The organism is Mycoplasma ovis str. Michigan, assembly GCF_000508245.1.
Lineage (GTDB): Bacteria > Bacillota_I > Bacilli_A > Mycoplasmatales > Mycoplasmoidaceae > Eperythrozoon_A > Eperythrozoon_A ovis.
This window is the reverse complement of sequence record NC_023062.1, coordinates 115343-173013: the sequence shown is the minus strand read 5'-3', so window position 1 is coordinate 173013 and position 57671 is coordinate 115343. Positions and strand designations below refer to the sequence as shown.

Below are 57671 nucleotides of genomic sequence, written 5' to 3'. Positions count from 1 at the left end.
TAGGTGTTAGGTCAAATTTAGACAAAATGGAAGACATTTTTGTTGATTGATCTAATATAAATGTTTGTTCTGTAAATGTAACTTCTGCAATTCTTTTAGGTATTTGTTTTTCAACTATTTGTTCGACATTTTTCAAATTAGGATTTTTCTTTAACATGCTTTCTTTAAGTACTTCACTCTCTTTGCTGATTCATTCTTGAGTTACATCATCTTTTGTCAAAAATAGAAAATCTGTTCCTGCCAAGTGAATGATTAGTCTTCTTATTTCCTTTAAGTCTTGTTCATTAAAGTCTGACAATTTTTTAGAACCGGTTTTTAGAGTTAATGAGGCTGCTAATTTGAAGTTGTAGTGAGTATAAGACAAAGTGAAATAATCTGGTTTTCTAGGAGAAACTCAACATTCTCCCAACTTTATTTCTTCTTTAGTGATTGATGAAATAGAGGCAATCTTTTCATCAACAGTAATATTGTCTCTCGAAGACTTAATCATTAATAGTTCTGCCGGATCTATCGTAGAAGCAGAAAATTCTGACTGTTTTTGAAATTCTTTCAAAATCATATCACCTATTTCTCTTTGTAAAGATACAAAGGATTTTGAATTAGTTACAAAATCTGTTTGAGCTCTTAAGTGAACTATAGTTGAAAAAGAAAAATCTTTTGTTCCAACGGCCAAAAGTTTTCCTTCTGGTAACGCTTCGTCACCTTTATCACTTGTTTTTGTTTTTAAAATACTTTTTTTAAACAGAAGCTTTTTAGCTTCCTCAAAATTATTATTCGCTTCTTCTAAAGCCTTAATGCAAGAGGAAAAGGGTGCTAAAGTTTCTTTTCTTAGTTTTGCTATTAATTCTTTATTAGACATAACTAAAAATTAAATTGATTGTAATAATCAAGGTACTTGAAAGCTAGGCTTTTAACTACCTTAGGTTTTTTTGTTGCCCCTCCGGCAACAATTTTTCCTCTCTTGTGATCGCAAGATAGAGAATTAAAAGTAATTAGTTTAGAGGGGAGTGGTTCTTTATTTGAGCCAATTAAACACTTAGTCAAAAAACAAAAAACAAATGCAGTAATTAGTGTTATTCCAACAGGATCTACGGGAGGAAAAGAATCTTTAAGTGACAAAAGTTCTGATTTAGCGCTAACTTCACTTTTGGATTCTAATGGAAGTAATAACGGTCGAAAGGAATTACAACTGGCAACGGACCCTATTTCTTTAGTTTTTAAGAAGGGATCTAAATGTAATCAGTTGAGTTTAACGAATGGTAATGGTGGACAAAATGGTCAAAATAACTCTGAATTTCTCAAGAAATTATTTGAGGAATCAAATAATGATTGCCAAAATCTAATTCTCTGAATGAGAGAGGGAGGGCAAGAGAGATCTAACATAAACAAGACAACAATAGATAAAGGTCAGACTTTAAAAATACAGGTACAAGAGGCTCCGGAAAATAACTTCTTAGCACTAGAGAAGTTCCTGAGAGAAAGTTATTTGGATTCTCTTATTTTTTTTCCCACCTCTTTTTATGAATTAAACAAAGATTTATTCTCTGATTATCAAACTATCAAATTGCAGGGTCAAAATGGCAAAGAACAACAATCTCCAAAATTACAAAAAGAACTCAACTTAGTTTTTAGTTCAAACGATATAGACCAAAAATCTGATCTAAAAGCATTTATTAAAAACATTCTCTTGGAAACTAAAGGATTACAAAATGATTTCAAATTAGTGCCTAAAAGTTATTGTTGTTGTTCCAAGGGAGATTCTACTCAATGTGGAAAAGAACATTGCCCGAATGGCGATTCTGAAAACTGTAAATCAGAAGATATTGAGAAAATTTTTAAGAAATAATAGCTCTTAGTTTGATTTTTTATTTTCTGAGATTGGTTGAAAAACACAAGCATATTGTGAAGGGCTCATTCTTTTTAATGGTTCTGGAGATTTTCCCTCTTCCTTTACTAAATCACTAAATTTTTCAAATAAACTTTTTGCCAATATCTCTTTGCTATCAGAATCTTCATAAGGAGTTCTGATGATTAATTGAACTTTTTCTCCAGAACCCAATCACTCTTTTGTTTTCTTAACTTTTCACTTAAGATCGTGCTCATCTATCTTTAACTTCAAAATAATAGATTTTTGCTTAGATGCAGACTTAACTTTTTCCTTTTTGGCAGATTGATTAACAAGTTTTGTCTGCTCTCTAAGAAATAATTCGTAATCTAGTAATTTAACTACTGGCGGATTCGCCTTATTGTTAATTAATACTAAATCTAATTGTTTTTGTTTGGCAATGGAAAACATTTCTTCTCTGTTAACAATTGCTGAAATTCCATTTTCCTCTACAAGTCTAAAAGAATCTCCCTGTATTTCTTCGTTTAGTAGGTGATTTTTAGAGTTTTTAATAGTCCTTGCTAAATTTTTCCAAAAACAAAACTAATAGTTTAATCTAAATATAGGCTCTTATGGTGGAATAGGCAGACACGGTAGCCTCAAGAGCTACTGATATTTGATATCGTCCCAGTTCGACTCTGGGTAAGAGCACCAATTTATTGTTTAATCGTAACTGTCTTCATCATCTTCAGATTCTGGATTCAAAACAGTAGTTCTTTCTATATCTTCATCTAGGTTCACCTCTTCTGTTTCAGGTGCTTCATCTTCAGTTGCAGGTTCAGTATCCATTAAACCTTCTGCTTCTTGTGTTTCAACAACCACTTCCTTTTTCTTTCTAGGCCCTCTCTTTCTGCCTGTTGTCTTAGCATCTGCCTTATCTTTTGAATCTCCTTCAGCATCTTCGGGATCGCTGTATTTATTAACATCTTGTGCTCTTTTACCAATTTCTCTTAAGTATTCTGTGTAATCCATAAACTCTCTCAACCTTCATTGGTGTGTACCTACATAAACAAACCTAGGATCTATTAAAAGCTCAGTATAGAAGGCTCCAATTCAATTCTCTATACTATCTTTCCTAAAGTCCTTAGCCTTAGATCAAGTCTTTGCCCACAAGGCAGCAAAATTAAAACTATCTTTACCAAAACTTTCTTTTGCTGTGTCATAAGCAATATCCATTAATTCTCTCGCGCTGTGCTTCATAAAAAAATTAAATCTAACTTAAAGTTTGCTCATTTCTAACTTTAAATTCTATTCATTGATTTTGAAGATTTTTTGTGATTAATACAAAACGTGTTGTTTCCTTTTTTGTCTCCGGCAATATTAATTCCACCTGCTTAAATTCCTTGCTCTCTCAATCTAAATAATCTAAAGTTTGTGTTCTGCTAATTTCATCCGATTCTGAAATTAGAGAAAAAATCTCTGTAATTAAAACAATGTCTTTTTCTAGTTCGGAAGAATTATTTGCAAACTTTTGAAAATTTACTAATTCCTCTGTCTTCATTCTCAATAAGATATGCTGGCTTTCTTCAGGATATCCTTTGAAAAGCAATAACAAAGAATATAAGGTTTTTGAACCCGAACTATCTTTTTCTAAGTCCAAAAATAGTTCATTAACTCTAGACAACAAACTGCAATCATTTAATTTCAGAAATTCTGAGATCTTTCACTTTTGAGGTTCTTCAAAAAACAATGGAAAGACTAAATCATAAAAACTATTTCTATTGAATTTGTTACTCTTAAAAATCTTTTTTCATTCCCTAAGAATCGCTAGTATCATCACCTGATATGAAAATGCAGATAAGTTTCCATAAATCTCCTTATGCATATAATCCCTAGACAATAACAAAGAACATCTTTGATAATTAGTTTTTTCAAGAAAGCAAAGCTTTCTTTTTCCATTAAGTTTCATTAATCTAGTCCACTTAATAATTAAGTTCGGATCTATTGAGAGAGTAAAGCTACCGCAAAAGTATTTATCTCTTAATAGATAGTCAAGTCTATCTACATCTATTTTGGAAGATATTAATTCCTCTATTCACTCTCTACCACTTTCTTTTGAGAGAATCTTGACTATCTCTTCTGGAAAAAAACTATCTTCTTTTCCATAAACCTTAGATCTTTCCACTAACAACTTATATAGTTTTGAATTTTGATTCAAAATAAGTTGTTTAGTCATTTGTTCATGAGAAAAATCTGGTAAAAATTGCTCAAAAAAATGTGAAAAAGGTCCATGGCCGATATCATGAAGCAAAGCGGAACATAAACATAAATCAATTTCCAATTGGTCTTCGTTAGCACTTAAATCACCTAAAGAGAGAAAGTGATTAATGAACTTAGAAGTTAAGGCATAAACACCTAGAGAGTGCGAGAGCCTTGTGTGAGTTGCTCCTGGAAAATTCTCTTTTAAAAAACCCAATTGACTAATTTCTCCTAACCTTTGAAATTCAACTGTATTCAGAAGAGAATACAGTCAAAAAGAACTTCCCTCAAATGTTATTTCTCCATGTATAGGATCTTTAATAAAAGGCCAACCCCCTGCCCTTGGGAGCTCTAAATGTATTTTTGAAAATCAGCGAGACACTTTGTATTTGAAGGACTAAAACTACTAAAAACTAATTTGAAATTTTTCTAATTATTTCTGAAAAATAAATTACTTTCTAGTACTTTTAGAGATTAATTAACTAAAACAAAAATTCTATTTTTTAGTTGAAGAATTGTCTGAAAGGGTCATATCATTTCTTGAAACTTTTTTGGTTCAAGTTGAAGGGGTTTGTGGTTGTGTTTTGGGATTTGGACATGTCAAAGAGTAGTTGGCAGGGCTTCCATTATCTCCGGTTAACTTACAGCTAGAGGTGGAAAAGTCAGAACCTTTTCATTCTTTTCACAGAGAGGCGAGTGAAGTGCTAGCTTCTCTTGGCAAATTCTCGTTGTCCCCATTTTCAAATTGCATTAAAATAGGTTGGGAATTGGAATGACCGATCTTCTGAGTTATTTTCACAACCTTTTTAGTTTCTTTTTCTTTTCATTTATAGCTAAATAGAAATAGTGAACTGTTGGAGGATTCTAAATTATTAGCACAGATAAATAGTCTATGTCCACCACTATCAGACAATCAGAAACATCCTTTAGTAGATTTGGTTTGTTGGCCTGATTGTACATCACCTATCATCTTCATTGCCTCCTCCATTGGATTGACAGAAGCTTTTGTCTCGACCGAAATTTTTTCTTGTTGTTTAATTTCTGCCCCCACCAGAGACATATTTTTTTATGCAAAAGAAAATGATAACGGGATAGTTGAAACTGCTCCTAATCCTCCGAATCATTTAAGACTTCTTACAAAAAGGCTACTCATTAAACTAATGAAACTTTACAAATATCTTTAAAAAGGAAAGATGGCTTAAAAACAACGATTTAAAACTATTAAAAGATAGTAAATTTAGGTCGGTTACCAAGTTAACTCCAAAACCTTAATTTTACTTTCTAGAGTTAAAAGCATTTTTATGAACAGTAATGTGACTTAATGGAATTTTTTGACTTCAATGAGGCTTTTCTGATACACCTGATGGATTATTGCATGTTAACTCATAATCTGTTCCGCCATTATCTTTCTTAGTTATTTTGCAATGACTTGGTAGAAATGTTGTATTTTTTCAATTCTTTTGGAGTCAAGCGAAATTGGATTTTAAATATGAAGGTACCTGTTCGCTTTTACCATTTGAAAATTTCATGGTAGCTGGTCATCTACTTGTATAAGTAATATCTACCACTTCATTTAATTTCCTATTTCTCCAAGAGTAGTGGAACAAAAATAAATTATCAAGTGTTTTCATATTTACACAAATTAAGAATTCTGAACCTTTTAACTGAGGCAGTATGAAACAACCTTTATCGTCCTTCCTGCCTTCCTCACTTTGTTTTTCTTCCATGATCTTTATTGCTTGTTTAATCGGATCTGATGGTTGACTTTCTCTAGTTAATGAAGAAACTTGACTATTTTTTCCTGCTAATGTGCCCCCCCAATGTAGAATCAATTTCTACATTTTTAAATACAAAACTTGATGATAAAGGTATCACAGCAATAGCGCCTAATCCCAAAAATGTCTTTACTCCTAATGAACTCATTGTTTTAATCGAAGTCTTGTAACTTAGATTTTAGAGGGCTTTGTTCTATCTAGTTCTTGGATTTAGAAGAAATTTATCTCTTAGAGGGGAAGGTAATATCTTTGGTTGAGATTTCTTGAATTAAAGAATTATCTCTAGTTGTTTTAATTGAATTGTTGCACATTAATTTATAGGAAGATTCATTGTTTTGGTGGAACTTGCAATCCTGATCCAATCTTAGTTGTGTACCTTTTCAATCCTTCATTCACAAAGGTGGCAAGTAAAGACTTTTATCAGAACTTCCTTTTAACTTCATCTTTGCACTTCTAAAGGATTCATAGTTAATACTTGTAACTTGCTTTAATCTATCTTTTGGATTTTTTGCTTTTCTTAAAGATCAGTCGTAATGAAATAAAAATGGTTTATCTAAGTTATCTAAATCAATAAGAACAAATAATTCATGTCTCTTTACATCTTTTAGCGGGAAATAACCCTTACTATTTAGAGATACCTTTTTAACTATTTCTGGTTGATTTAATATTTCCATCATTCCTTCCAATAATTGCTGACTTTGATTAGAACTTTGAGTGCCCCCCCCGAGCTGGACTGATCAACGTAAACTCCTATCTGTTCTTGCTTTTCAAAGGATCATTTCAGTGGAAAAACTGAAATGGCACTTAAGCCAATAAAACCTTGCACAGTTCTCTTTAAAAAAGCCAAATTATCTACTTATTTTTGAGTACTTTAAATCTCTTATTTGATTTAAATGTTTTGAGTTAATTCTGCTTTTTCAGAAGAACCTTTATTAAATTGACAAGTTAGTTGATATGAATATTTACTATCTTTAGATTTAGTTAACTTACAATGTTCCTCAGGCTTAAATAATTTATCTTTTCACTTACTCATTCAAAAGGGAAGAACGCGCAATGTTTTCTTTGAACCTTCTTTTAAAGTTGCTTCTCCTAAATAAGAATAGGAGTAAGTTATTTCTTTGACTTCGCTTATTCGGCTAGCAAAAGGTTTTACCTTACTATCATAGTGAAATAAAAATGGTTTGCTTAAATCTTCAGAATTAATGCAAACATATAAGAAAGGGAATATTCCGTTATGACTACTACCTTCTAAAGCCACACAACCCTTATAACCTTTTTCTCCCTTTTCTTCTAATATTTTTGTCATTTTTTCACTTATTTGTTGCCCTACAGAATCTTGAAATTTAATTTCTAACCTGTCAGAATTATTGCTAAGTGTTAAGGGAATAACGGCAACCCCCCCCAATCCAGCAAAAATTTGAACAGTTCTTAATAGTATTGACACTATCTTTTTAATTCAATTCCAATACTGAAATTTTAAGTAACAGAAAAGCTAATAAAAATTACCCTTGTATTCTTAAAGAATTGCAGTAATATACTGGGTTCACTCGGTTTTTCCTTTTTCATCTTGCAAGTGCTTGCAAGTTAATAAATTCAAAGAACTATTATTGTTATGTTTCTTAATTTGACATTGCTCTTCTGGCTTTAACGTCTCCTTTTTTCACTTACTCATTCAAAAAGGAGCCCAAACTAAATCTTTATATTCTTTGCTTTCCAAATATGCTTTTGCTTTTGACGAATTGTCGTAACCTAAACTCAAGATTTTTTCTGGCTTTTCGGGAGAAGAAGCGCCTAGCCTATTTCACTTAGTTCTGTCGTAATAAAAGAAAGATGGTTTCGCTGAGCCATCATTTCTCGCACATACGTACAAAACATTTTTCCATCTTTGTCCTCCTATTAAAGCGCAGGCTTGACATCCATCTAATAATTTGTCAATAGGAGGAATAAAAACTGCCTCCTTAAAAGGTTCTGCGGGGGGGGCAACAAATCTTTAATTTCTTGATTTATCTCCTTTTTAAGTGGGTTCATTTCTAAAAGAGGAATTGTTCCAATTCCTCCTATTCCAAAGAATCCTTTTAAAACTTTTGCTGGAAAAGACATTATTTATTAAACACTAATGTAACAATGTAATTCGAATTGTTTTGCGACTAAACAGTTCTAAAAAATATTGATTTCTTGACTATTGGATGAATTTTTGCAAACTATATCATTAACAGAACCTTCTTTTTTTCTACAGTCTTTTTCTGGATTTATATCTACATTTCTTTTCATCCACATAGGAGGAAAATAATATCCTGATTTATTTTGTCCATCATCAAATTGCATTTTTGTATAAGAAATACTCTTAATTTTCTGAATTTTTAAAGGTTCAGTTCAAGAAGAACATCAAAGTAAATATAAAGAAGGTACTAAATTTTCTTCCTTATCCAAAAATAGACATGAATATAAAGAACCTCCTCCTCTATGCCCTTTTGAAATCTTGCAAGATCCTTCTTCCATTAACTTTTTCATCACTTAACTATTCATAACTGGTGGTGGCAAACGAAATTCTATCTTTTCAACATTATTAGTCATCGCGAAAGGTATGGAGGCAACAGCACCTAGACCTGAGAAACCTGAAACTACTTTAACAACAAAAGACACTGCTAAAGTACCGACAAGACAATAATTTTGATTTTAGCGATAAATTACCTTTTGATCATTATTTAAGGCGTTGCAAATAAAGTTTTGTTTTGTATCGGAATTTGTTTCACAGTAGTCTTTCTGTTTTAAAAGATTTTTAATGTTTTCTGGAATATTAAACAAAAAAGTTTTAACTTCACCGCCTGGCAGACCTATTGACAATTTGCCATTGTCAATAAATTTGATGGAACTTATTTCTCTCAAAAAAACATCTTTTTTCTTCAATTTCTCTGGCAAGATATAAAATACGTCTTTGCTCTTTATATAAGAATCGTTAATAAATGGATCTGTTCCGACATTAACTAAGCTATTGGATTCAACATTTTTTAAAGATTTTTCTTGAACTGTTTGAAGAACAACTTTTTGATCATGTTCGTTATTTTCTACATATAAAAACAAAGGGCAGGATAGTGACTTATCAGTCTGACAGACTGTTATGTCTCTATTGATATTTTCAAAATACTTTGTAAAAAAGTTAATTGAAAGATTTCTTTTGTAATCCTTGATCTCATTTTGTTCTTCTTGAGAGACATTCAAAATTGATAAAGAATCTTGCAGTTTGTCTTTCTTCGGTAAAGCTAAAGGAATTATCGCAGGAGACCCAAAAGATAAAAAGATAGAAAAAACTTTTAAGAACATTAATTAAGACTTAAACTAACCAATTAATGTTTTTACTTAAATGGTAAAAAATTTTAAAGAAACATAATTCAAAACTAAATTTTCAAAATCTAATTTTTGAAAATATGAAAAAAATCTATTCCTCTTATTTTTCCAAATGCCAAAACTAAAGATTTAGAAATAAGTAATTATCCCGTCTTACTTATCTACTTTAGGAATTCTAAAACTTTTTGAAATCTAAATCTGGATTTCTCTAATCCCAACAAAAAGAAAATAGAGAATAGTGGCAGTCCTTCTGATTCACCAGTTAATAACAATCTAAGATTGGTATAAAAATCATGTTTCTTAATCTCAAGTGTGGCACAAAGAATTTTTAAAAACTGTTGTATTTCCTTTTCTTCTTTTCAATCTTCAGAATTTATCTGCTCCAGCCTTTCTAAAGTTTTCTCAATTAACGAGACAACTTCTGGAAATTCTTTTAATTGATTAATAACTTCTTCAGACAAATAATCAATTGAATAGAAGGAACTAGCCAACTCATCTAAGAAAGAAGCATATTTAACTCTAGATCTAAATCTGATTGCAAATTCTTTCTTCTGTTCTAGAGTTAATGAATAATCTTTAGCTTCTCCCTTAAAAAAGGGCAAAACAAAATTTAAGTATTTATGAAGATCTAATTGATTCAAATACGATTGACTCATTCATTCAAGTTTCTTGAAATCAAAGGTAGAGGGAGATCCGCTCAAGCCACTAGTAGAAAAATGTTTGACTCCCTCATCTAACTTAAAAAACTCTCTTTCTCCTTCAGACCAACCAAGTATTAACAAATAATTTAATATTGCTTCAGGATAATAACCTTTATCCCAGAAATAATCTACTAAATATCTTTCTGAATCCGGATCTCTTTTGGAAATCTTTTTTCCAGATTCAGAAAGAATTAAAGATAAATGTCCAAATCTAGGTATTGAATCTTTTCAACCAAAAGATTCATATAAAGCTATTTGATAAGGAGTATTAGAAATATGTTCCTCTCCTCGGAATATATCTGTAATTTTCATTTCATAATCATCAACTACAGCCGCAAAGTTATAAGTTGGCAAACCATTACTTCGCATTAGTATGATATCTCCTAAAGCTGTAGCAGATACAAACATCTGTCCCCTAACATAGTCATTTCAGCTATATACCTTAGATTTGTCTACCTTTAATCTAACGCAGTGTGCAATACCTTGATCTAATTTATGCTTAATTTCTTCTTTGGATAAATTTCTACATCTTCCAGAATAAAAATACTCCTTGGACTCCTCTGAAGTATTTTGATTATCTGATTCGCAAAAGCATCTATATGCTTTTCCTTCTTTTAATAGCTGGTTTATTCTATATATATATTTATCTAGTCTTTCAGACTGTAAATATGGCCCCACTTCACCTGGTGACTCAGAAGATTCATCAGGTATAACTGACATAGACACTAAACTATTTCAGATTTTTTTAATCTGATCTGGTTGATTTCTAGATTTATCAGTATCTTCTATTCTCAAAACAAAAACTCCATTGTGTTGCTTGGCAAATAAATAATTAATTAGTGCTGTTCTCAATCCTCCAATGTGGAGAGCACCAGTTGGTGACGGTGCAAATCTAGTTCTTATTATTTTTAATTGTTCTTCAGCCATTAGATCACTAATTCTTTAATGTTATCTACCATAGAACTAAAAATTGATGATTCGCGTTGAGAAAATTACAACCTTTGAAAATATATCAAATTAGCATTACCTCATTACACCAAATTACTAATAATTAAAGAATTAAGGTTGAAAAAAATATTGGTAAATAACCAGATAAGTTATTTCCAATATAAGCTTCAACTTGGAGATATTGTCTCCATTATTCCAGTACCAGAAAAAAATAAATCTAGTTCTAAATTTCCCAAAACTAAATTAAATTGTTCTATTTCAATTTCAGATCAAATTGTCTTCGAGAACTCAGAAATTGTAATTGTTAACAAAAAAGCAGGACAAATTGTTCAACCATCAAGTAAATTAAATTGTTATTCCTTAGAAGAATTATTGCAACAATATTTGAAATCTAATAGTAAATTAGATGTTCAAATAGAATATTCAGCTAAATTTGTTCACAGAATTGATCATCCAGTTTCCGGATTATTGATTGGGGCTAAAACAGCCAATTCCCACCATTTATTAAGTGATTCTTTGAAAAACAGAGAAATTAAAAAAATCTATAGAGCTATTGTATTTGGATTTTTTAATCATGAATTTCTAAGACTTAGAAATTGAATAGTAGATAAACACTCTAAAGTCAAAGTTCTTAAAGATCCAAACAATGAATCTAAATTAGCTATTTCAGAAATTAAAAAATTAAAGGGAAACTCTAAATATAGCTATTTAGAAATAAACCTAATTACTGGTAGGAAAAACCAAATTAGAGCTCAATTAGCTGAGCTTGGTTACCCTATCTTGGGGGACAGAAAATATTACTCAGAAAAATTTAAATCAAACATTAACAAGGGGGGAGTTAAGGGTCTACCTTTTAACTCTAAGAAAATAGCTCTTTGTTCTTATCAACTAGTTTTTCCAGAACATCTTAAAAAGCCTTTAAATTTGCCCAAACAAAACTTTTGTTTACCGGAAGAAAGCAATGACTTATTGAATTTTGCTAAAAAAATTTAAATTATTGAAGGGTTTCATCCTTAAAAATACCTTTGTTAGTTGGAATATTGACAACTTTGTCAGATTTTATAATCCTCTCTTGAGGATTTGTAAGTTTGGTAGTATCAATGCTTGGAGTAGACCAAAGAGTGTATTCACTAAAACCTACTGCTAAGCAAAGGCCTCCGACACCGACGACGATCATAGGTAAAAAATATTTAATGTGTAACAGTTTAAAAGGAGCTAACTAGCAACCTTCAGAGTAATTTTTGGAAGAAAAGTTGATCCTCATTTAACTAAGTTTCCATTTCCATCTTCTATTCCCCTATCAGTCATCTTTAAATCTTTATTTCTTCCGTACAATACAGATTCAACCTTTCCCAAATTAAACTTTTTACCTTTTACGTTATGAGTTTTGCAATCTATAATTTCAAGTGTCTTGCCGTCCTTACTTAAAAAGCTAAATTTTTCAACATAAATTATCTCTGTTCCTTGGCAAGATGTTTTCATAACTTTTTGAGTTAACTTATTATCATCTATCACGCTAAGAATGCCGGGTCCCTGAACACCATCTTTTTTAACATACCCTATCTCACCATTTAAATAATTCTTTCAATTATCAATTCTTTCTTGACAGAAATAACTTCCTCCTTCATCTACTAAATCACTACTGGATCCTTTATTTCACATTTCACTATTAACTTTTTTGGCATGTTCAAGAGCACTTTCTCCTTTTTCATTCTTAAAGTATCTTTTTAGTCTTAAAATGGCAACTCCATTTTTCCCTTGCCAAATCATAATTGGTTGATCCTCGCTGGCCAGCATTGAATGCCCGCCATCTACATTAGGAGAGGAAGAAGACCCTACTCTCGCACTTCCAACATATCTCCCTGAAATAAACCCTCCAGTTGTATATACTCCCTTAGACTCAACAAAAATTCCCTCTCCTGTTGAACCTCCTACTTTAACCCAATCCTTGTTTTCAATACTTACACTTTCTCCAGAAACCTCCATTCTTACGCCCCCCCCAATTCTTAGGGCGTCCAAAATCATAAAACTGCTACCTGAAGCAACACTACCCGCCCCAAAAAGAATGGAAAACAAAGAGATTTTCATTACTTAATTGTGGATTGTTCCCGAAAATTAAATTAATTTTATTGCGAAACCTTGCTCTTAATTAAATGTTCGCTATATTTTTTTCACAACATATTTATCCAATCTACTCAACATTTCAGATACTTTATTCTCTTTCTTGATTTCCAAAAAATCAAGAGTTTTAGGTTTAAATTTATCCTTTCCCGTTCCCACTTTTTCAACAATTTCAGAAGCTTTATCTCAAAAACTATGCATAGAATCTCTTCCTCTAAGTCAACTGATTATGACATCCTTGGATCTCATAAATTTGAAATAGCCAATTACTGATAAAGTAAACAATCAACCAAATACAGGGAAGCAAAGGGCATAACATGCTAACCTTAATTCTTTTAAATTGGTTGACCAAGAAATGTTGATTGTATAGAGATTAAATATCAGAGAAATAAATGAAATTATTACTAAACCTAAATTCAAAAAGATAAAAGTAATTTCTCCAGCATTACTTGCCCTTCTGAGACTATTGAATAAAGTTCCAGAGAAAAAATAGTTTTGTCAAACTTTGGGACTTATAAAGAAAAGTATTTTTTCTATTCAAAGAGCATCTTTAATTTGAGCAGATAAGTGAATTGCAGATAATCCAACAATATAAATACAAAAACAAGCTATTGAAAGATAAAGAGATGAACCAAATAATCAAGAAAGTCTGACTTTGACTATCTCTATGTCTATAGGCTTCTTTTCCCTCCCCTCGAAGGAGAGGGAATCTAAAAAGAAATCCCTAAATCAAGTCCCGAATGGTTTCAATATTGTCTTTCAATATTTTCACTGAATTTTCTAACTTGCTTCTTTCTTTGTCTTTCAGAGGAACAACAACTATTGACTCGATTCCACATGAACCAACAATAGTTGGAACACTTATTGCCACTTCTGACAAACCATATTCACCGTGTAACACAGAACTAACTGGCAATATTTCCCTAGTGTTATAAATAATAGCTTGCAATATCTTAGTCATTGCAACTCCAATTCCATAGTGAGTCGCTCTCTTTCTACTAATAATTTCATAAGCTTTCTTATAAACCACTTTTTCCAACTTTTCTTCATAATCAGAACAACAGAAAGGGGAATTAGGGTAGTGAACTTCTTCACATCTGTTAATGCTTAATCCAGACACCTTCATCATTGAGAAGGTAACTAGAGAACTATCTCCATGTTCTCCTAAAACGAAAGTTCCCTCCAAACTAGCTGGGGCAACATCCAAAGCTTTTATAACTTCAACTTTTAATCTATTAGTGTCCAAAACAGTTCCAGAACCAATAACTCTTTTGTTATGAAATCCTGTAACTTTTTTAAACACATATGTCAAAACATCAACTGGATTAGAACAAATAAGAACTATTCCATTGAATCCAGAATCTTTTACTTTCTCAGCAATTCCCTTCATGATAACTGCATTGTCTCTAATCATTTGTAATCTGGTTTCACCTTCCTTTTGAGCTCTCCCAGCAGTAATAACTAAAATTTGGTAGTTCTTTAATTCTGAATAATCTTCAATTACTTTAATTCTTGGTCTGAATGGAAAATGTGGTATTGCATCTTCTAAATCTAAAGCTTGACCTCTTGCAAATTCAGTCACATAATCCAATAAACCATATTCAGAAGCAAGGCCTTGATGAATAGCAGAATAAAGGAAAGAGGAACCTACTGCTCCACAACCGATTACTGCTATCTTAGTAGTTTCCATTAAATCAAATACCTAATTTGATTTTAAATTGAAATGTTAAGAAAGCTGTTGGTTATCAAACTTCTCAATTACCTTAACTCTTGTTTTACTTCCTTTAAATTTTTGGTAAATAACTATTCCGGAAATCTTGGCATAAAGTGTATGGTCTTTTCCAAAACCAACATTATCTCCAGGATGAACCTTGAATCCTCTTTGTCTATAAATTATTTGACCAGCTTTAGCAAACTGTCCATCACTTAGCTTTGCCCCTAAATACTTGGGAGCTGAATCTCTTCCATTCTTAGTTGAACCTACTCCTTTTTTTGAAGCCATACCTAATTTCTAAAAATATCTAAATTTATATTAATTTTTAGGACTCCTTCATAATTTATGCCTTTAAAGTTATTTGACAGTTTATCTCAAACAACTAAATATCTTCCTAAAAAACAACTAATTACTATATATGTTTGTGGTCCTACTTTGTACAACTACTTACATTTAGGAAATCTAAGACCAATAGTCATCTTTGATTTCCTAATCAGATATCTCAAATACAAGAACTTAGATTACAAATATATCCAAAATCTAACAGATATTGATGAAAAGATATTTATTAGTGCAAAAGAAAAGGGGTTAACATCCTCTGAATTAACCTCACAATACACTAACTCTTTTTTCCATATATATAGAAAACTTAATTTAATTCAACCTGATCTCTTACCTAGAGTTAGTGAGCACATCTCTGAAATTAAATGAGTTATCAATAGTTTGATTGCGAGGGATCAAGCTTACTGAGACAAGCCCTCACAAACTATCAAATTTCTTCAGCCAACTAAAGATAAATCACTAAATTATTTCACCTCTTACGAAGATCAGGTTTCTGAAGAGGCTAATTTCGCACTCTGAAAAGAAAATATTAATAGTTCTGAAGATTATGAATCCCCCTGATTTAGGGGAATACCTGGTTGGCATGTGGAATGTTTTGCTATGTTAAATAAATATTTTGAACTCCCAATAACTATTCACGGGGGAGGAGTGGACTTAAAGTTCCCGCACCACGAAAATGTGAACTTACTAAGCAGATCTGCATGCAATTGTGAAATTGCAGAAATTTGAATTCACATAGGTCAAGTTTTGAATGAAGCAGGAAAACTTTCTAAATCTTCTAACTTTAGTTGGAAAGTCGAAGACTGTGCAAAAAACTACTCTTGAGATCTTTTGAGATATATTTTTTTGAAGGCAAAATATAACAAGCCTCAAACTATAACTAAAACTAATCTTGATAATTACTGATCAGAATGAAAGAGTTTTATTAGTGCCTTAAATTATTCTCGAATTATTCTAGAAAGAGAAAGAATCAATGAAGAATTTAATGAAATACATATCAAGCAATTAGATCAACAAATTATTGACAGCCTAGAGAATGACTTAAATTTGCCTGAAATTTTGTCATTACTAGAAGTTTGAAAACAATCTCTTTTAAATGCGATTAAGTTAAATCACATTCAAGATATGATTTTTTATCGAAAAAAATTAAGTTTTCACTTAAATTGACTGGGATTTGCCGTACCAAAACTAAATTCTGAAGAACTTAATTTAGCTAGAGATTGATTTGATTTAGTCGATTCTAAAGATTATCAAAAAGCTGATTTGATTAGAGCTCAACTCCAAGAAAAGATAATAATTCCTTAATTTAGTTGTTAAGTAATTCTTTTAATACTACTTAAATGATTGAGAAAAGACTAATTCTTAATGGTAGAAAAGGTTTATTAGAAATTCTTAAAAATGATCACTTGAGAAAGTTAATTCACAACGTCTACCTTTCTTCATCTCAACAACAAATTATCACTGAATGTAAGTCTTTATCAATACCTTACACTATTAAGCCCAAAAGTTGATTAAAAACTTTGCAACAAGAAATGAATGCAAAATACAGTGATGTATTCACTTCTCTCAATTCCAAAGAACAACTAACATTTCCTGAGATTCTGGAAGAGTTATCTCAATCCAACTCTCCTGAATGTATTGTTATGTTAGATAAATTACAGGACCCCTACAACTTTGGAGCAATCATAAGAACTTGTTTGGCTGCGGGAGTTAAATATATTATTTATTCTTCTGCCAATAATGTCAGACTTAATAATTCTGTATTAAAGACTTCTCAAGGCTATGCTCTTCAGTTGAATTTAGTAATGGTTTCTAATTTAGCTAATGCCTTAGAGAGACTTAAAAAAATAGGATTTTGAAGTTATGCCGCCTCTTTAACTCCTAACTCTAAAACATACTTTGAAGCTGAATTCAATCCCAGAAGCATAATAATTATGGGAAATGAGGGAACTGGAATCTCAAAACATCTGGAATCTTTAGTTGATTGAAGAATCAAGATTCCCCTAGAAAATAATGTTGACTCTTTAAATGTATCTGTAGCTACTGGGATATTACTTTACGAATGGGTTAAACAAAAGAACTCATAATTCCTAAAGAATTCCCAAGTGATTATTCAGTCAATGTTTGAAATCTACATCTTCTATATCTTGAGAAGAGAGTTTGGAGTTAAATCTGATACTATACCAGTTTCCGTTGTGACACTTATGTAATTGTTCTATTTCGTAGCTTTTACCTAAGAGATTATTGTCTGCACTTATTCCAAAAATTATCTTTTTAATTCCAACGGATTTAGAATTTCAGTTTGAAATTCATTTTTTTCAAAGTGGCTGAAAAAGTGCACTATGTAATTCTGATGATTCTTGGTCTTTTTGGAAAATTATTCTTTGTTTGTGTTGGGTAGAATCTAAAGGTTCAAGGGTGAAACCATCTGATAAGGTTTGGAAAACTTTTTTGGGTAGAGAAATTTGCCAATTCTCAGTATTTAATGTTTTAGTATTTCCCAATAAATAATTCAATAATTCTTCCGAATTATTAAATGATTTTTACTGTTTATTCTTAAGGGCAACATCATTCAAAAACAATTCACAAGGAGAACCGAAATCCAATTTATTTTCGTTAATTAAGATTATTGATCCATCTAAATTAACTGAACTATTTCGATTTGTTTCTGTTACTTTTGAATTATCTTTTGATATTTCTCTACTCAAATAGGGAATAGAGATGGTGGCTAAGGGAGTAACAAATAAGATTCCAAATTTAAGAAGATGATACATACTGACTAGTTACTAAAGTTTCTGGTAATAATTGAGATAATTAATTGCTTGAAAAACCTAGTAACTCAAAGAAGACATAGTTAATTCATACGATTTGCCCATAGTGGAAGATAGGGAAATTTTTTTAATAAATTGAGATTTAACTGCAGGAGGTTTTTTTGCTCTTAAAAACTTAATTAAGTAATTAAAGTTTTCCTCTAATTGTTCTATAGAAAAAGAAGTTTGACCTATTGATAAGTGAACATTCCCGACACTATCATTTTGAAGAGTTTTTTGACCCTTTCTAAAAATCTCAACCGCTTCTCTAGTATCCTTCACAACAGTACCGTTTTTCGGCGAAGGTAAAAGGCCTTTAGGCCCTAAAATCTTTCCCAATCTCAATAATTTAGGCATAGATTGATGGGAAGAAATAATTAGTTGAAAATCCATTCAACCTTGTTGAATTTTTTGAATGGTATCTTCTCCACCTAAATAATCAATGCCGGCTTTTTTCGCCTCTTCTTCTCCTAAAGATTCATCAAAAACCAATATTTTAATTGGTTTCTTAATCACTGGATTTGGAAGGAGATATCTTTCCTTAATATTTTGATCGTGTTTCTTTGGTTGAATAGCAAGTAGAATGGCAACATCAACACTTTCAACAAAACTACTTTTTTTATTTTCCAGTATTTTTGTTAAAGCTTCCTTTAACTCCATTATTCAGAATCCTTGTTAGCAACCTTTACTCCCATTTGTTTTGCTGTTCCAATAATCATAGAAATCATACTATCTAAATTATCAGTATTGGAATCTTCTAGTTTAATCTTGGCTATTTCGACTATCTTTGAATAGTCCAAAGTTGCCACTATATCAGTTTTCGATTTAGAAGATCCCTTTTCTAGTGAAACTGCTTTTTTAATTAAGGTTGCAGTTGGAGTAGTTTTTAACTGAAATTTAAAGGCTTTAGAGGGGAAAATTTCAATAACTACTGGAATTCTCTCTCCCATTCTATTGGAACTTCTTTCATTGAATTCCTTTGAAAATTGAACCATATTAATTCCTAAGCTGGCTAAAGCTGGCCCAGGCTTTGCTTGTCCCCCAATTAATTCCAGCTTAGCTATTCTATTTTGGGATTTAAAAAACATATCTAATTAATAGCAGTTTCTTTCATCACTAACTTGTAGTGATCTGGAGAATTTTTCTTTAAGTAATTAAGAAACTTTCTTCTCTTAGAAAGTAACTTAGATAAAGCTAATTTACTATAAAAATCTTTTTTATTCTTTTTAAGATGTTGTTGAAGTTTTTGTATTCTCTTCCAACAAACTCTTAATTGATGCACATGATGACCGCATGTAAACTCTGTAGTTTGTTTAGCTTCCGCACTCATGATTAGTTAATCCCTGAATACGTGATCATCTTTATTCTTTCCAAATGAAATCAGAGAGATTCTAATACTTAATTCAGATTCTAGAAATTCTACGAAATTTCTAAATTCAGTAGAAAAATCAGCAAACTTAGTTATCTTTGAATAATTGTCGTTTCAACATTCAAACTCTTTATAAACTGGAATTATCTCTTTTCCAAAGTGTTTTCCTCCTACAATCTCTGAAAAACTAACTTTTTCATTATTTTGGTTTTTATATCCAATACAAACCTTAAACTTTGGGAAATTATCTTTAACAAATACATCTACCAAAGATAAAGTTAATTCAGTCACTCCAGTTAAGGCAATGGAGTACTTAAGCGCACTTAAATCTAATCATCCAAGTCTTCTAGCTCTAACTGTATTAGAACCATACTCTCTACCCTTTTCTCTTATTAATTCTTCAATTTCTTTCTCTTCCTCTTTAAATTCAGTTGGTAACGGACCAGAACCAACTCTAGAAGTGTATACCTTACAAGCTCCCATTATTTTTCCCAAAGAATTTACAGGCAAATATGCTCCATGATAAATGGAGCTAACAATATTAGAGGAAGTAACAAAGGGATAAGTTCCCAAATCAATATCTAAAAGAATTCCCTGACTTCCTTCTAATAAAAAAGATTTATTACTAGAAATTTCTTTAGAAATAAAAGAGTAATAATCAACGAAATAATCTTTTAGTTGTTCTGCTACTTTAAAGTATCTTTCAGCTAATTCATTAGATTCAAAAAGGTCACAACCATATTTTTCAAACACAGGATTTTTAAGTCTCAAATTCATTTCCAATTTCTCTTTTAAATTGTCCTTGTTAAAAAGATCCACAAACTTTAAGCCTAATCTGGCACTCTTGTCTGCATAGGCAGGACCTATGCCTCTCAAAGTACTTCCAATCTTAGAACACCCCCTTAACTTTTCACATAACTTATCTCATTCAATATGAAAATCAAAAATTACATTCGACTGTAAAGCTATAAATAACTTTCCTTTTAAATTGTGTCCCAATAATTTTTCTAATGTTGAAATTTCTTCCAACAATAAAAATGGATTAACTGTTACTCCTGGGGCGATTATTGCAGAGGTATTAAAAATTCCTGAAGGTATTGTTCTTAAAACAAACTTTTCTCCTTGGTGATAAATAGTGTGTCCAGCATTATCTCCTCCTTGATATCTAATCACATAGTCAAAAGAGGAAGATAGTAAATCAACTATCTTTCCTTTCCCCTCGTCCCCGAATTGCAGACCAACTAAAGCAGAGAACTGAAGGTTCTTGCTCACTACTGCCTAACTATCGAAGGGGGGGATTTTTTAATTAAAAGTCACTTTCCCTCTATGTGGGAAAGTTGACTGAGGGCTATTCTATAATTTCTGTTACTGTTCCAGCTCCAATAGTTTTTCCTCCTTCTCGAATAGAAAATTTAAATCCTTGTTCAACAGCAACAGGACTAATCAAAGAAACTATGATTGGTGAGTGGTCTCCCGGTAGAACCATTTCAACTCCTTCTGGCAATGAAATTTCTCCAGTAACATCAGTGGTTCTGAAATAGAACTGAGGCTTGTAACCTTGACCAAAAGCTGTGTGTCTTCCCCCTTCTTCTTTTTTCAATGCATAAACTTCTGCCTTGAACTTAGAGTGAGGAGTAATAGACTTTGGTTTTGCAAGAACTTGACCTCTAGTTACTCCACTCTTTTCTACGCTTCTAAGCAATACTCCAGCGTTATCACCCGGCAATACTTCTTCCAAAGGCTTTCTAAACATTTCAATTCCGGTAACAACAGCTTCAGTGGTTTCTCCAAATCCAACAATTTCAACTTTTTCTCCAACTTTTAATCTACCTCTTTCACATCTACCAGTAACTACAGTTCCTCTACCAGTGATGGTTAGAACATCCTCAACTGATAGAAGGAATGGCTTATCAACTTCTCTTACAGGAACTGGAATATAAGTATCCAACTTATCCAAAAGTTCTTGTATTTTCTTTTCATATTCAGGATCTCCCTCCAAAGCTTTAAGAGCGGAACCTCTAATAACAGGCGTATTGTCACCATCATAGTCATAAGAGGTTAACAATTCCTTAATTTCCATTTCAACAAGATCAAGCATTTCTGGGTCTGTAAAAGTGTCACACTTGTTCAAGAAAACTACTATCTTTTGAACACCTACTTGCTTTGCCAAAAGAATGTGTTCTCTAGTTTGTGGCATAGGTCCATCTGTAGCTGAAACAACAAGAATAGCACCATCAACTTGTGCGGCCCCAATAATCATATTCTTAATGTAGTCAGAGTGACCAGGGCAGTCAACGTGAGCATAGTGTCTAGTCTTGGTTTCATACTCTACGTGAGTAGTATTAATAGTAATTCCTCTTTCTCTTTCCTCTGGAGCTCTGTCAATTGAAGCGTAATCTCTAGCTTCCCCTAAACCTAACTTAGAACAATAAGTACAAATTGCAGCTGTTAAAGTTGTCTTCCCGTGGTCAATGTGTCCAATGGTACCAACGTTAATATGTTCCTTGTCTCTACTAAACTTGACCTTTGACATAAACTAAACTTCTACTTTCTTAACCTCAATTAAGAATTTTACCTTAATGAACTTGACATAAATCTAATTTATCCTTCCAAATTTCAAATCTTTTACCCAAAAATTTAGAATAATTCGATTTTGGAGTAATAGTTTTATGTTCTAGAGAAATCTCGCTAGAACTGTCTGAAAAAGAAAGAAGAGCTGAACCCAAACCACTTAAATGTTCAGATTGATAGATTGTCATCGGACAATCTAAACAACTTGATTGCAATTCCAAAAAGAAGTTGTTTTTGCTCATTCCTCCTCCAGCTACTATGTAATTCTTTTCTCTATCAAAAAGTAATAAATTCATCACAACTTTAACACTAAAAGACATAGACTCCAAAAAAGAAACTATTAAATCTTTTTCGCTAGTTTCATAACTCAAATTAAATATTGAAGAATCAAAGTTTTCTGGAGTTGACAACAAAAACTTACTAGATAGCGTTGGTATGAAGTAAGGTGAAGAATCTAATTGGATATTGTTTGAATCTATCACACTATCTAAGTCTTGTGCTTGTAATTTCATTAACCTTAGAAGTCACTCCAAAGCTTTTCCTGAATTTGAAATGCCCAACTCCAAGGCATAGCTAGCTTTATTGTCAATAACTCAAGCTAAGCTAATCGATATAGGACTATTTTTAGGAAAAGACTTATGAATTTCTTCAAATGCTTTATTACTAGGTAATAATTGCAATAAGAATGTTCCGGTACCATATATTAAAGAAACAGGTAATTTGTCTTTTTCCTTTCTCAATTTATAAGTGGTATACAAAGCTCCTTGTTGATCTCCAATAACTCCCTTGAGTATTAGATTGTGTTTTCCAAACAAATTAATAGAACCAATATTGTGATCATTCTGACAAAGTTTAGGTAATTTGTCTAGAGGAATCTCAAAAAAAGAACAGAGCTCTCCATCTCACTTTAAAGTTTGTAAATTCAATAAAGCTGTTCTGGAAGCTGACACATAGTCAGAAACAAAATATTTCCCCCCACTCAATAAATAAATTAATCAGCAATCCAAAGTCCCTCAAAGTCATTCAGTATTTAGTCTAGGAATGAATTCCTTGACTAAATATCTAAATTTAGGGGCAGAACAATAAGAACTAACTCATAATCCTGTTTTAGACCTAATATGTTCTATGTTTTCTTGACTTAATGAAGAAACATAATCATCAGTTCTCTGATCTTGCCAAGAAATAATAGGACTTAATGGTTCAAAAGTGTTTTTATCTCAAACTACAACACTTTCTCTTTGAGTTGAAATGGATAAATACTGAGGAAAATCCTCAGAACTTAAATTACTTAAAAATGAAGAAAGTTGATTCTTCAACTTTTCTCATATTTCTAAAGCTTGATGTTCAACTTTATTTCCACAATACTGAGTATCAAAAGGGGTTTCTAGACAATTGAGTTGACCTCTTAGAGAAGAAAAAAGAATTAACTTAAAAGAACTAGAACCTAAATCAATAGAAATGGAAACTTCTTCTTGATTTATTTTTCTTTCTATGTATCTAAGACTAATAAAATGTAAAAACTCTTAAGACTAATTATTTCTTTTCTTTTGCGTTGGAAGCTTTATTCTTAGCTTTTTTGGCTTCTTCTTTCTTTGCAACTGACTTAGCCCTAGAATCTTTTACTTTTGCTATAGCGCCCCTGAAGGGTGAAAAAAACTTGTTGTCAAAAACCTTCTTTAAAAATTGCTGCACAGGACCACCCTTTTCTTCCTGCACCTCCTTAACTTGTTCCTTCCTAGTATCCAAGATCTCTTCAGGCACCTAAATACTAATTAAGTACTAACCAAAACACAAAATTTATTTTACTGAGAATCCTTTTTTTCTGAATCATCAAATTCTGGTAAAACAGTAGAGGTTGCTATTTTTGAATCATCTTCTACCTTAACATCACTAAAAGTTTCTGGTTTATCCAAGAAACTATCAAATGCCTTATCAGAATTTACAATAGATTCTGCCTCCCGAATCTTTTCTTGACTAGCTAAACTGTTGTGAGTTTGCTCTATCAATTCTCTTTGCTCATCTAAAGAAATCTTCTCTTCTGGGGTTAAGTCCAATCTATAAGCAGGATTTATTTGTTTATCAAATTCCTCTTTAGCTTGTTCCGCCAACACATCTTTACTCATCCCTCCTCCATGTTCTATAAATTCTTTAACTAGTTTTCTAGCCCTAGTAATTAAGGCTTTAACTTGATCTGGACTAGTTAATGTTGTACCAGAGGCATTGAAATGCCCTCCTCCTCCAAACTCTTCAGCTATTTTCTTGACATCAAAGGTACCAACAGACCTAAAACTTACTCTAATTTCAGTGGCACTAGCCTCTGCCAACAAGATTCACATAACATTGTCCTCTATATTGGATAAACTGGTGACTTGATTAGAAGTCAAAGAATATGGCTTAAACTTCTCAACTGCTTCATTCTTCATAAAGAATCAAGCAAATCTTTCTTCTTGAACAAAGTTTTCTAGGATATAACCTTTCAGTCTGGCCTCTAATTCATGTGTTCTTTTTAAGTTACTTATCAAAAATTCTCTATCTGCGCCAGCTCTCAAAGCCTTAGCGGCTATTACAAAAGTTCTTGGTGATACTTCTGCATTTGAAAAAAAACCACTATCTGTTAACAATCCCAAATAAAAGAAAGTTGCAGCTCTCTTAGGCATGTGCCATTGATAATAGTCACAAATTTGAAATAATTGTCCGCAACAAGCTGCATAGCTTGTATCTACTCAGGAAAGATCTGTGTGATAATCTTGTTTATTATCGTGATGGTCTACTCTAATAACGGCCCCTCATTTTTGTGTTTCTGGATTTCCAAAAAAATCTTGAAATCTTTGGACTCTATCGCTAGTTCCCGAATCAACTATAAGTGCCAAAGAAGAAGAATAGTCAAAATCTAATGGAATTTCATCAAAATCCATTTCTAATCAAGGAAAAATCCCTTGACTAGTTCCTACTACATATATATTTTTGTCACTAAATTGAGCTCTCAATGTTTCTCTCATCCCGAAAGCTCCTCCCAAGCAGTCTCCATCGGGATTAACATGTGGAAATATTACTATCTGTTTTGCCGCATTAATGTAATGTGGAAATTGCTTTAAGAAGTTATCTCTTTCTTTTGCTTTCTCGGAGATAAACTTGTCTTCTTCTACTTGTTTTTTATTAAGCAACTTCCCCATGAAAGCGCTAAATGTTGCCAAACTAATCTTGGACATTATAGACATTTTCTAGTTGTACTTATCGCTAAAAAAACTGGCTAACTCCTTAATTACTCCATCTTCATTGTTAGAATATTTAGAAATTACTAAAGCTTCTTGTTTTAGTAAGAACAATGAATTAGATAATGCATAACTTCTTACTCCTCCTTTCATCATGGGAATATCATTATGATTATCTCCGAAAGTCAAAATATTTTTATATTCTACCCCGAGAAAATTGGAGATAAACTGAACAAAACTAGACTTGTCTAATTGTGAACTTTGTAACTCCACATTAATTAATCCTGGATAAAAAAATAAATTTACTCTCGGAGTAGGACTAAACTTCTTAATTTGTTCAATAATCTCATTAACTATTGTGCAATCACTTTCCCTGAAAAAAAGCTTAATCCCCACCAAGTTAGATTTACTCCTCTCTAGTGACTGTAAAGTAGTTCTAGGAATGTTTGGCTCTAAAGGTATTAACAGTTGATCAGTTATCAAAGCTCCCCTAACTAAATTATTAAGTGTTTGTGGAATATTTAACAAATAACTCAAAAACTTAGTACTCAAAAAAGAAGTTATTAAGTGATTAGTGTGGGGGTTGTAAATATAAGAACCGTTTAAACAGGAGATATATGACTTTAATTGAAGTTGTTCATATATCTCCTTAGCTTCTGCTCAGGGTCTTCCAGTAGAAAAAGTAAATAAAACTTCTGGATGTTCCTTTTGGAACTTTAATAAATATTTTTTCGTTTGATCAGAAAGTATCTCCCTACTATCGCAAAGAGTTCCATCTAAATCTGAAATTACTATGTATTTGTAATCGGACATTTGTTGTACAGGGGTGTTAACTCCTTTCAACTAATCTCCTTAAAAGAATTTAAAAAATCATTTCAATCTCCGCAAAAATCTAATTCTTCCGAATCCCCCAGATCTTTCTTATATATGTTAATAGGAAAAGCAAAGGCTAAAGTCTGCACAAAGGCTACAACTAGTCTATTGCTATTTCACCTACTTTCTCTTTGCGCAATAAATATACTACCAATAGAATTAAAGTCGAGCTGATGTTCAGCTAGCTTTAAATCTATTGTTTTTACTAGTTTAGGTACAATCTCCAGAAAAGGTATTTCAAATTCTGTAAATACCTTTTTGTTTGGAAAATTAAATAGTGTAACTAAAAGATTTTCTTTTTTAAAGAGAATATAAATAGAAAGGTTATTAGCCACTTAAACTCTCAATATTAGAGCTGTAGTTAGACTCAAAGTTAGTTAAAGAACTAGTATCAATATTTAATTCAATTAGTTTTTCCGTAAACTCTAAGGGAGGCTTAGATGTTATAGATATTTTCTTATTAGTTCAAGGGTCTGTAAACGAAAGATTGAAAGAATGTAAATATTGTCCAAAACTATTAACACAATTATTTTTTTCTCCATAAATTGGATCATTTAGTATAGGGCAAGAGAGAGTAAATAAGTGTGCTCTAAGTTGATGTGTTCTTCCAGTCTTAAGACTTAGTAATACTAATTGAGAATGAATAGTCTCTGCATAAGTTAAAGCATTTTTATATTTCTTTGAGTTAGTGGCACTAAATTTCAACTTATTTCCCTTATCTCTTCCCAAAGAAAAAGAAATTTTTATCTTTGGATGAGGTAACGGTTTAGAGAGAATAGCTAAATACCTTTTGTCTATTCTCTGTTCTTCAAATAAAGATTTAAGTGTTACTAAAGCTATTTTGCTTCTAGCAACAAGTAAAAGACCACTAGTATCTTTATCTAGTCTGTTGACTAGATATACATCTTCTCCATATTTTTTCTTAATTTGTGCAATAAGTGTTTTATCTTCTGGAGTGAACTTATCTTTGTGAACCAAAATCCCTGATACTTTATCAACTATTAAATAATTAAGTGTCCTATATACAACTTTTGAGCCCACTAATAAATAGTCACTAATTTAGAGTTTGAACTCTAGCGAAAACTCTAAATTCTCCAAGAAAATGATCCGTTATCTCTCTAAGTATAAATCCCCTAGATTGTTCTCAGGATGTTATTTTGAAATAAAACTTTCTGACAGTAAAAACTTTAATGAAAAAACCATTGGTCAATTAGTGGGAAAATCTGGAGAAAGAAAGGAAGAATTCTTTTCTCTGACTGGAGTAAAGCCACACATAGAATACTCAGATGAACCCCCTACATTGATACTTTCCAAATACAATCCTAGAGATCTTAAGATTGCTCATCTTCTGGGTGAGAGATTTAAGACTTCCAAAAGTTGATCTTCTAGTTCAATTAACAAACACTTTAAACAACTAGAAGAAAGTCTAATCAGGGAAGAAAGAACATTAGGTGAGCAAGTGTTGGCAGAATATTGGCCTGAAAAAGTCACATCCCATCTTGCTACATTAGTTGGAAGAATGCAAAATGAAAGATATTCTCCCTCTCAAACATTACTTGCACACTCAAAAGAAATTGCCAGAGAAGTAAAAAAGTTAGCAGAAGCACTATCCTTAGACTCTGTAAAACTTCAAAGAATGGCACTTCTGCATGATATTGGAAAAATTGTTTTGCCCTATTACCAACATACTTCTTCTAAAGTTTTGGAACTAATTCCAGAACTAAATGAAGATATTGAATTATCAGAAGTAGTAACTTCCCACCATAACCCTCTAGGTAGCTTTAATTCACCCTATGTTGCTTTAGTGACTCTTATTAATAGAGTGATTTCTCAATCTCACTTTATTAATCTCGGGGGAGAAGGAGCTTCCGCTCCATTTAAAGAATCAATAGAAAAACTTTTAACAAGTAAGGTGGAAGAAGCGCAAATCTCTCATTTTTATGTAGTCTCATCTTTTTACCACTTTTGATTTATATTGAGATTCCCAAAAGAAAATCAAGAGGAACTAACTAGACAATTAACTGATGAGATTTATCCACTAACAAACAAATACTTAAATTCAGAAAATGTCAAGGATTCTAGGGAATCAAATAATTTAAGCGTAACTCTATTCTGATTACCGGAAGTGGAATCAGAAGAAAAAATTTCTTTTACAAGATTAAAGCTACTTGATTCTGTTCCCGTTGAATCAAATGATCAACACATAACTTAAACTGAATCCCGAAAAAAACCAAAACTTCGATCAATACTTATTTGAGAAGTTAATTCTCAAATCAGTCTACAACTTAAAAATTGACAATAAATATTCAGTTCACTTTAGTCCTGCTAAAAAAAGAATTCAATTAAATCTAACTGTTTTTTCTTCTCAAGAAAAACAGAAAATACAAGATCTACTAAATATTCAAAGTCCACTTGCACAGTTGGTTCACAAAATAACTAATAGCAAAATGATTATGTTGGAAGAGTCTAAAAATAAAGATCATCTAACTGTTTTTATAGAACACCTTCAAAAAGAAGGTAGTAAATACAAGTTTGACTTTGAAAAGATGGAATTTACCACTGCCTTCTATCATGCTTTAATTAATAATCCAGATTTAACAGCTGAATCTGTTACTGAGACTAGTCTGTTGGAATATTACTCCTCTATAGCCCAAAATCAAAAAAATTTGACTAAAGAATTAGGGTATCAAATACTAACCGAATTCTTGGAATATGATAGAGAAAGTTTAAGTGATGAATGAGCCTATTTAGTGGGAAAAACTAAATATTTTTACTCTTATAACCAAAACTTACTAGAACATCTACTAGAAGTTAGCATTTTAAGCGCTAACTTTGCATTTCAAATAAAAATAAATACATTAAAGGCAAAAAGAGCTGCCTTCTTTCACGATATTGGAAAAGTTACTGGTCAATATTCTGATCATGTTATTGATGGAGTTAATCTAGCAAAAAAATTTAATTTGGAGGATTACATAGTGAAAACTATTGAAGGACATCACAATTATGAATACACAGAAAACAATCCTTTTCTGGTTATTACTAGAGCGATGGATAAGTTATCAGCAGGTAGATTGGGCGCAAGGCCTCTTCAACTAGAGAAAACTCAAGAAAGAAATGAGAAGATTAACTCTTTACTTTCTCAAATAACAGAAATATCCAAATTAGAATTTTTGGCTGGAGGTCATATCATAAAGATTTACTTAAAGCCAGAAACTTTTAATTGAGAATTTTTAGAAGATCTAAAAAAGAGAGTATCTTCTATTATCAGAGAAGCTAATCTGAAGTACCAATACAACTATCAATTTATGATTAGACTGGAATACAATGATTCCTTCTTATTTAATGATTATTAATAGAAAGGAAAGTTGATAAATAATATTAACTTAGAAAAGGCAGGAGGCATAGTTCAGTAGTCAGAACACTCCCCTGATAAGGGAGAGGTCGATGGTGCGATCCCATCTGCTTCCACCATAGAGGGGGATTTAGCTCAGTCTGGTAGAGCATCTGATTTGCACTCAGAAGGTCGTGGGTTCGAGCCCCATAGTCTCCACCATTTTGTAACTTAATTTAGAAAAAGAAATTTCTTTATAAAACTAATACAAATTATTTGACTAAGTCTGTTGTTTGTTAAATTCCATTTGCCTCTATAATTCCTTGTTTTTCTGGTTCTTCTAACTCCAACAAATAATAAAAAAGAAGGAAAGGAACCATTTGGTTTTGTCCCTTTACCAAATAACTTAAGTGCTAAATACAAAATTATTGACTTATTTGCGGGAATAGGAGGAACTAGGTTAGGATTTCACCTGACCAACAAATGTCAAACAGTATTTAGTAGTGAAATAGATAAATTCGCTCAAAAAACTTATCTTGCGAATTTCGGGGAAGAAGCTTTTGGAGATATTCAGAAGATAAGCTCTGATGAAATTCCAACTCATGACATATTAGTTGCAGGTTTTCCCTGCCAAGCTTTTAGTCAAGCTGGCAAGAAACTAGGATTCAAAGATCAAAGAGGTTCTATCTTCTTTGAAATTGTAAGAATACTCAAAGATAAAAAACCTAGGGCTTTTTTACTAGAAAATGTTAAAAATCTAAAAACTCACAATAATGGTCAGACCTTAAAAAACTATTATTGACAAGCTGGAGAATTTAAATTACAAAACTTACATATTTGTACTAAACTCCAAAGATTTTGGAGTACCACAAAATAGAAAAAGAATATATATTGTTGGATTTAATGTGTCCTTAGTCCCTAACTATTCTTCTTTTAAGGAACCAAGTCCACTTTTCTCAAAAACAAAAGTTGGGAATATCCTAGAAAAAGAAGTTGATGGTAAATATACCATTTCAACTCAACTTTGAGAAGGTCATCGAAGAAGGAAAAGGATTTGGTTTTTCCTTATTTGACCAAAATAGTGAATACACTAATACTATTTCTGCAAGATACTACAAAGATGGGAGTGAAATACTAATTAAACAAGACAAAAAGAACCCTAGGAGATTAACTCCTAGAGAGGCTGCAAGGTTACAATGTTTTGCTGATGAATTTGTAATTCCTGTGAGCGATACTCAAGCCTATAAACAATTTGGCAACTCTGTGGCTGTACCCGTAATTTATGCTATTGCCAAAGAAATATTAAAAGTATTGGAACAATCAATTACTTTTAAAGATTAGTCAAACTATCTATAGAGGCTGGATTAGGATTTCTATAGTCTTCAACAATTCTTCCGGAATCAATTCTTATTACTCTATCAGTAATAGTTGCTATAGCTGGGTTGTGAGTAATCATAATGATAGTAGTCTTAGCATATTTATTAATTAACTTGAAAAATTGAAGAATAATTTTGGCTGTTGCGTAGTCTAGAGCCCCTGTTGCCTCATCGGCAAACAGAATTTTAGGTCTTTTGATTAGAGATCTGGCAATAGAAACTCTTTGTTGTTGTCCCCCTGACAATTGATTAGGGTATTTATTTTCATGCGAGAGCAAATTAAAGATGTTTAGCAGATAAGTAATGTCATTGCTTTCCGGGGCCAAGAAAATACCTTTAATGGCTTCTTTGGCTATGTTTAAGTAATTTAATCCCTGCGATCTAAGGTTTTTTAGAGTTTTACAGAAAGAGATAAAGGACTCTCTAAAGCTTTTCATTTTTTCTCTTAAAGCTACAGAAAGTTCTATATTTCCCCTAGCTGTTAAGTGGGGAATCAAGGCATAATTTTGAAAGATATATCCAATTCTCTCTCTTCTAAAAGCTGTCAATTCTTTGTCAGAGAAGGTAGAGGTATTGCACTTATCTATAATCATTGAGCCTGAAGTTGGAATATCAATTCCAGCTAATAAGTTAATAAGAGTAGTCTTTCCTGAGCCTGATGGGCCTAGGATAGAGATAAACTCTCCCTTATTAATATTTAGGTTTATGTCCTTAAGGGCATGGAAACTTCCAAACTTCTTATTTACATCCTTTAAGTGAATGAAGGGAAGATTATCAATCTCTCTTTCTAATCTCTCTAATTCTTGTTTAGATAACTTCATTGACTTAGTTCTCTTCTTTTGAAGCTTTTGCTTCACGGGTCTAGAGGATTTAAATGAAGTTTGCAGTTGCATAAAGATATTTCTAAAGAATGGAAGAATAAAAGGATTTCCTGCAAAAAATTCTTTTAGATATCTTCTATACATTCAGATAGAAATTACAAAGGAGAAGAGATTGAATCAAAAAGTAACATGTCCCTGAGGGGTAAATGGTAAGCTTTCAGTTTTTCCTTCTTTACTTTGGGTACTATAACCAAACAAAAGCGAGTAAGCCCCTACATCACCTATTTTGTCTCCAAAAAAACCTTTACCAAAGATCATTACTGAGGCAAAAGAAGTTCAAGCAATATTTATCAATTGAACAAAAAGAGTCTTGTAAGTTCTTTGCATAAATCTCTTATTTTTGGACATTAGTATTCCTATTCTGTTTTTTGAAAGAATACTGTCAATTTCCACAAAAAAATCCTTAAGAATAAATAAGAGATAAATTCCTATTACTAATAGTCCAACACCTAAAGTTACGAAGTAATAGGCATCATTATGCCAATTAGGTGGCTGTAATTGATAAGAATTGGATAGTGACTCTAAATTATGTCTTCGAAAAATATAGGTGAAAGCTGTCTCAAAAAGAATAGTGAAGTGATATGGGTGAACTATTGGAACTGAGCTAGTTGGAAAATACATAGAACACAATACTCAAAAAGCTCAAATAAAAAACAATCAAAAGAAAACATTAATTAGAAAGTTGTAATTAGAGATTCAATATCTTAAGGGGAAGTCGTTTCTAAATTTTGCTCTCTTTATCTCAAATTGCTTTAAAGAATCAACTAAAGCCTGTTGATTTGGAACTTTAACTTCCTTAATTAATCTGGATTTTTTATTTTCAAATGTTTTTCTTCCAAATAACTGATTAGAGGCTTGAAAAAACATTAATTATGTCAGTCTATCTGATTAGGGTGTAATGGAATCTGAGAGACTGTTGAAACTATCATACCTCTGTCTATATGTATCACCTTATTGGCTATTTTTGCAATTAATCTATTGTGAGTAATCAGAAGAATAGTTGTTCCAAATCTCTTGTTGATGTCTACAAAAATATTCAAGATTTCCTGACAAGTATCTGCATCAACAGCTCCTGTCGGCTCATCGGCAAAAATTAATTGTGGATTCTTTGCTAGTGCTCTAGCAATAGAAACTCTTTGTTGTTGCCCACCAGATAAAGCTTTGGGGACTTTTGAAAGTTGGGGAGTAATCTTCAAGAGTTCTGCTATTTGGTCAATGTCTAATCTTTTTCTTACATTAGTTTGGATTCTCTGTCCAATTTGTATATTTTCCCTGACAGTTAATTCAGGTATTAAAGCATAATTTTGAAAGATAATGGAAAGATATTTTGCTCTGAAGAGAGTCATTTGTTGTTGATTCATTGCAATTAAGGAATGGGAAAATACTACTGACTCTCCATTAGAAGCTCTTTCCATTCCTGAAAGAATATTTAATAAAGTAGTCTTTCCAGAACCAGATTCCCCGAGAATAACTACTAATTCTCCATATTTAATACTTAGATTTAGATTCTTGAGTACCTTAATATATTCTCCTGTCTTTTTATTAACGTATCACTTTTCTAAATTTCTGCACTCAATTGCATAACCTGGTCTATTTTGACTGACTATCGATCCATGATGAACTTTATTTAGCTTAACAACTCTATTGAAACATCATTTTGAATGTTTCTTTCTAAGTTGTTTAAAAGTCTTTTTCTCTCTCTTAACTCAACTTTCATAATCTAATTTTTTAAGTTTGTCTCACCGTTTGCACTGGCAATCAGAACTTCCACAACAACCCAAATATTTGGAAAATAATTGAGTTAACTGAATCAACTAAACCATTTTTATTGACTTTCTGAAGAATGTAAATTCTTGAAATAATCAATAATTTCTTGATAATTGAAAATACTTCTTTTAGCAAGAAGAGATTCAGGAATAAAGGGTGACTTAAGTACTTTTGCAGGTTTCTGTTTTTTAGTTAAGAATTGTTGATACCTTTTATATTCCTTTCTTTTGTAACCTACTAGAGTTTTTGGATCAGTATCCTCGGGTTCTTCAATGAAATAAAGTATTTGTTTGTGTATCTCTTCAGTCATTCAAAAGAGACTTTTATATTTCTCAACTAAGCTCAAGACTAAATCGTTAAATCTGTTGAGTAGTTGAGTTTTATAAAAATTAATTTTTATAAAAGATGATTGTGCTCTTCTATTGGATTGAATAGAAATAGGAACATTTGTTGGTTTAAAGGCAACCGCAAAGGGAGCCTTTAATTTAGTCCCTAAATAATCTCTGTTATATTTCAGTTAAGTTTTTTACTCTAGAATTCCCCTTTCATCAAAAAGAGAGTAATTGTAATTTAGTTGTATTTCTTGATTTTTAATATAGTAAAAGTTTTCTACTATATTAAATGTATGATCCAAAAATCTGTCTATTTTAACTATCATGTGTTGCAACAACTTAGAAAGATATAAGAGTTGTTCTATTAGCTCTAACTGAGCTAATTCACTTATATCTTCTTGTTTTATTTTTTGAAGTACGTTATGGCCTCAAATTGAGAGCAACTCTCCATTTAATTTTCTAGCAAGAGTAGATAATCTAGCATGTAGCTCAGATTTTTTATCTAGAATTTGTTGAAATATTTTTTGATCTATTTTTCCAGAAGCATCTCTAAATACAAAGTAAATATTTTGAAAATAATCTAGTGTAAGTTGCCAAAGTTCAGAATTCAAAATAATGGACTTTAGCTTTTTTTCTTTATCTTTAAGTGCTATTTTTGAAATGGAGTAGAGATAATCACAACATCTCTCTAAATCTTTCATAGAAAGCAATAAAGCTAAGAAGAACCTTAGCTTTGTATTGGAGGGTGTATTCTTAGTACACTGCCACTCTATGTTTAATAAATTTTTACAATAGTGATTATTAGATTCAGTTTCTACTTTTTCTATATCTTTTCAATCTAATTCTCCTTCTCAGAAAGAAAGAGAATTCTTTATGAAATTATTAACTAATCTGAGATAATCTAAGAAATTTGAGTAACATTCTTGAATAGATAACTCTAATAGTTCCTTGTTAATCGGCATATTTGAAAAGATGTAGCAAATTCATAAATTCTAAACCTTATATTTTAGTATTAGTGCAGGATATTTAAGTTTATAGAAATTAATTCCTTTTTTCTTATTTCTAACTGTTCTTCCCTAAATACTAAAAGATCTCCTAAATCTAACTCTTTACTATTTTCAGTACTAACTAATTTATAGATTCTAGAAGCTTTTCAGTTTGGTAAGTATCTATGTTCAAGAGGAATCTCTTCAAATTCTATCTTTCTATTAAATACTTGATTAGAAAGATCAATAACCAATTTTTTCAACAAAGAAAGATTATAGAAATTAAACTTTTCTTCTTTAGTTTTTGAAAAATTATTAACTATAGCTAATCCTAATTTCCAAATATTTAACCAAGGGCAATAAGAAAGTTCAAATATTGGATATAAATTATTAGATTGATTGAAATTTTCAATCAATACTTGAGTTAAAGAGATATGCAAATTATCTCTTAAGCTAGCTTTTGTGTTGCTAGTCAGAACTATAGAAGGAGATTTAAAGTTTTTATCTTTTTTATTGAATTTCACAGAATTGCATTCAACAAATCCTTGATTTCTCAAATAAAGTCTTATTTGAGTTAAAAGTCTTATGGATTGTCTTGTTTCTGTTGCCAATTCAATTGGGTTGAATTCACTTAAAGTAAATGTCGGATTGCTTAAATCTAATAATTTTGAGGATTGATCGGAGGGAATTAACTTGATTAACAATTCAGAAATAGTAGGAAGATTGTTTTTCAAATATCAAGGGGGTCAACAGACTTCTCATTCATCTTTCTTTTTTACTCCAAAACCTGTTGATCTAAGAGAAAAGTGGGTTTTTGACAATCTCTGAACTACTTTTTCTTCTCAATTTTCTCTCAACTCTGAAAAAATAGGTAATAACTTCTTTAACTTAATTTGAGAAGTCAATTTTGGGCTATGAAATTTATTTTCTAGTTGCGGGAAAATCAAGTTCACATAATCTCCGAATAGGTGAGTTACTAAGAAGTTCAATTTTTCTTTGTAACTGTTCACTGATGTTTCATTTAGACACCTAAGAAAGATAGACATCAATAAATTTCCAGTAGAGTTACTTGGAAATAAATCTTCTGGCTGTACATTCTCAAATTTTTTTGGAGCTAAATTTGCTGGTAAAGATAACTCTTGCGCTACTACCCAGATAGTAGAAAAATCAAAGTATTTATATATTTGCTTTAGTCTGTAAATTCTAGTTGGAAAAAAGAAATTAAACTTTAGCAACTCTTCAAAAACAAAATCTCTGGAATCTATAATTAAGGGAATTGCCTTGGGCTTAGGGGATTTAGCATCTAAGCTTTGATCTTTAAAAATATCTGAAAAAGATAAAAACTCACTATCTTTAATGACAGATTTATTTGGTATGGTTTTTTTGGAAACAAACACAACTTTATCTATATCTAGTTGAGGTAAATTGGAGTAAGCAAAAAAAGTATTACCTGTCTTTAAACTCAATAACTCATACCTATATCTCTGGCTATCAGCTAAAGAGACACTAAGTATCTTTAATGGATGAGGAGTTTTTACTATAGGATCTCAGTATTCAACTATTTCTAGTTGAATACTAGTTAAATAAGACTCTAAATTCCCTAAGGACTTTGTTGTTAAATCAGGAAGGAAGAAATGTAATAAGCTGTCAGATAATAACAAGAACTAGGTTGCAACTGTATTTACCACACTAGAGAAATTATTTCTATAAAGATCTCTAACATCTTGGATCCCATACTTTAAAATTGTTAGTCTTTCTATACCCATTCCCAAAGCTATGGCTACATAACTAGAATGTGTTTTCTCTAAGATTTCTTGTCTTAAAAAGCCACATCCTAACAATTCTATTCACCCTGTTCCCTTGCATAAACAGCAATCTTTAGATTTTTGACAATTACACTCTAAATCTACTTCATAAGAGGGGGAAGTGAACGGGAAATAAGAAGGTCTTAGCCTGTAATGATTCTTAATCTTTAAATTTGCATTTTTTTCAAATAACAGAGAAATTAATAGATTTTCTATTAATTCTCTTAAGTTAGAGAGATCTAATTGACTATCCACTCAAATCAAATCTAACTGATTAAATTGGGACAAATGAGTAGAATCATTGTCCTCCTTTCTATAAACATTACCCATAGAAGCTCCTAAGAATTTTTTTCCCTTATATTTTTTCAGGAGCTTAAGTGTGCTGGTAGTTGTATGAGTTCTGAGCATTAATGGTCCAGAACTACTCTTTAAAAACTTAAGTTTAGAGAAAATTGCTGATTTCTTTGGATCAGCATTTGAGAGAAAATAACTATCACTTTCTGCTCTCGCAGGGTGCGACTCAGGAATTAATAGAAGATCAAAATTTTCCTTCACTTTGACTATTTCACTTTCTTCATAAAAATAAAAGTTATTTTTATCAAGAAATTGATAAACTTTCTCGAACATATTTGAAAGTAAATTCTCTGAAGAATAATTAGGTTTTGAGAATTTATCTATACTCTCTTCATTTATTTCTCTTGCCTCTTGAAAAGGTATATTTCAGCTGGAGAAACTTAATTTTTTAGATTCATACAATTGTTGAGATTTTTTAATTAAACCTTTTAATTGAATTCCTAGATTTTTCTTACCTTCTGCAGAACTAGTTTTCTTAATTCTTTCCCTGATCGGATCAGTATATTTTGCTCTTCAATTTTTAAATACAGAGTCTAATTCCTCTCTCGAGGAAGACTCTTTAATTAACCTCTCTAGTTCTTTAAGAATTTTTTTGTTCAGTCACTAATTTCTTGCATTCTATCTAACTTCTCCCAAGGTAATTCTGGATTTAAACCAAAATGAGAATTTTGAGCTAAATCCGCAAAAGAAAATTGTGAAGAAGTGAAGAGATCAAATATTTCTTTCACCTTAGTCGGGAAACAAGAATGAATTAAGTCAGTTATTTTTTGAGGATCAAATTTAATTCCCTTAGAATGAGTGATTGTATAAGAAATGGCTTCCAATTGTCCAATTGCATAAACAATCTTTAATTCTAATTCTTGTGCTAAGCCAGTTGCAACAATATTCTTAGCTATTCAACGAGCATAATATGCTCCCAATCTGTCTATTTTTGTTAAATCTTTTCCACTAAGTCCTCCTCCGCCGTGGTGAGCGGCTGGGCCAAAAGAGTCTGAAATTTGTTTTCTATTAGTTAATCCGCTGTCAGCCTCTAATCCTCCAACTAAGAAGCTTCCTGAAGAATTAATTAATCATGAAGTTTGAGCATCAAAAGAAATATTTAATTCTTCTAGTGTTGGAAAGATAACTTTTAACTTTAAATCTGATTCAATTTGATCTTTCTTCACCAACTCAACATGTTGAATTGAAAAAACTAAGGCAATAAGTTTTGATTCCTGAAGCTTATGTCAATCGTTATAAGTCATATCTAAGTGAACAAGTGTTTTGAAGTCTTCCTTAGCTCACCATAAAATTCCATTTTCTATTAATTGAAGAGTTTTTAGAGCTAATTTCTTGACCAATAATTGTTCTAATGGAATTAATTCTTCGGAATCTTTTGAAGCGAATCCAAAAACTATTCCCTGATCATTGCTAAAACTACATTTATTAGTTAATATAGAAAGTTCTTCAGATTGCTTCTTGTAATCCAAAAGAATCTCAAATTTATCTGGTTCATAACCAGATAAATAAAGTATCTTTTTGGCTAAATCCTCAAAAATTACATCAGGATTAGAGCTCCCCTCTCCAGCTATTAGAACTTTTTTATTACTTACTAATACCTCTGCAGATAGTCTTGTTTCTTGAATTCCTAATTGATCAATTAAAGCATCTAAAATACTGTCTGCAATTAGATCAGCTATTTTGTCAGGATGTCCCTTTCCTACTGTCTCTGCACTTCTTGATAATTTATACATGATTAAATCAATAGGCTAGCTCTATAGGCTATCATTGCTCCATTATCTTCAGAGTATTTTGGATCTACAAAATACATATTTATTCTCTCTGAAAATAATTTACTAGTTAAATGATCTTTTAAAACGTAGTTCCTGCTAACTCCCCCAGAACAATATACCTCAGTTACATTAAATTTTTTAGCTCAATATTTAAGTTTCAAAAAAAGAATAAGTATTACTTCTTCCTGAAAAGAAGTACTTAATATTTCTTTTTTTACATCTAAAGAATAAAAAGTATTGTTCTTTAATTTTTTTCAAACTCTAGTAGCCGAAGAGATTAAGCCTGAGAAATTCAAACTAAGGTTAGAAGTATTTCTATCTCTTTTAGTTAAGTGGAAGCCCTCTAAATCAATGTCTTTCCTATAATACTTCTCTAGTTTAGGGCCTCCTGGGTATTCAAAACCCATCACTCTAGCTATCTTGTCATAGGCTTCGCCTAACGCGCAATCTTCACACTTCTCTAACTCCTTAATACTATCTTTACCTTGTAAAAAATAGATAATAGTATTTTTGCCAGAAATTAATAATGCTAAAGAAGGAAATTCTAGTTCCTTAGTTAATCCTATTGAGAATATGTGTGCTTCTAGGTGGTTTACTGGAATTAATTCTTTTTTTAGTGAGATAGCTAAAGTAGTAGCTATCATCTTCCCGACTAATAGAGAAGAAGGGAGTCCTGGATTAGACGAAAAGGATATGTATCTAATATCTGAAAGATCTAAATTTGTTTTTTTTAAACAATCTTCAATCAATTTAATTAGATGTTTTTGGTGAGCCCTAGCTGCTATCTCCGGAACTATACCTCCGAACTGTGAATGTTCTTTACTAGAAGAATAATGAGTTTCTCCTATTATTCTTTGTTGATCAATAGAATAGATAGCTATTGAGCTATCGTCACAAGTACATTCAATTCCTAATATTAATTTCTTTATATCCTAGAAATTATTTTTTTAACCTTTTCAAAGCTAAACAAGTTTGAAATTAGTGCAAAATATTTTATTTTAATCTTAAATTCCAAAAATTACTAATAAAGAGCTCAATCATTTTTTAAAAATTTATGCATTTTTGTCAAGGAGGAGTAATTAACTAATTGAATAAATCAATTAGAAAAATTTACTTGGATTAAATGTAATTTTTGGTTCTGACTCTTTAGTTCTTTAAAGAGTCATTACCTTCTCAAAAAAGATGTAATTGAAGTTGAAGAGAAGTTTCTTGGTACTAGTATTTGTCCTTTATTGGGAGAAGGGGAACAAGAAATCATTTAATGATTGCTTTAGAAGAGAGCTCAACAAATCTGATAGATTGGAAATTGCTGTGGGGTTTTGTTCACACAAATCATTAAAAGAATTGGAAAGATTGGTTTTGCAAGGGGCTATTAAAAATGTTTGTGTAATCCTTGGAATGTACTACTTTGATGGATTGCCTAAGTGATTATATGAATTGGCTTTAGAAATTAATGAGAGGTGAAGGCAGTTTGGAATAGGGGAAATAAGGTTAGTGCATTCTTGCAAATACCACGGAAAACTTTATTGCTTTTACAGAAACAATAAAATTTCCTCTGCAATAATAGGTTCTCCAAATTTAAGTTTTTTGGTTGAAAATCAAGTTGATGGCCCAGATCAACACGAAATAGCCTTACTAACAAATAATCCAAGAACACTAAAAAAGTTTGCAAAATATTTAGAGTATTTGAAATCTAGAAGAATCTCTGAAAAAATAGAGGCTCTAGAAAAATACAAATCACGCACAAAAGAAGACCCCGATTTAGGGGGAGAGCGAAGACAATCTAAAATTATCTACAAAATTTTTTCCCCTTAGAGCAATGTTGTGCCTGAAAGATTTAGAAGACTCCATATCTCTACGTACTATTACTTTGCCTTTAATTGTTCCTTCGGAGGAAGAAGTTCTAAATTCAAAAGAACTAGATTTATCCAAATCGCCCCTTAATGCTTGTTATAGCAAACCTTTGATTAACAAGAGAACTGGAAAAAAACAGAGTTGATTTGATGTAAAACTAACCGTTGAAGGTGAAGATAATCTTCCTTCTAGAAAAGAGTGGTTCTTTTTAGTTACAGATCATGGATATTTGTTCAAAGCTTGTTTTGCTGGGAGAAAAATAAAGTGATTGAGTTCTTTTGAAAATTCAAGACTTATAGGTAAGTGAATAAAGGGGAGGTTAGCGCAATGTGAAATAGTGAGTCGTTTTGATTATGTAGAGCAAGATCCAAAGAAAGTAGGAATAATTACTAAAGAAGATTTGGAATGATACGGAGGAGATAAAGTAATTCTAAAGAAAACTACTATAACTGAAAAAGATAAACAAGGGATTGAGAGAGATGTATGACTAATTTCTTTTCCTTTGAATCTTTAAATTTCTTCTCACTTATTGTTTAGATAACTTTTTTGTTCAATTAATTAATAGCAAAAACTTAGAGTAACTTATCTGTAACTAGAAATTATTCTTTCATCTCTCAAAAGCTAAAGCTAGGTTTAAATTCTGAGAATCATTTAAACCTCTTTCAAAGACTATAGAACATGTTTGGCCATTAGTTTTTTCTAAACATTTTTCTATATCTGGATCGCCGAAAAGAAATTCCATTTCTTTTTTGTAAAAATTGTCTCCCTCTTTTGGGGGAGGGGGTGGTGGACTTTTAGGAGGATTTTCCCCCCTTAATTCATTTATTGAATTCTTTTAAAGTTGGGGTATATCCAATTTCTTTAAAGTTATCAAGTAATCATTCCGGTCTATTCTCTTTCTCTTCAACCTCTTCATCTTCTAATTCTTTTTGTCTATCTAAACTAGATAACTTATCAAAATTTTCAAAAGATAATTTTTCCAAGAATTTATAGATTCTCTCTTCTTTTGCAGGACTTGATTTTGAAGAAATAACAATACTATCTAAAAATCAAAGGGCTGGAGATAAAGGAGCAACATGAATTTCTTTATCCTCGTCGGAAGAATCTGAATCACTACTATCACTCTCTTCTTCCCCCTCTTCTAACATTTGGTGTGCGTACAGGGCATCACCATTGTAAAAGAAAATACCTTCTAGTTTTCTTGAACTAAGAGCTTCTGATAACACAACTGAATCAGGACTAAAAAACAAAGGTCTGTCTCCAAGAATATCTTTGTTAATTCCTGACTTGTTGATTTGCATATATTGGTTGTAAAAATCATCTTCAGATGTTTTAGTTTCTTTCTTAAATAATTCTTCCGAAGAAGAAGAACTATTACTTAACTTAGAAAGAGAAAATAGAGTTAGTTCATCTTCTACCATTCCTAGTTTTGGTTCTCCATTGTGGGACTTAAATCGTTCATCTTGAGAGATCTTTTTCATTAATTCATTTCAGCTTATAGGTTTTTGTCCAGAAGAAGAAGTTTCCTCAGAAGATGTTGCAACAACTTGTGTAGATCCACTACCTTGTCCCAATTCTTTCTTACCTCTATAAGCAAAAGCTAAGTAGCTTATAAAATAAGGAACTCCATATTATGCTAAACTTGGTGCATTTTCAAAGAACTTATTGACAACGGGGGAATATATTGATCCCAATTTTTTACTAATTTGCCCTTGTTGTCCGTTTTCACCTCCCCCCCCATTTATTCCTAACTGACTTTTAATAGAAGTGAATTTGTTTCAATCAATCTTTTTAGCTAAATTTTTAGAAATGTCCTCCTCCAATGTAGAGGAACTTAAGATGGCTAAATCAAAAGCTCCTGAGGCAAATCCATTAAAAACCTCTTTGTCAGTTTCAAAGTAGATTGTTTTTAATGAATAATCATTAAAAGCTTGATCGGCTATATCAGAATTGATGTAGGATTGATAAGTTGCCAATACTATCTCATGATCAATTTCAGTATTTATAGACATTAAAGACACTGGTATTGCCAATACCCCTGAAGATGGGACTAATAGAAACTTAGTCAAACCCATAATCTATACGGAGTTTTTAAGTTTGCTTGGGTAGGAAGGGGCTCTTAAATTAAGTCTTTACATTATTTTTTCCCTGAAAAAAATTAAAAACTAATTTATTGACTATCAGGTCCATAAGTTAAAGAGTCAAGATCTCAAGCCACCAACTACATCAGTCTGACCCTTAATTTTGGCTACAACTTCACCGCCTCAAAACAACTTTCACCAACTTTCTATATGTTGTTTTTCAATATTTAAAAATTGTTCTAATGTAGGTATTTCCAATTCATAAGTACCTGACCCACTTAGTGCTGAACTAGTGCCCCCACTTCCCCCTCCAGAACTACTATTGTTAGTTAATTTCTTTATAGAATCTGATAAAGACTTAAATTTCTTAGTAATCTTTGAAGGATCATCCATTCACTTTAAGAGTAAATAGTTAAATACATTAGGTTTTGCTTTGAAATTATTATTCCCATCAAGGGGCAAACCTAATAAGAACTTACCCACCTTCAGTGTATTGCTTAACTCTTGATTTTTAAACAGTTCTATAAAATCAGAACTTGCTCCCCCAGAGACGAAAAAAGAAGTAACGTTTCACAGCTTCATATGTAAGTTTTGAAAAATCCTATAAAAGATTTCTGAATCTACTAAGGACATTAAAAAGTGTTTGATACTTCCAAAGAAATCTGTATAGGTTGTTCTTAGATTTGCAAAAGCTCCGACACTACTGGTCAAGAAGGGTCACATATGTGTTGTAACTACACTAGCAATCTGTGTTCCTGCCTGTATAAGAGCAGGAGTTACAGAATCTGTAGAAAATGATGAAGAGCTGCTTGCATTAGAAAATAATCCTCCTATTTGTCTACCTCATGAAGAAAATGTTGATTTACTATTTTCAATACAGACAATTCCTACAGTTGATGTAGCACTTAACGCTACTAAACAACTGTAAAATATTACTTTATTTTTGCAAAGAATGCCCCCCCCAAGAAACAAACTACTACTAAAAACTAAGTGTTACGAAGAATCTATATCTTACAGAAATTTAATTAAACTGACTTTATCTAATGAACTTCCTTCTTTAACTTAAATTAACTTTTAGGCACAACATTTATTTTTCTAGGGAATCCATTAAATATGTCATTATCTCCTACCATTAGCTTTCCGTCTCCTATTTTGACTCTACTTAGTCTATCTCCATATATTTTGTTAAATTGTCCTCAATCCAAACCATCCTCATTATGAGGTCAGAATGTTCAACCACCTTTTTTGCTATAGATGTTTATAACAGAAACTCCAAACTTTTTATTTGAACAATTTGAATCATCAGTTAATTTAATGTTCTTTTGTTCAACTTTGCTACCTCCAAAAGATCTCTTCAAGATATTTCCCATTTGAGGAAGTTTTTTGTAGTAACATTTATCAAACTCTTCCAAATCTTTTGCTTCTTCTGACTTTCAAATTCCATCTCCTCCGTCTCAACCAACTGTTTGATCTTGATCCTTTCCCGTTTTGGTTTTATCTATTCCATGACTTAATAATTCAACAATCACATTTTCATAATCTAAAACTCCATATCAGAAATTAGAAGTATTTCCTACAACTTCTAATTTTTGCCCTCCATTAGAAACACAACCTAAAGGAATCAAAGCATTTTCAATAAAACCATCTTTGACTACTTGATTAGTATTAACTTCCTTTAATATTCCTAATCCAACTAGTTCATGTTTACTTGAGCTAGTTCCTTCGCAAATCTTGGAAATTTCTGCTTTGCCATCTTTAAGTCTGTTCTTATTGTTTACTAATATTGCTACTCTTTTTAGTCCTGCAGTTTGACCTACTTGATCACTTACATCTTTGATCTCTAAAGTTCCTGCGCCATTAAAACTAGAAAAAATATAAGTTAAGGGTGCGCAGGCAACCCCGCCAGAAACAAATATTTTGTGTAAAAGACTCATCTCTTAAATTATCTACTTTTTAAGTATTCCTCTACAATTTTAGAGATATAAAAAAATCTAATAGAGATTAAAGAATTTTGCCAAACTATTAAAAGTCTCTGAAGATATACCTACTTGTCTTGAACTCTTATTACTAGAACACCTTCACCAAAGTCAAGTAGATTCGAAAACACAATCTAATCAATCTAAAGTTAATGAATATTTAGGGAGATTTTGACTGATACCTTTAAATCTTCCTTCTGTATTGTTTAAGTTATTCTTCTTTCTTTCAACTTCCTTAGAAAGTGTCACAAAGTCCTTAGAAATTTTCTCAGGATCTCCTGCAAACTTTAACAATAAGTAACTAAAAAGACTTGGGTTTGTAGTAAGAAATTTATTAGTCTCTTCCTGTAATCCTAAAAATACTCCTCCAATCTTTTGAGTGTTCTTTCAATTTTCTTCATTAAAAAAGATTCAAAAGACTTTCTTTTGCTTGACAAAAATCTTTATTTTTGTGTCTAATCTAGTAAATAGTTCATAAAAGACTCTGGAATCAAAAATACTAAACAAAAGACTCTTGACTATATGTAAAAAATTTATAAATCTTTGAAAATCAAAGATTTCTGGGGAGAAAAATTGTTAAGTTGTTTTTGCCTTTTCTGAAAAGAACCTATAGATTTTTGTCAGGGCACTTATTACATCAATAGGATGTGAAGGAATTTGTTGAACTTGTTGTTGAAGTTGAAAGAATTGAGAGATACTTTCTCCAGCAGTTGTAAGTCATGTAATTAATTCTTGTTGCTTATTGTTGTAATTGCAGTTGTAGAGGTTACTAAAGCTCCCGCTAAAAGAGTGACACAATATGCATTAACTCTATGTCTTTTATAAATTGCCCCCCCCAACAAAGAATTAAAAAGGAGTTATAAAGATCTAATTACTTCTTGAATTAACTAAAAAACTATATGCTTCAGGATCTTTAAACTATTTAACTTTTAGACTAATTCTTTAACTTCCAAGATTTACTTTTTAGATAAGTATTTAGATTTGGTTTGTACTTCAATAATTGAGATTTATAAGAAACAGCTTGACCTTTTGTTCCAGTCAACAAGTCAAATCCTGGAAGGATAATTTTTCCTTTGTCGTCAACTACCCAACTAGCTCTTAAGGGTTCAACGAATCCATAATTCAGACCTGGATTGTACATTCTATAAAGACCTAATAGTTCCCCGTTTTGATTTAGAACCATAGAACCGGAAGCCCCTTTTCCAAGGAAAGTATTGTCAATCAAATAGTTGTAACCTCAACCATTTAATGTTTGTCCGTCTCAAGTAATCTTGGAGGAATCAGTTCTTTTATCTATTTTTTCTATATCTGCGTGTCCAGGAATTACTTGACCTCTACTATTCAGTAAGTTGTATGAGGAATCATCTTGACTGTGGTACTTTTTGAAGAAAGTTAACTTACTACTGGTTAATTCTGCGTTATGTAGATAGTTATTGTAATAACCTCAATCTCTAGGCCGTGAAACCTTTACTTGTGCATTAATGCTAAAGGAAAGGTTTTCAGACACTGACCCTGGATACCCTCCTATATAGTATCTGTCTCCTGATTTAGCTAGTTGTTGTGGGTCATATTTACTCATTAATTCGGGAGCAAAGACATCAACTGCAGGACCTTTGTGTCAATATGGACTATTTGCTTTATCTTTGTAATACTTATCGTATGTTCCGTTAGTCATAACTCTTGCTTGATCTTCATTTTCAAAATCTATTTCCATAACTCCAAAGTCCTTGAAATAACTAACTTTTGTATTTTGATGACCAGAAACTGTATATCTAGGACCCAAAAAGTCTATAGCTGTATAGACTAACTTAGGGTCCTTAATGATGGTTGTATATGCAGTTGGTCTATCAAGATAATTTGAGAATCTATAAATGTCTGTTCAAGTTTGATGACCGTACCAATAATTTCTATATTCAGGATAGATATGTCTATCTATCTCATCCCTTTCTGTATATAGTTGAAGCTCTGTATTGTTGTTAACAATAGCTTGTTCACAACTATTTAAATCTCTTCACGGTTGCATCTTACTTGCTCTCAATTGATTTACATATCTTTCTGTTATTGGCAAAGCAACCCCATAAGGATTGCTTTTGAATCTAAACATGTTAATTACGTGTAGATTGGTTGCAACAAATCACTTAGTTGGATACTTACCATTTGCAGGAAGCTCAAAGTCTAACAATCAACCAGTCCCTGATTGGCAAGGCATTGCCAATTTCAAAGTATGGTCTTTGATTACTTTATATACAAAAGCTCTATCTCTGAAGCCGTTATAGTCCAAAAGATTTAGCTTATCTCTAACTGCTACGCCAGTCTTAAATCCTATGTGATAACTATTTCTATCTTGTCAGTCCTTACTTTGAGCTCACTCATCATTTTGAGTAATTGCAGATTCAGAATCATAAACCTTATTGTGCTTCAAGAAGTCTCTATTAGGCAGTGACATCTTATCTGCAAAATAAAAGAAACCATCATCTAAATAATTACCCCCTAATCTCCAATAAACTTGATGTCCACCAAACCCAACTCCTAATACTAATAAAGCTTTCGCTCCATTAATAATTAAAGGAGCAACAGCCATAATTAGTTAAAAAAATTAAAAATTATACAAGTTTAAAACTTTATTTTAATTATTTTTAATGGCTTTCAGAATACCTAAATTATTTAGTTTTGGATTACCTCTTTTTGCATTGGGCTCCCCAATTGCAATCACAATACCTAAGCAAACACTTTCCGAAGCACCAGCAATACATCATTATTTCTTCAGGATACCTCTATTAAATGGAAGCACCAATAATGATAAGTTATTGCAGGAAGATAAAGATAGGTTAGAAGGTTACTACAAGAGATATTACAACTATCAAACAAACATTAATTCAATAGATAACTTTGGTACTAAAAAGGTTGAAGGTTCCAATCAACCCAATTTATTTATTCAAGTACAAAGAAGTGATTATTTAGATGGAAGAGAATGGGAATGACTTAAAACAGTTAAGTTGAATCAATTAACTATTGATAGATGGTTTGAGAAGAAAGTTGATGATACTGACTTATTAGATGAATCCAAATACTATCAGGAGTTAATAAAAGTAGAAAACATATTAACTCCTTATACTAAGTTAGCTAGAAATGCTTTAAATCAGGATGCTATTGATATTTATTTCAAGGGAACAACTATTTCCACATCTGAAATCAAAAGATTAGTTTATTTTCCTTCTGACAGAATAGGTCAGAAGAATTGATATGTTTGATGAGATAAAGAATTACTTAGATTAAAGCTAAATTTTGGATTTCACATATGATTCTTTAATCAATCTGCTTTAAGTAAATACAAGTTTGTAAAGAATTACTTTCACAACAAGAAAAGAAAAGAACTTAAAAAACAATTAAGTACTCTTTACAAATCTTTAAGTCAAATAGAAAAAGATTTCTTTGAACTTTATTTTCAAGAAATTTGATTATCCAAGAAAGATAATCATGATTATGATAGCGCTACTCTAAATCCTATGGAATTTGAATCTAAGGATCTAAATATTATGTATAACCTTCTTAGTTCACAATCCAAGGATTTAGGAATATTTAAAGGACACTTAATTCAAGTATTGAAGGGAGGAGATAAGGAAAGATTTGAATCTTTCTTTCCTAATCACATTAACTATGCGGCAGGTCCTGACGCATTGCATGAATTAAAAGGAGAAAGTGATTACAAGCCAGATGTGAAACTTACTATCACTCCAGATAAAACTCTAGATAAAGAGTGAAATGTATCTCTACTTGTTGATTGAATCAAACATTACAGTGTAAGACATTTCACTCTTAGAACTAAAGATAGTTCTAAGAATCAATGACCAGCAATAGTATTTGATCCAACTAAGGGATCTGGAGTCTTTCCAGTAATTAGAGAAAGTTACCTCTCTCAATCAATAAGTACTGCTTAGTTAGTTATGTGTTTAAGTAATTAGTAAGCGACAGAAGTCGCGATAAAAGAAGAAAAAACTTAAGAGTAGCTAAGAAGCTTATAGCATAAACTAAACCTATTTTTCATACTTTTTGTTTTTTCCAACAATTAACTAAAGTCTTATGACCTGATAAAACTCACTTACTAAGATTACTGATGGAAAAGTTAATGAATAAGTTAAGAAGATAACTAACTAGGTGAGAGCTTTTGATTTAGTGTGTAAAGGGAAAAGAAATTAATCATATATCCCTTTCAATGCCTTTATTATCTTTTTCAGTAATATTTGTTTTCTTTAGAAATATTTGATCTCCTCCATATATTTCCAAAACCTCTTTAGTAATTATTCCTTCTTTTTCTTGATCCTCTTCCGCATAATCGAAACTACTCGCTAATTCACACTCGTCAGCCAGTCTACCTTTTATTCATGTACCTATAATCTCTGAATCTTCAAAACAACTTAACCTTTTAACTTTCTTAACTGCAAAACATGCCTTGAATAGATATCCACTATCTGTTGCCAAATAAAACCATTCTTTTCTAGAAGGCAAATTTTCTTCTCCCTCAATGATTAGTTGTACATCAAATCAACTTTGTTTCTTTCCAGTTTTTTTGTTAACCAAAGGTTTACTATAACAAGCATTAAGAGCTGAGCCAGATAGATCTAATTCTTTGGAATTTAACACTTCCTTTTCTGAAGGAACAATTAAAGGCAAAGTGATAGTCCGAAGAGCTTGGGCCTCTTCTTGCTCTTTAAGATATAACGTCATCTCCAGAAAATTTTTTGTAAATTATTTTAGAAATTTTTCGTGTCTTTTTAGATTTTTTCTTCTTTTTAAATTTGCATTTAATTTATATTTTTCGAGAATTTTTATATTTTCAGAGATTTTCTTGGACTTCAAATATTCTAAATATTTTGAAAAACTTGTGAGTTTTTTGGTTCTTTTATCAGGCAAGCCATTTCTTTTTGGGCCTTATGGTTAACTGGCCTCTCGGTTAAAAAACTTAAATTGGGGGAGCCAAATATTGCTGAGAAAATTTGATTATTCCTGAAAAAACAATAAAGTTTTACATGGTATTTTCAAGCGTGTACCAATCTTATTTCTCCTATGCCTGCTTTCATTCACCTCTCATTCATTTCTAAAGTAAATTTATGCAGTGGTTCAGGAAATCCATTAAAGTAATACATTCCTAAAATGACACATACCTTTTTAATATTCATTTGCAAAATCAATTTCTCTAGCTCTCTTAATGATTCATAGGAGCAAAATCCTACAGAAATTTCTAATCGATCCGATTTCTTAAGTTCTTCCCTAAAACGATCATTAAGTAATTCTTGTTCCTGCTCCTCTAAGAATGTACAAATGCTAGTGACAAGAACCTCATCTTCCATTAATTCACATCTCTATTTGGTTTAATGGTTGTTTCAAACAGTGAAGTCCTATTCTAATTAATTACTCGTCATTGACAAAAATGCATAATTTTTTAGCAAAAAAATGAGTTTTTATTAATAACTTCTAAAATTAAAAATTTGTTAACTTAATATGGACTCTTTTAAAAAAGATAGTATCAATCTTGCCGTTGAGACTAGACTTGATATTTGGATTAGTCAAGGAGTCACACATTACAACAGAACTGTCAAAATTATTGAAAGACGCAATGAAATTTTTTGTATTAATTTTGATCTTTAACCGGTCGTTCTAGTAGACTGCGAATCTTTAAGAAAGAATCTTACTTAGGGGTAGAGAAGAAGGGGACAGAAAAATATTGGTGATTGGTACCTTTTTAACTAAATATCGGAAAATCTAATGAATTCAAATAATCTTTAGAACAAACAGAATATGAAACAAGTGACGAGAAGTAAAAAATATTATTCGCTTTTGAGAAATTTATCGAAACCTAAAAAAATAACTTATGAACTAAATAATTAAAAAAAGCTATTTAAAGTTTTAAAGGAAAAGAAATTAGTCATACGTCTCTTGCAATTCCTTGTTTATCCTTTTCAGTTATAGTAGTTTTCTTGAGAATTACTTTATTTCCTCCGTATCATTCCAAATCTTCTTTAGTAATTACTCCTCTTTTTTTTGGATCATCTTCTACGTAATCAAAATGGCCCACTATTTCACAATCAATTAACCTCCCTTTTATTCACTTACCTATAAGTCTTGAGTTTTCAAAAGAACTTAATCACTTAACTTTTCTCCCCGCAAAACAAGCTTTAAACGCATATCCATGATCTGTAACTAAAAAGAACCACTCTTTTCTAGAAGGTAAATTCTCTTCTCCTTCAACAGTTAACCTTACATCAAATCAGCTCTGTTTTTTTCCGGTTTTTTCATTAACTAAAGGTTTACTATAGCAGGCATTTAAAGGTGATTTTGATAAATCTAATTCTTTTGAATCCAAGACTTCTTTCTCTGTTGGAACAATTAACGGCAAGGTAATGGTTCGAAGTGCTTTGGAATCCTCCAATTCTTTAAGGTATAACACCGCTCTACAAGAATTTTTTGTAGATTATTTTAAATTGTTTTTTCTCGGTGTTTAATCGTTTGTCTTCCTCTAGATGTGATTTATATTTTTCGAGAATTTCTACGTTTTCAGAGATTCTTTTAGACTTCAAATATTCGAAATATTTTGAAAACTTTTTGAGAGTTCTGCGATTATTTGTTAATAAAGCTATTTCGTGTTGAGCTGGGCCAACTTGTTCCTTAATTAAGAAACTTAAATTGGGAGAACCTATGATGGCTGAAATAATTCTATTGTTTCGGTAAAAACAATAAAGTTTTCCATGGTATTTGCAAGAATGTACCAATCTTATTTCTCCTATCCCTTCCCTTCGTCATTTTTCATTAATTTCTAAAACCAACTCATACAATGATTCAGGAATTCCGTTGAAGTAATACATTCCTAGAATTACACACACTTTTTTAATTTTCTTTCTAAAAATCAATGTATCTAATGCTCTAAGCGATTTGTGGGAACAAAATCCTACAGCAATCTCTAATTGATCTGACTTGTTAAGTTCTTCCAAAAAGCGATCATTAAGTAGTCCTTGCTCTCATTTTTGCAATAAGGGACAAGTATTAGTTAGAAAAAATTTATTTTCCATTGGGATTGATAATTTGTTCAATAAATAAAGTCCTATTTAATTAGTTAATTACTCGTCCTCGACAAAAATGCATAATTTTTAGAAAAAAGAGAAGAGCGCGTCCTATCGCTATTGGTAATTCAGTTGATGAAGGTGAAACAGTGAATATAACTCAAGTAGGAAATTGGTGAGGGTCAATGAAAGCTTTAGATGTAAGGAACCCAGAGGCATTAAGAGTTGGTAAGGGGTCTATCTGAGCAAATGGTAATAAGAGAGATATCTTCGAAGACAGGTTTTTTTGCTCCTAGGAAATTTGGTTGGTTAGGAACGAAGTATAAAGACGTTAAATCTTTGGTAAGTGGGATTAGGCTGAAGATTACAAATATTGAAGGGTGGGGAATTTGCGAAAGATATGAATGGTGTAACCTTCGGGAGTAAGCGGAGGGGGGAAATTCGAAAGGATAGCAAACAAGGAAATGATGTATTAACGAGAAAATTGAGCATGGAGCGAGTTGCCTACTATAAGCCAAGTGTTGGGGGTATTTGAGAGCTGGGTTGCGGGACATGCGCGATTGAAGAGAAGATTGAAGAACGGGAAGTTTATTTGTTTGTTGGATTTGCTGAGGTGGAGAAGGGGGAGAGGGGATATTAGTGGAAATTTAAAAAAGGATAAATCGATTGGTTAAGGAAAGATTGGTAGGGCGGGAACTCAAGATGAGAGTGAAGGGAACGAGGTAATTGTTATTGGAATTGATGGAACAGCTAGTAAGGATTAAGGGGCGGATAAAAACGTGAAAGGCATCCTAGATTTAGGAATATCTAGGAAGGCTAACAGCACAATCGGTGTTTTGAGGGGGGGATCGCGATTAACTTAAGTTGGGACAAAGGGTGTGATTAGGCTTTCAACGAAAGTCCGACGGAAGAAAGGGGTACGAGAATTGACACTTGTTTAAAGGCTACGAGGACATGACTTGTAGAGCAGGTTGAAAAAGTGAGAGGGGGTGCGCGGGAAATAAAAATTAGGTAAAGACAAAACTAAAAAACATCTGAAGTCTGATGGGAAATTTGCAGTTCTAGGACAAAGAAGAGAAAATATCCAACTTTCATACAAATATGACTAAGCAGGAAAGGTGGAGTGGAGAGAGTTTTTCACTAATTAACTCTGAATTACTTATTTAGAGGGGGGGGCAAAACATTTCAAAACATTTTTTTATTATCGGCATATTCAAAAAGACTAACAAAATTTTTAGAGATTTTGTTAATAGTTACTATTCCCGAGTAAAGATTAAATAAATAAAAAATAAATTTTCTCTTTTAAGCTTTTTTCAAAACCAATAAAGTTAAGCAGGTAATTAACTAACTAAACTAAAAAGTTATTTAAAGCTTGTAAGGAAAAGATATAAATCATACATCCCTTTCAATACCTTTCTTATCTTTTTTGGTTATATTTGTTTTCTTTAAAATTATTTGTTTTCCCCCATAATCTTCCAAAACCTCTTTAGTAATTACTCCTCACTTTCTCTGATCTTGGTAAACATAATCAAAACCATCTATTAATTCAAACTCATCAGCCAACTTACTTTTTATTCAACCACCTATAATTTCTGAATCTTCAAAAGTACTCAACCATTTAACTTTCTTACCTGCAAAACATGCCTTACATAAAAATCCACAATCTGTAACTAAATAAAATCATTCTTTTCTAGAAGGCAAATTATCTTCTCCTTCAATAATTATTTGTACATCGTATCAACTTTGTATTCTTCCAGTTTTTTCATTCACCAAAGGCTTGCTATAACAGGCATTGAGTGCTGATCAAGATAAATCCAGTTCTTTCGAATCTAAAACTTCTTTCTCTGAAGGAACAATTAAAGGTAAGGTAATTGTTCGAAGAGCTTCGGCTTCTTTTAAGTCTTTAAGCAACATTTATCTAAAAAATTTTTTGTAAGTTATTTTAGAAATATTTTGGAAGATAAGTTATTTTATGTTCCTGAAGACTTTTTTTGATTGGGAAAGGAATTTAAAAGTGTGAAATCACTAGTTAGCGGGAAAGGCCTCAAGTTTAAAGGTATCTATAATGAAGTATTTACTTCGAATATAAAGAGTGTTAAATTTGAGAGTATTCGAAACGGAAGAGCTAAACGACACACCGATGGTAAAGATGGGAAATTGACAAGAAAAGTGGGCTTAGAGCTGGTTGTGTACTATAAATCTGATAAAGATGGAAAGACATGAGAGTTGGGCAAGGAGGTTTGTGCAATTAGGGGAGACTCGGCTGGTCAAGCTGTTTTCTTGTTTATTGGATGTGTTGATGTTAAAGATAAAGGGTCGGTGGGAGGCGGAAAAGGACATGCTTGAACTTTTCAGAAAGGAAGCTTCTTGAGCGGGGAGAGCCGTTGCGGAAACCTACATAGGGTACAAGATAAAGGAATTAGATTAGTCGAGAGTGAAGGTGGGGATTATCTAGATTGAGGGGCGTCAAGCATGGAGAATCTTGATCCGAAAGTTAAAGAAGTGCTTCTAGGTGTTGGAAACAATAAGAGTGTAAACGTCTGAAATTTCCGTAGTGATACAAAGGAGAAAAGCCCTTGGTCGGGATTGCAATTAGTTTAATGGGGGATAATAACTGTAAAGATAAAAGAGAAACTATTAATAAAAAAGTGATGGGAATAAGTGGAAAAGAAAAACAGATAAATGGGTTGAATGCCTTGAAACAAGGAGAAAGAAACTTGCTGAAAATTAATATTCGGAGGTTAAGGATTTAGTTGGGAAGTTAAGTGAAGATATCTGGAAATTAGGAGACGAGGAAGAAAACAAGAATTTAATAATTGGAAAAAATGCCAAGATTACAACTAACGATAAGCATATTGAAAGGGAAGTGAATGAGAAAATGAGTAGATGTCTACTGAACTCCCTTACAAATATTCAAGTAAATAGGTATGAGATCTATACTAATTAACTATGAATGGGAAAATAAATTCGAAGTAAATCCTAAATGAATAAAAAAATATATTTCCTCTTCTAAGCCTTTTATGAAACGAACAAAACTAAGAATTTATTTAAAGCTTGAAAGGAAAAGAAATTAATCACACATCTCTTTCAATCCCTTGATTATCTTTTTCAGTTATAGTAGTTTTCTTTAAAACTACTTGATCTCCTCCATATTCTTCCAAGTCTTCTTTAGTAATTATTCCTGTTTTTCTGGGATCTTCATCTACATAATCAAAATGACGCACTATTTCACAATCAATAAATATTCCTTTAAGTCATTTACCTATAAGTCTTGAGTTTTCAAAAGAACTTAATCACTTAACTTTTCTTCCCGCAAAACAAGCTTTAAACGCATATCCATGATCTGTAACTAAATAAAACCATTCTTTTCTAGAAGGTAAATTATTTTCACCTTCAACAGTTAACCTTACATCAAATCAACTTTGCTTTTTTCCAGTTTTTTCATTCACCAAAGGTTTACTATAACAGGCATTCAATGGTGATTTAGATAGATCTAGTTCTTTTGAATCCAAGACTTCTTTCTCTGTTGGAACAATTAAAGGAAGGGTAATAGTTCTAAGGGCTTCTGAATCTTCTAATTCTTTAAGGTATAACATTACTCTACAAAAATTTTTTGTAGATTATTTTAAATTGTTTTTGTTCAGTGTTGAATCGTCGGTCTTCCTCTAAATGTGATTTATATTTTTCGAGAATTTCTATATTTTCAGAGATTCTTTTAGACTTCAAAAATTCGAAATACTTTGAAAAATTTTTAAGCGTTCTGGGATTCTTTGTGAGTAAGGCTATTTCATGTTGGGCTGGTTCAAATTGTTTTTCAATTAAGAAGCTTAAATTTGGAGAACCAATTATAGCTGAGGAAATTTTATTGTTTCGGTAAAAACAATAAAGTTTTCCATGGTATTTGCAAGAATGTACTAATCTTATTTCCCCTATTCCTCACTTTCTTCACCTATCATTAATTTCCAAGGCTAATTTGTGTAATGACTGACTCCATCCGTCAAAATAGTACATACCCAGAATTACACAAACATTTCTAATATTCACCTGCAAAACCAATCTTTCCAATTCTTTTAATGATCTGCGGGAGCAAAAGCCCGCAGCAATTTCCAATCTATCAGACTTATTAAGTTTTCTCCTAAAACAATCATTTAGTGATTCTTGTTCTCCCAATTCTAACAGAGGACAAATATTAGTTCCCAGAAACTTTTCCTCAACTTCAATTACATCTTTATGGGAGAGGTGAAAGCTCTTTAAAGAACCAAAGAGTCAGCACCAAAAATTACATTTAATTCCAATAAATTTTTCTAATTTATTCATTCAATTAGTTAATTACTCGTCCTTGACAAAAATGCATAAATTTTTAACAAAAAGATAAGTTCAACCCTCCTCACCCCAATAGCATTGGGTGATTCAGTTGATGAAGGTGGTTCGGTATATATTGAGCCGGCTGTTAATTGAAAGTGACAGGTAGATGGTTTTTATCCAAGAAATCCAGAAGCCATTAAGCCAGATGGGAGAGCTATATGAACTACTGGTAAAGTGGGTGACATTTTCGAAGAGCAATATTTTTATATTCCAAAAGATTTTGGTTGATTATGAGAACAATTTAAGGGAATTAAGTCTTTAGTCAGTGGTATTGGTCTAAAGATTACGAGTGTCGCAGGTGAAAAATTTACTAGGAATATGAAGTCAATTAGTTACAAAGATAAACGAAGCCATGAGGCAGTAGAGAATAAAAAACTTGGGAGTAGGGTGATGACTAAGAGAGTGACTTTAGGGAGGACTTTGTATCATCGGCCTGATGGATCTGGAAAAACTTGAGAATTAAATAAAGGAATTTGCACATTGAAGAAGTCCATTAACAAACAGGATGTTTATTTGTTTATTGGTTTTATTGAGGTTAAACGAGGGGAAAAAGGAGGTGACGGAAAAGGGTATAGCTACTCTATTCCGACTGATGGTAGGGGAGTTTTATTGATAGACCACGGTGTGACTTGTTAAGACGGAGAAGCGGTTATAGTTTGGTCGAGTTCAACGCAAAATCACAAACACAATTAGAAAACGGGAAAACAATGATTAGTCTCGGACCTGAAGGGGAAAACAGTAATAATATAGGAGACCTTCGGATAACGGGAGAGGAATGGGGCCAACCTCTAGTTGGAGTTTTGATGGGTCTTGCGATTAATGTAGCTCAGACAAGAGTCAAAAACGCTGAACAAAAAAGTAAAGTCTACGGGGAAGTCGGCGAGGAATGCTGAAATACCTGAGGTGATGAATGAAGCAAAAAAGAGAAGCTTAAGGAATGCGAAAAAATGAAGAAACAGGAGAAAAGAATGACTGAAGTAAAGTTTGAAGAGGTGTTATGGATGCTCGCGGGACATGCATTAAGAAAGCTAAAGAAAAGTTAAAGGAAAATGACGAAGGGGTATCGAATTTAATAAAAGGAGGTCAGTTGATTGATGTGATAGGCGGTGGACACGGGAAACCGATTCTACAAGTGGCGAGAGCAAAGTGATAGAGGATCACAGACATTCAAGAAATATGAAAGAGATGAAAGCGGGATTCTGAACTTACATACAGATATACCGGAACATAGGAAAACCATTTCTGAAGATTAAATCTGAATTACCTATTTAGGGGGGAGCTAAGGCAAATTTTTTATGACTAACGAGAAATGATATACTTACAAGTCCTCAAAATAATGATAACTAAGTTTTGTAGGAATTAATTAACTAGAACAATTAAGTCTTTTGGGAATGATAGTTAATGATAATTGAAGCTTATGACCTATTTCAATATTTGAGAATTAACAAATCAATTAGTGGAATTACTAGATTATTGGACCATTATTTATTGTCAAATTTTGTCTTATTCAAAAAGTAACTAAAAATAGTTTTTTATATATAACAAACGCAACCCCCTTCCAGAGCCATCATCAACATCCAAATAATGACTTTTTTGAAATTTGATAATTTATTGAATTTTTAAATTTTTTTTGGATTTTCTGTGAAATGAAATTTGCTAATGCTTGGTACCCTTATTTAGTGCAAGTTTTTTCTTTGTTTTCCCCTTCCTCTAAAAAGTAAATGCAGAGTTAATTAAGCGAAAAAAAGTTTTCTAACTAATTGAAGTGAATATTTCTTGTGTTGCTTTTCTTAATTCTTTGCAACAATATATTTTGTAGTACTTCTGCTGGCCTGTGGTTTCAATTTTCCAAAAGAGAATCCCCCTCTTGC

At 31.8% G+C, this 57671-nt stretch carries 72 protein-coding genes and 2 tRNA genes (2 of these 74 running past the window's edge); 20 read left to right on the top strand and 54 right to left on the bottom strand.

Translation table 4 applies throughout. From position 1 onward, the window contains the following. Positions 1-859: the 5' portion of a translation elongation factor Ts gene (tsf, locus tag MR07_RS01045; protein ID WP_043901154.1), read on the bottom strand. The gene continues 26 nt to the left of window position 1, outside the view; the window shows 859 of its 885 coding nt (coding positions 1-859); the start codon lies at positions 857-859; its stop codon lies beyond the left edge, outside the window. 36 nt (positions 860-895) lie between these two features. Here tsf and MR07_RS01040 point away from each other — a divergent pair, with 36 nt between their 5' ends. Further along, entirely contained in the window at positions 896-1846 is a 951-nt protein-coding gene (locus MR07_RS01040; protein WP_024071013.1) for a hypothetical protein, read from the top strand. 6 nt (positions 1847-1852) lie between these two features. On the opposite strand, the gene infC is transcribed toward MR07_RS01040, so the two are convergent. The 12 genes from infC to gltX all read right to left on the bottom strand — a co-directional run bounded on the left by infC (position 1853) and on the right by gltX (position 10832). Continuing rightward, entirely contained in the window at positions 1853-2398 is a 546-nt protein-coding gene (gene infC / locus MR07_RS01035) for a translation initiation factor IF-3 (RefSeq protein ID WP_084289605.1), read from the bottom strand. Between the two features lie 150 nt (positions 2399-2548). Then, positions 2549-3085: a DNA-directed RNA polymerase subunit delta gene (gene rpoE, locus MR07_RS04490; protein WP_024071010.1), complete on the bottom strand. Its 537-nt coding sequence runs from the start codon at positions 3083-3085 to the stop codon at positions 2549-2551. 13 nt (positions 3086-3098) lie between these two features. Next, positions 3099-4466 carry an HD domain-containing protein gene (locus MR07_RS01020; RefSeq protein WP_024071009.1) on the bottom strand — a complete coding sequence of 456 codons (1368 nt, stop codon included), beginning with the start codon at positions 4464-4466 and terminating at the stop codon, positions 3099-3101. A 114-nt stretch (positions 4467-4580) separates the two neighbouring features. After that, on the bottom strand, positions 4581-5144 hold the full coding sequence (locus tag MR07_RS01015) for a hypothetical protein (RefSeq protein WP_024071008.1): 564 nt from the start codon (positions 5142-5144) through the stop codon (positions 4581-4583). A gap of 214 nt (positions 5145-5358) precedes the next feature. Continuing rightward, complete coding sequence (locus MR07_RS01010; RefSeq protein ID WP_024071007.1) at positions 5359-5916, bottom strand: hypothetical protein; 558 nt, start codon at positions 5914-5916, stop codon at positions 5359-5361. A gap of 164 nt (positions 5917-6080) precedes the next feature. After that, on the bottom strand, positions 6081-6638 hold the full coding sequence (locus MR07_RS01005) for a hypothetical protein (protein ID WP_024071006.1): 558 nt from the start codon (positions 6636-6638) through the stop codon (positions 6081-6083). Positions 6639-6748: 110 nt separating this feature from the next. Beyond that, positions 6749-7303: a hypothetical protein gene (locus MR07_RS00995; protein ID WP_024071005.1), complete on the bottom strand. Its 555-nt coding sequence runs from the start codon at positions 7301-7303 to the stop codon at positions 6749-6751. 72 nt (positions 7304-7375) lie between these two features. Further along, positions 7376-7729, bottom strand: a complete 354-nt coding sequence (locus tag MR07_RS00990) for a hypothetical protein (protein WP_024071004.1) — start codon at positions 7727-7729, stop codon at positions 7376-7378. 50 nt (positions 7730-7779) lie between these two features. Next, positions 7780-7959 carry a hypothetical protein gene (locus MR07_RS00985; RefSeq protein WP_024071003.1) on the bottom strand — a complete coding sequence of 60 codons (180 nt, stop codon included), beginning with the start codon at positions 7957-7959 and terminating at the stop codon, positions 7780-7782. Positions 7960-8016: 57 nt separating this feature from the next. Continuing rightward, positions 8017-8358: a hypothetical protein gene (locus tag MR07_RS00980; RefSeq protein WP_043901150.1), complete on the bottom strand. Its 342-nt coding sequence runs from the start codon at positions 8356-8358 to the stop codon at positions 8017-8019. A gap of 177 nt (positions 8359-8535) precedes the next feature. Next, positions 8536-9180 carry a hypothetical protein gene (locus tag MR07_RS00975; RefSeq protein WP_024071001.1) on the bottom strand — a complete coding sequence of 215 codons (645 nt, stop codon included), beginning with the start codon at positions 9178-9180 and terminating at the stop codon, positions 8536-8538. A gap of 185 nt (positions 9181-9365) precedes the next feature. Then, on the bottom strand, positions 9366-10832 hold the full coding sequence (gene gltX / locus MR07_RS00970) for a glutamate--tRNA ligase (RefSeq protein ID WP_024071000.1): 1467 nt from the start codon (positions 10830-10832) through the stop codon (positions 9366-9368). 18 nt (positions 10833-10850) lie between these two features. Between gltX and MR07_RS00965 the strand changes: the two genes are divergently transcribed. Further along, on the top strand, positions 10851-11846 hold the full coding sequence (locus MR07_RS00965; RefSeq protein ID WP_024070999.1) for a pseudouridine synthase family protein: 996 nt from the start codon (positions 10851-10853) through the stop codon (positions 11844-11846). 222 nt (positions 11847-12068) lie between these two features. Here MR07_RS00965 and MR07_RS00955 read toward each other — a convergent pair whose 3' ends face one another. From MR07_RS00955 to rpmA, 4 genes are all read right to left on the bottom strand, one after another. Continuing rightward, positions 12069-12941, bottom strand: a complete 873-nt coding sequence (locus MR07_RS00955; RefSeq protein WP_024070997.1) for a hypothetical protein — start codon at positions 12939-12941, stop codon at positions 12069-12071. A 72-nt stretch (positions 12942-13013) separates the two neighbouring features. Then, a complete protein-coding gene (locus tag MR07_RS00950; RefSeq protein WP_024070996.1) occupies positions 13014-13724 on the bottom strand; it encodes a hypothetical protein in 711 nt (236 codons plus the stop codon). Continuing rightward, positions 13699-14664, bottom strand: coding sequence for an L-lactate dehydrogenase (locus MR07_RS00945; RefSeq protein WP_024070995.1), 966 nt, complete (start codon positions 14662-14664; stop codon positions 13699-13701). Before MR07_RS00945 ends, MR07_RS00950 begins: the two co-directional genes overlap by 26 nt. Positions 14665-14700: 36 nt before the next feature. Further along, a complete protein-coding gene (rpmA, locus tag MR07_RS00940; RefSeq protein WP_024070994.1) occupies positions 14701-14976 on the bottom strand; it encodes a 50S ribosomal protein L27 in 276 nt (91 codons plus the stop codon). Between the two features lie 57 nt (positions 14977-15033). Here rpmA and MR07_RS00935 point away from each other — a divergent pair, with 57 nt between their 5' ends. Together MR07_RS00935 and rlmB are read left to right on the top strand one after the other, a co-directional pair. Further along, positions 15034-16335 carry a class I tRNA ligase family protein gene (locus tag MR07_RS00935; protein WP_024070993.1) on the top strand — a complete coding sequence of 434 codons (1302 nt, stop codon included), beginning with the start codon at positions 15034-15036 and terminating at the stop codon, positions 16333-16335. A gap of 35 nt (positions 16336-16370) precedes the next feature. Beyond that, complete coding sequence (gene rlmB, locus MR07_RS00930; RefSeq protein WP_024070992.1) at positions 16371-17117, top strand: 23S rRNA (guanosine(2251)-2'-O)-methyltransferase RlmB; 747 nt, start codon at positions 16371-16373, stop codon at positions 17115-17117. Between the two features lie 3 nt (positions 17118-17120). On the opposite strand, the gene MR07_RS00925 is transcribed toward rlmB, so the two are convergent. The 13 genes from MR07_RS00925 to MR07_RS00865 all read right to left on the bottom strand — a co-directional run bounded on the left by MR07_RS00925 (position 17121) and on the right by MR07_RS00865 (position 26906). Next, positions 17121-17534 carry a hypothetical protein gene (locus MR07_RS00925; RefSeq protein ID WP_144079543.1) on the bottom strand — a complete coding sequence of 138 codons (414 nt, stop codon included), beginning with the start codon at positions 17532-17534 and terminating at the stop codon, positions 17121-17123. 39 nt (positions 17535-17573) lie between these two features. After that, a complete protein-coding gene (locus MR07_RS00920) occupies positions 17574-17804 on the bottom strand; it encodes a hypothetical protein (protein ID WP_024070990.1) in 231 nt (76 codons plus the stop codon). Between the two features lie 57 nt (positions 17805-17861). Continuing rightward, on the bottom strand, positions 17862-18500 hold the full coding sequence (locus MR07_RS00915) for a 50S ribosomal protein L1 (RefSeq protein ID WP_024070989.1): 639 nt from the start codon (positions 18498-18500) through the stop codon (positions 17862-17864). Then, entirely contained in the window at positions 18500-18928 is a 429-nt protein-coding gene (locus tag MR07_RS00910) for an uL11 family ribosomal protein (protein ID WP_024070988.1), read from the bottom strand. The genes MR07_RS00915 and MR07_RS00910 overlap by 1 nt, the downstream gene beginning before the upstream one ends. A 2-nt stretch (positions 18929-18930) precedes the next feature. Beyond that, positions 18931-19170: a 30S ribosomal protein S15 gene (locus tag MR07_RS00905; protein ID WP_024070987.1), complete on the bottom strand. Its 240-nt coding sequence runs from the start codon at positions 19168-19170 to the stop codon at positions 18931-18933. A gap of 6 nt (positions 19171-19176) precedes the next feature. Next, a complete protein-coding gene (locus MR07_RS00900; RefSeq protein WP_024070986.1) occupies positions 19177-20481 on the bottom strand; it encodes an adenylosuccinate synthase in 1305 nt (434 codons plus the stop codon). A 76-nt stretch (positions 20482-20557) separates the two neighbouring features. After that, the gene (tuf, locus tag MR07_RS00895) at positions 20558-21742 is read right to left on the bottom strand and encodes an elongation factor Tu (RefSeq protein WP_024070985.1); all 1185 of its coding nucleotides are present in this window, start codon (positions 21740-21742) and stop codon (positions 20558-20560) included. A gap of 43 nt (positions 21743-21785) precedes the next feature. Further along, entirely contained in the window at positions 21786-23228 is a 1443-nt protein-coding gene (locus MR07_RS00890; RefSeq protein WP_268743531.1) for an FGGY family carbohydrate kinase, read from the bottom strand. Between the two features lie 85 nt (positions 23229-23313). Next, a complete protein-coding gene (locus MR07_RS00885) occupies positions 23314-23541 on the bottom strand; it encodes a hypothetical protein (protein WP_024070982.1) in 228 nt (75 codons plus the stop codon). Positions 23542-23582: 41 nt separating this feature from the next. Further along, complete coding sequence (locus tag MR07_RS00880; RefSeq protein WP_235062730.1) at positions 23583-24998, bottom strand: DHH family phosphoesterase; 1416 nt, start codon at positions 24996-24998, stop codon at positions 23583-23585. A 3-nt stretch (positions 24999-25001) separates the two neighbouring features. Continuing rightward, positions 25002-25835: an HAD-IIB family hydrolase gene (locus MR07_RS00875; protein ID WP_235062729.1), complete on the bottom strand. Its 834-nt coding sequence runs from the start codon at positions 25833-25835 to the stop codon at positions 25002-25004. After that, the gene (locus MR07_RS00870) at positions 25784-26200 is read right to left on the bottom strand and encodes a hypothetical protein (protein ID WP_024070979.1); all 417 of its coding nucleotides are present in this window, start codon (positions 26198-26200) and stop codon (positions 25784-25786) included. Before MR07_RS00870 ends, MR07_RS00875 begins: the two co-directional genes overlap by 52 nt. Next, positions 26193-26906: an RluA family pseudouridine synthase gene (locus tag MR07_RS00865; protein ID WP_024070978.1), complete on the bottom strand. Its 714-nt coding sequence runs from the start codon at positions 26904-26906 to the stop codon at positions 26193-26195. Before MR07_RS00865 ends, MR07_RS00870 begins: the two co-directional genes overlap by 8 nt. 61 nt (positions 26907-26967) lie before the next feature. Between MR07_RS00865 and MR07_RS00860 the strand changes: the two genes are divergently transcribed. The 7 genes from MR07_RS00860 (at position 26968) to MR07_RS04550 (ending at position 30537) form a co-directional block, all read left to right on the top strand. Beyond that, complete coding sequence (locus tag MR07_RS00860) at positions 26968-28077, top strand: HDIG domain-containing metalloprotein (RefSeq protein ID WP_075047548.1); 1110 nt, start codon at positions 26968-26970, stop codon at positions 28075-28077. 208 nt (positions 28078-28285) lie between these two features. Next, on the top strand, positions 28286-29218 hold the full coding sequence (locus MR07_RS00855) for an HDIG domain-containing metalloprotein (protein ID WP_235062728.1): 933 nt from the start codon (positions 28286-28288) through the stop codon (positions 29216-29218). 42 nt (positions 29219-29260) lie between these two features. Next, positions 29261-29336 (top strand) — tRNA-Ile (locus tag MR07_RS00850). 5 nt (positions 29337-29341) lie between these two features. Continuing rightward, positions 29342-29418 (top strand) — tRNA-Ala (locus MR07_RS00845). Positions 29419-29527: 109 nt separating this feature from the next. Further along, on the top strand, positions 29528-30073 hold the full coding sequence (dcm, locus tag MR07_RS04560) for a DNA (cytosine-5-)-methyltransferase (RefSeq protein WP_327084506.1): 546 nt from the start codon (positions 29528-29530) through the stop codon (positions 30071-30073). Next, positions 29991-30278 carry a DNA cytosine methyltransferase gene (locus MR07_RS04555; protein ID WP_327084505.1) on the top strand — a complete coding sequence of 96 codons (288 nt, stop codon included), beginning with the start codon at positions 29991-29993 and terminating at the stop codon, positions 30276-30278. The genes dcm and MR07_RS04555 overlap by 83 nt, the downstream gene beginning before the upstream one ends. Beyond that, positions 30193-30537: a DNA cytosine methyltransferase gene (locus tag MR07_RS04550; RefSeq protein WP_235062727.1), complete on the top strand. Its 345-nt coding sequence runs from the start codon at positions 30193-30195 to the stop codon at positions 30535-30537. Before MR07_RS04555 ends, MR07_RS04550 begins: the two co-directional genes overlap by 86 nt. Here MR07_RS04550 and MR07_RS00835 read toward each other — a convergent pair. From MR07_RS00835 to tsaD, 8 genes are all read right to left on the bottom strand, one after another. Beyond that, on the bottom strand, positions 30527-32320 hold the full coding sequence (locus tag MR07_RS00835) for an ABC transporter ATP-binding protein (protein ID WP_024070972.1): 1794 nt from the start codon (positions 32318-32320) through the stop codon (positions 30527-30529). The two genes, MR07_RS04550 and MR07_RS00835, sit on opposite strands and share 11 nt — an antisense overlap. After that, the gene (locus tag MR07_RS00830; RefSeq protein WP_024070971.1) at positions 32320-33267 is read right to left on the bottom strand and encodes an ABC transporter ATP-binding protein; all 948 of its coding nucleotides are present in this window, start codon (positions 33265-33267) and stop codon (positions 32320-32322) included. The genes MR07_RS00835 and MR07_RS00830 overlap by 1 nt, the downstream gene beginning before the upstream one ends. A gap of 11 nt (positions 33268-33278) precedes the next feature. Next, on the bottom strand, positions 33279-33530 hold the full coding sequence (locus MR07_RS00825; RefSeq protein WP_024070970.1) for a hypothetical protein: 252 nt from the start codon (positions 33528-33530) through the stop codon (positions 33279-33281). A 216-nt stretch (positions 33531-33746) separates the two neighbouring features. Continuing rightward, on the bottom strand, positions 33747-34514 hold the full coding sequence (locus MR07_RS00820) for a phosphate signaling complex PhoU family protein (RefSeq protein ID WP_024070969.1): 768 nt from the start codon (positions 34512-34514) through the stop codon (positions 33747-33749). Between the two features lie 50 nt (positions 34515-34564). After that, positions 34565-36199 (bottom strand): hypothetical protein, encoded by a 1635-nt coding sequence (locus tag MR07_RS00815; protein WP_024070968.1) that lies wholly within the window; start codon positions 36197-36199, stop codon positions 34565-34567. A 3-nt stretch (positions 36200-36202) separates the two neighbouring features. Beyond that, entirely contained in the window at positions 36203-37099 is an 897-nt protein-coding gene (locus MR07_RS00810; protein ID WP_024070967.1) for a tRNA ligase subunit PheS family protein, read from the bottom strand. 170 nt (positions 37100-37269) lie between these two features. Further along, the gene (locus tag MR07_RS00805) at positions 37270-38430 is read right to left on the bottom strand and encodes a methionine adenosyltransferase domain-containing protein (RefSeq protein WP_024070966.1); all 1161 of its coding nucleotides are present in this window, start codon (positions 38428-38430) and stop codon (positions 37270-37272) included. 2 nt (positions 38431-38432) lie between these two features. Next, positions 38433-39377, bottom strand: a complete 945-nt coding sequence (tsaD, locus tag MR07_RS00800) for a tRNA (adenosine(37)-N6)-threonylcarbamoyltransferase complex transferase subunit TsaD (RefSeq protein WP_268743530.1) — start codon at positions 39375-39377, stop codon at positions 38433-38435. 280 nt (positions 39378-39657) lie between these two features. Here tsaD and MR07_RS00795 point away from each other — a divergent pair, with 280 nt between their 5' ends. Beyond that, entirely contained in the window at positions 39658-40284 is a 627-nt protein-coding gene (locus tag MR07_RS00795) for a restriction endonuclease PLD domain-containing protein (RefSeq protein ID WP_024070964.1), read from the top strand. A 4-nt stretch (positions 40285-40288) separates the two neighbouring features. Beyond that, the gene (locus MR07_RS00790) at positions 40289-40837 is read left to right on the top strand and encodes a phospholipase D-like domain-containing protein (RefSeq protein ID WP_024070963.1); all 549 of its coding nucleotides are present in this window, start codon (positions 40289-40291) and stop codon (positions 40835-40837) included. Positions 40838-40915: 78 nt separating this feature from the next. On the opposite strand, the gene MR07_RS04330 is transcribed toward MR07_RS00790, so the two are convergent. The 8 genes from MR07_RS04330 to MR07_RS00755 all read right to left on the bottom strand — a co-directional run bounded on the left by MR07_RS04330 (position 40916) and on the right by MR07_RS00755 (position 46961). Continuing rightward, on the bottom strand, positions 40916-41065 hold the full coding sequence (locus MR07_RS04330) for a hypothetical protein (RefSeq protein WP_024070962.1): 150 nt from the start codon (positions 41063-41065) through the stop codon (positions 40916-40918). A gap of 52 nt (positions 41066-41117) precedes the next feature. Next, a complete protein-coding gene (locus MR07_RS00785; RefSeq protein WP_024070961.1) occupies positions 41118-41897 on the bottom strand; it encodes a hypothetical protein in 780 nt (259 codons plus the stop codon). A gap of 57 nt (positions 41898-41954) precedes the next feature. Further along, positions 41955-42398: a hypothetical protein gene (locus tag MR07_RS00780; RefSeq protein ID WP_024070960.1), complete on the bottom strand. Its 444-nt coding sequence runs from the start codon at positions 42396-42398 to the stop codon at positions 41955-41957. Between the two features lie 102 nt (positions 42399-42500). Beyond that, positions 42501-43376, bottom strand: coding sequence for a hypothetical protein (locus tag MR07_RS00775; protein WP_024070959.1), 876 nt, complete (start codon positions 43374-43376; stop codon positions 42501-42503). Between the two features lie 95 nt (positions 43377-43471). Continuing rightward, entirely contained in the window at positions 43472-44338 is an 867-nt protein-coding gene (locus MR07_RS00770; RefSeq protein ID WP_024070958.1) for a hypothetical protein, read from the bottom strand. 57 nt (positions 44339-44395) lie between these two features. After that, complete coding sequence (locus MR07_RS00765; RefSeq protein ID WP_024070957.1) at positions 44396-44887, bottom strand: hypothetical protein; 492 nt, start codon at positions 44885-44887, stop codon at positions 44396-44398. A 69-nt stretch (positions 44888-44956) separates the two neighbouring features. Then, positions 44957-45178 carry a hypothetical protein gene (locus MR07_RS04325; protein ID WP_024070956.1) on the bottom strand — a complete coding sequence of 74 codons (222 nt, stop codon included), beginning with the start codon at positions 45176-45178 and terminating at the stop codon, positions 44957-44959. Positions 45179-45314: 136 nt separating this feature from the next. Further along, entirely contained in the window at positions 45315-46961 is a 1647-nt protein-coding gene (locus tag MR07_RS00755) for an MIP family Ig-specific serine endopeptidase (protein ID WP_024070955.1), read from the bottom strand. 58 nt (positions 46962-47019) lie between these two features. Between MR07_RS00755 and MR07_RS00750 the strand changes: the two genes are divergently transcribed. After that, on the top strand, positions 47020-48318 hold the full coding sequence (locus tag MR07_RS00750) for a hypothetical protein (protein ID WP_024070954.1): 1299 nt from the start codon (positions 47020-47022) through the stop codon (positions 48316-48318). 232 nt (positions 48319-48550) lie between these two features. On the opposite strand, the gene MR07_RS00745 is transcribed toward MR07_RS00750, so the two are convergent. The 4 genes from MR07_RS00745 to MR07_RS00730 form a co-directional block, all read right to left on the bottom strand. Beyond that, positions 48551-49105: a phospholipase D-like domain-containing protein gene (locus tag MR07_RS00745; protein ID WP_024070953.1), complete on the bottom strand. Its 555-nt coding sequence runs from the start codon at positions 49103-49105 to the stop codon at positions 48551-48553. Between the two features lie 137 nt (positions 49106-49242). Next, a complete protein-coding gene (locus tag MR07_RS00740; protein ID WP_024070951.1) occupies positions 49243-49728 on the bottom strand; it encodes a restriction endonuclease PLD domain-containing protein in 486 nt (161 codons plus the stop codon). Positions 49729-50276: 548 nt separating this feature from the next. Then, positions 50277-50825, bottom strand: a complete 549-nt coding sequence (locus tag MR07_RS00735) for a phospholipase D-like domain-containing protein (protein WP_024070950.1) — start codon at positions 50823-50825, stop codon at positions 50277-50279. Positions 50826-50829: 4 nt separating this feature from the next. Then, on the bottom strand, positions 50830-51444 hold the full coding sequence (locus MR07_RS00730; protein ID WP_024070949.1) for a restriction endonuclease PLD domain-containing protein: 615 nt from the start codon (positions 51442-51444) through the stop codon (positions 50830-50832). 140 nt (positions 51445-51584) lie between these two features. Here MR07_RS00730 and MR07_RS04320 point away from each other — a divergent pair, with 140 nt between their 5' ends. Then, positions 51585-51731, top strand: coding sequence for a hypothetical protein (locus MR07_RS04320; protein ID WP_158432901.1), 147 nt, complete (start codon positions 51585-51587; stop codon positions 51729-51731). 50 nt (positions 51732-51781) lie between these two features. Beyond that, complete coding sequence (locus MR07_RS00725) at positions 51782-52075, top strand: hypothetical protein (RefSeq protein WP_024070948.1); 294 nt, start codon at positions 51782-51784, stop codon at positions 52073-52075. Between the two features lie 725 nt (positions 52076-52800). On the opposite strand, the gene MR07_RS00720 is transcribed toward MR07_RS00725, so the two are convergent. Next, positions 52801-53349 (bottom strand): phospholipase D-like domain-containing protein, encoded by a 549-nt coding sequence (locus MR07_RS00720; RefSeq protein ID WP_024070947.1) that lies wholly within the window; start codon positions 53347-53349, stop codon positions 52801-52803. Between the two features lie 39 nt (positions 53350-53388). On the opposite strand from MR07_RS00720, the gene MR07_RS00715 reads away from it, so the two are divergent. Both MR07_RS00715 and MR07_RS04545 read left to right on the top strand, forming a co-directional pair. After that, entirely contained in the window at positions 53389-54036 is a 648-nt protein-coding gene (locus MR07_RS00715) for a hypothetical protein (protein ID WP_024070946.1), read from the top strand. Then, entirely contained in the window at positions 54036-54188 is a 153-nt protein-coding gene (locus MR07_RS04545; protein ID WP_024070945.1) for a hypothetical protein, read from the top strand. Before MR07_RS00715 ends, MR07_RS04545 begins: the two co-directional genes overlap by 1 nt. A 294-nt stretch (positions 54189-54482) precedes the next feature. On the opposite strand, the gene MR07_RS00710 is transcribed toward MR07_RS04545, so the two are convergent. Both MR07_RS00710 and MR07_RS00705 read right to left on the bottom strand, forming a co-directional pair. Beyond that, positions 54483-55031, bottom strand: a complete 549-nt coding sequence (locus MR07_RS00710; RefSeq protein WP_024070944.1) for a phospholipase D-like domain-containing protein — start codon at positions 55029-55031, stop codon at positions 54483-54485. A gap of 4 nt (positions 55032-55035) precedes the next feature. Beyond that, positions 55036-55752 (bottom strand): restriction endonuclease PLD domain-containing protein, encoded by a 717-nt coding sequence (locus MR07_RS00705; protein WP_024070943.1) that lies wholly within the window; start codon positions 55750-55752, stop codon positions 55036-55038. A gap of 84 nt (positions 55753-55836) precedes the next feature. Between MR07_RS00705 and MR07_RS00700 the strand changes: the two genes are divergently transcribed. Further along, positions 55837-56436: a hypothetical protein gene (locus tag MR07_RS00700; RefSeq protein ID WP_024070942.1), complete on the top strand. Its 600-nt coding sequence runs from the start codon at positions 55837-55839 to the stop codon at positions 56434-56436. Between the two features lie 20 nt (positions 56437-56456). Then, on the top strand, positions 56457-56843 hold the full coding sequence (locus MR07_RS00695; RefSeq protein WP_144079541.1) for a hypothetical protein: 387 nt from the start codon (positions 56457-56459) through the stop codon (positions 56841-56843). Positions 56844-57590: 747 nt separating this feature from the next. Here the strand turns inward: MR07_RS00695 and MR07_RS00690 are convergent. Then, a protein-coding gene (locus MR07_RS00690) for a hypothetical protein (RefSeq protein WP_024070940.1) crosses the window boundary here: on the bottom strand, positions 57591-57671 show its 3' end. Its footprint extends 162 nt past the window's final position; only the last 81 of its 243 coding nucleotides appear in the window; its start codon lies off the right edge, out of view — the gene reads right to left on this strand; the stop codon is at positions 57591-57593.